Below are 57,671 nucleotides of genomic sequence, written 5' to 3'. Positions count from 1 at the left end.
CCTACCATAGCGAGCGATATGGTTCATATTCTTTCTCTCCGAGAAGATGCTTTTGAATTTTATAAAGTTCGAGACGAATGAGACGGCGGTATGAGACGGATTTACCAAGATGCCGGTGGTTTACTGTTGTTTTCATACGCTTGTCCAATTCCCCGATAAATTTTTTCCGCCCTTCTTCTGATAACAAAATCCCTTCCATATGTTTGTCAAAATCATTTTTCGTAATCATCTTTTTATTTATAAGAGTAAAAATGAGACGATCGACCATAATTGGTTTAAATATTTCCGCAACGTCCAAGTTCAACGAAAAACGCCGAAAATTCGTCGCGTGCAAAAACCCAATGCGCGGGTCTAGATAGGTTTTGTAGATTTCACTTAACACCATCGTATAGCAAATCTGATTCCCAAAACTAATCATCGCATTTAAACGATTGAGCGGTGGCCGCTTCGAACGCTTTTCGAATAAAAAGTCTGGGTTATGGTTTAAAATGTCATCAAACATGCTGTAATATTTCTCACGTACATGTCCTTCTGTTGACATCATTTCCTCGACGCTCGTCCATTGTTCTAGTTTCGCTCGGCTTGATTGAAAATCTCGAATCATTTCCTTAAATTTATCGCTGTTGGCTTGTGTACGGTTTTGATAATATTTCAAAACCTGTATCATTTGTCCGATCGAACCGTCGATGAATTTTCTCGCTAAAGTAAGACGTTTTTCCGGATTTAAATACGCTTCTGCCTGTTTTAAAATGACGTGACCGGCGTTTAAATGCTCGCGCGGATAAAACGTTCCCGTGTAATAGCCGTAATGATTAAAATAGTGGATACAAATATGTTTTTGCGCCATAAGCTCTAAAAACTTCTTTGTGACATTTACTTCGCCGAAAATGTAAATATCATTGACATCTTCAACAGGCAGTACCCGTTTTCGCTCGGCTGTCTCAAAACAAATGCTGTTGTCTTGACGAATCAGCTCACCACTTTGAAAAATATAGAGCGTCTTTTTCATCATTATTCCTCCGCAAAGCAATATTCACGATAGGCGCAGCTTCGGCAAAGCCCAATTTTCTTTGGCTCTGGCGGAACAGGCAAGCGAGCGATGCGGCGGATGTCAGCAATCGCCTCTTCCAATACTCGTTTTCCTTCTTCTGTCCATTCCACTTTCGTTACTTTCCTTTCTTTTGGAAATAAAAGCTCCCCTTTTGCCTCAATGCCCATTTTTCGCAATGTGTCAAGGTAATACAATAATTGATAATAGGCGCTTTTTTCATATGTTGACGATTTCTTCACTTCACCAACAACAAGCGTATCCCCTTCGCGGCGAATTCGGTCCACTTTAATATTGCCGATAAGCAGTTCTTTTTTCTGGCGCTGATAACTCGTTTCGGAAATAAAGCGGCCAATTTCTAGATTATCATCCTCTTGATCAGCGGCGATTTGATGCGTAATCAGCCAAACCTCACGTTTGCAAATAAAGTAATACCAAATATGCGTGCCATTCACATCCATTACATAATCCATGCATCCACCATCTCACTTGTGCGAATAAGTCCATATTCGCTGTTGTAATATTGGTTTAATATATCGTTGGATAAATGAATCATTCTCGTTTTTTCATACAAATCCCTATCCAAATTTTTTACAAGCTTAATTGGAGCGGAAATGACATATTGGCGCATGTCCTTTTTCAAGCGCAAATAGTTTTCGAACCGTACTTCTAAATCTTTCGCCTCAATGACTTTTTCTATATATTGCTGCCAAACGTCCATCGCTTGATCATCTACTTCGACAAATACATCCACCGCTTGGTGCGCGTCTTCAATTAGCCGAAATTCAGATACATATTCCGGCTCGCTTTTACTTCCCTGCTTATCTTTTGCGTCAAATTTTAGCTCTTCGATCGCTTCTATAATTCCATCAGAAGCAGTAAACGCCTTATTACCCCGCACATCAGTAAAATATTGGGCAATGATATCAAAAAATTGATGCTCGGAAACCGCTGTTTTCGGTAGTACTTTTTTTGCAATATTTGTATGAACAGCCCCATATACATATTGTGACTCTAACTTTCCATCTCTCTCAATCGGCGTAATATATACCTTACCAAATTCATGTAATGTTCCGTTGCGATTGCAGCGCCCCGCCGCTTGGACAATGGAATCAATTGGTCCTAAGTCGCGATACACCACGTCAAAATCAACATCGACTCCTGCTTCGACAACTTGCGTAGAAATAACAACGACCTTGTTCTTTTCTCTTAAAAGCTGTTTGATTTGTTCAATGCGTCGTTTCCGCTCACGAGGCACAATATTCGTAGAAAGGTAGATTACGTCATAACCGCGTTCTTTTAACCATTCTTTTATCCCTTCATAAATTTCAATCGATGTTTTAATCGTGTTCAAAATCGTCAAATAGTTTTTTCCATCTTCAAAGCGGCTCTGAAACAGTTCCATCCATTCTGCGGGACTGTATGCGCCTTTATCCCCTCCTAGCCAATGAAGCTCGACCCGTTCCATTTCTTTAAAAAAGTCAATTGGCTTCACCATTTCTGATTCCAAAAGCTCAACCCTTTCATCTTCTGGGAAAATAAGCGGCTGCGTCGCTGTTAACAACAAAATTTTGCAGGAAAACAATTCTGCCATTTTGTACAGCACGGAACGCAACAAAGGCCAATACTCGATCGGCACGTTTTGAATTTCGTCGAGAATGATAATGCTTCCAGCAATTTGATGGAATTTTTTTAACGCGCGATTTTCATAGCCAATCAGTGTATGAAACAATTGCACAAACGTCGTAACAATGAGCTCTGCCTCCCAGCTTTCCGTCAGCAACAATGCTTTTCGCAGAGGCAATTCTTCGTTTTCCGTTTTGTATTGAAAGGTAGATAAGTGATGATGCTTCACTAAATACCGTTGTTCGTTTGCATGAAAATCAGCCAACTGGCTTAACAAATCACGGATTACTTTTTCATTTTGGTCGATGACACTTGTAAACGGCAAAGCGTAAATAATTTTGGGTGAATAACCATCCTGTCTTTCTGTTTGCTCGCGCCATTTTAAAGCAACGGAAAGCGACAATAATGTTTTTCCCGCTCCAGTTGGTGCCGTTAACGTGAACAATCGTTGCTCTGGTTTTGTTTTTGAAATAGAGTCGATTCGTTCCATGACAATATTGTACATCCGGTTACGCCAACCGTTCGTTCCTTCTGTCACTCCCACATCAAAATTCGCTTGACGATACTGGTCGACAAGATGTGCTGGAATGTGAAAGCGCGGCTTCCTCTCAATATTTGCCGCTGATAATTTGTCAGCATCGATAAGCAATGAATACAGTAACAGCGCATAATAATAAAGTTCTTTTGTCTGTTCTTGTTTTCTTCGTTTACTTATCAAGTAATATTGACGGTAAACCTCATCGAATGCTTTTTCATAGTCTTGAAGGAAGTTGTGCAGTTCTTCAGAAAGAGACAACGGAATAGAAAGTTCGCTCCATAAAGAAGATAAATCGTCAATAATGTTAGAAGCGTGTTTTTTAATATCATCAATTTGACGTTTTAGTGTAATGACTCGATAATGAAGCGAATCTTGAACCGTATTTTCAACAATATGGCGCGACTTTGTGACATCTAAAGAAATGTCACGCAAATTTCCATGATGGTGCATAACAACGAAATAGCCTAATAATGGAGCAAACTCAGACCACGAAGCATTTAAGTTCATCGCATGGCGCAAAAGATGGGCAGCAAACACGGCGGAAATAAACGAATGGTGATGCAAATCTCCGCTCACTTCACCTGTTTGCAAATAATCCTGAAAGTGCGGTAAATATTTACCGAAATCATGTGTTACCGCAACAATTTTGCTAATATATTCGAGTACATCCCGATTTTCTTCAGACAATGGTACTTGTTTCAGCATATCTAGCGAATATTTGTATACTTCCTCTAAATGCACAGTCAATTTTTTCTCTGGATTATTATGAGACAAATACATATGCTTCACCCCTTGAAAAACAAAGCAGCGGTGAAACCATCGCTGCCCTGCTTTTACATAAATAAAACGTTTTCTTTTTCTTCTCCATAAGCAACGGTTATGTAAGGAACATCCGGAATAGCAACTAATTTTCGAGATTGTTCAAATAAGTAATAATCGGTTTCGTAAATCATCCGCTCACTCGTAAACTGACGTGTCATGAATTCCTTTAAAAAGCGAGTTTCACTTGAAAATTGAATAGACCGCTCGCGCAAATCAGGAATTCGCACAACAGAATGAATAGGCACCACATCATTGCTTTCCAGTAGCGTTCCTTCTGCTTCAGCAACCCAGTTCAACTGCCCGAGTAGTTCAGAAAGCCCTAAATACGGCGGATAAACGTACCGGCTCGATTGTATTCGCTGTCTCACGCTTTCATAAACAGAGCGGTCGGAGTGGGAAAAATAAATGCGATACCGCAAATTGGCTTCTTCTCCCCCGGGAAGCACAAATTCAAACGGAATTTGCGTATGTCCTCCGCTATTGTTTAAATGGGCTTTTGATTTTACAAACATATAGTTTACCGTTTGCATCACTTTGCGAATCGGCGTGCGCACAGATATCGCAATTTGGCATTGATTCGGTGAAAATACTTCATAATAACTGTCGCGCTCCATTCCTAAAATACCAGCGAGCATTCCAACAATCGTCGTTCTCGGGGGAAAAGCATATGACAAGGAAGAGGAGTTCGTATCGATTTTCCGGAAATGCCCCATCTTCCCGATAAGGTCAAAAATAAGCATCTTCATAAACGTCACCCTTTTTACAATACAGAAACAAGTTTATCCGCCAACTCAGATGGAAGAAGATCTGTCAACAAGCCTTTTTGTCCGTCATAATTCAGCATTAAGTTAGAATCTTGCCAGTAATGAATACGGGCAATTTCACCATTTACTTCCAGAAGTTTATTCACAAGTTCATCAACATGCAATCTTACTTCGGAAATGCTGCGCAGTCCTTCTGTTTCTTCTAAACGCACTAAATCTCGCAAATCGCCGGCAATGAATTCAGGAGAGTGATATTCGACACGCATATACAAACGCGGATATTGCCCGACTTTGCTTCTTGTCGCGCTTAATGGAATCGCTTTAACAACAGCTTGGTCAAATAAACGGACATCCTCTTCCGTCAATCTCGTATGTGCGGCGCGGTGACCGCTTATAATGCCATGAAACGCTAAAAATGAATAATACACGCGATAATCTTTTCCTATGTTACCACCGTCGTTTTTATCATCTGAACCAAAATGTGACGTAATGCTTGCCGACTCAACAAGCGTTACTTTATTTAACGAATATCCCCAGTTAAACTGAATCGGACCGGTAAACGTCATGGAGCTTCCTTTATCCTCCGATTTAATCGGCATCGTCGCACCGAACATACGGACATCAATAAATTGATCAAGCATCCAGTTTTGTTCCTCTTTTGATAGTTTATTAATGTTCACTTTGCCGTCATACTTTTGGTCAAACAATCGTTTAATCCGCTCTGTGGCATTCACCGTTTCTCCATCGACTTTACCGACAAAAATCTCATTACCGATTTGTTCTAAGTAGTCACGAATATATCGCTTTAGACGCACATCGCTTACTAAGTTTAACGAACGTTCGTAATCCATGCGCGGACGATTCTCTTCGTCAATATCACCGTTTGGATTTGTTAACTTCGCATCGTAAAGGAATAAAATATCACTATTGTTCATGGTTATTCCTCCTATCTTTTCATTTTTATTCTTCATTTTCAACTTTCGAATCGTCTTTTTTCACGCTGCCTAAAATCCGCTTTGTACCATATGCGTAGCCAGATAACAAATAAAAAACGCTTTCACGGTCGGATAAATTCCATTTTTCCTGCAATGCTGAATCAAAAAGACGCTTATGTTCCGCATAAACAGCTTCATTTTGTAAGGAAGCAATTTTAAGTTGTCTCAGCTTTTCAAATACTTCACTTGAAAGCATCATCAGTTTTTGCTTGTTCATACCATGATAATTAATCTTTGATAAAATCGGTTTGTTGGCCGTTTTACCACTACGGGCTTGTCCGATTGCTTCTGCTCGTTCATTTGCTTTTCCGACTTGTGCAGAACCAATCCTTGCGATTAAATAGCCAAGCAAAAATAGAGAGCTTTGCGCGACATTATAATTCATGGTTTCCATATACTCTACCATCTCAGTATCAGGCAAATCGTATGTAACCTTTGTCATCTCCCTTTCCTCCTTAATTAAGTTAAGGTTTTGCAACAGTTTCAAGAACAATTGCGCTCGCACCATCGCGTCTACTAAGTTAAAATCATTGTATTCTTTTTTATCGCTATATTGATAAACACTGTAACTCGCGTACATGTGAACCTTCGCAAGCTGCACAAATTGCGCGATCAGCCATTGATAGGAAAGCGGTTTATTTGTTAATAACGACTCGTATACTTGCAAAATTTTGCGTTTTTCAAAATTTTCTCCGCGTTGAATACGCATTGGAATTAAATAATAGATCGGTTCCAAACCAAGATTGAATTTTTCGTTGCCAAAAAAGCGTTGTCCTATTTCCCCTGCTTTTCGCATCTCATAACCTAGTCGGCGCAAATGAGTGAGCGGGACATCTGATAACAGCTTGTTCACTTTTAATGCTGACTGCGCTTTTGTATAAAACAGAAAATGCAACGAAATATGGTTGTCCATTTGATCGCCGAATTCTTTGTAGTCTTCTATGTCTCGATGCAAAGCTTCCGCTGTTTCAACAGTTTTGACAGTTCGAACAAACTGGTTAATACGTTTGCTAATATCTTGAAGCGGAGCATCTTCAAATGGAACATCATATAAAAAGTCTGGGATGATATAACAAGGGAGACCGCTGAAACGAGTATTGAAGTTGCGGAGAATGTACGCTTCCCCCGCCATGATTGCTTGATAGGCGTCTTTGCTGATGGATAAGTTTTTAACGAATGATTTTTTCTCAAGGTTGCTCGCAAAGCTGATTTTATCATTGATATAATAATTGAACTTCAATTTTGTCGTTTCTCCGGTAACAAAGGCTTCTTTGTTCGTAAGGGCGCATACTCCCTTTTTCGCCTCTTCAAATGCACTTAGTTTCTCTGCGATAACAAGCCGTTCATATTCTGGCTGCGAAACTACGAGCTGTCCGTTAATGGCGAGGGAATACAAGAGGACATCTTTGATGCTAACATTGGCTTCTTTTTCAATAAAAGCTTGAAACTGCTTCGCTGCTTCCTTAACCGCTTTTTTCGCCTCTTTTTCCGTCAATTCGCCGCCAACATATGCTGGATTAAAAACATAGCGGTATCGTTCATCTGATTTTTTGGCCGCGCCAAGATCTAGGAAAAAGACATTTTGCGCTTCCTTTAGGAGAGAATAGTAAGAATCTTCTTGATTCCAACGCTCAAGGAGATTGGTAATTGTTTGACTTAGCAAATATTCGACATTGCTCACCGTTCCAAACCATTGTGGGCTCGCTGCTCCATCCGCTGTACCAATCCATAACAATTCTAAATGGGTCGATTCGCTTATTTCTTTTGGCGTTATTTTGACTTTTTTATCTTTAATAGAAAAGTCGACAATGATTACATATTTAGTTGAATCATATGATCTTGCAATGGGCAGCGTTATTGCTTGAATAACAGCTGGTTTTTCTTCGATTAAATACTTATTTCCAAGGGTGTAAATCGTTTTTATCACCGTCTGCACCTCCTTTAAAGAGAAATATAAATTTTTACAATCCATTTAAATTCTACCAATACTATCTTTTATTTCAATATTTTTTGTATAATTTAACATTTTGTTCAAAAATACAAATAATTTCCTAAACTGGCTTAATGTCTTCTAAATATCCAATCATCCTTTTTTATTTCTTCATGTAAGTAAATTTTTTCGATATTTTCCTTACACCATTTCCCTCTTCTATAATTGATATAGTCGACATATTAACAATTGTTCTTTCAAACATTTTTACACCTCCTCATTTTTTATATAATTACATTCTCAATTAAATTTTATTTATTCAGAAAATTAATGTCAAGAATTTTTTGTTATTTATGAAAATAAGATATCTCTGAAACGATTTGGAATCAATAGAGATATGTTTCACCCAAAAAAGACTGAATATTCAGTCTTTTTGTGAGAAGAGAAAATTTCCTTATTCCTTTATGATTAAAATATTCTTCAAACATACATACGTTGAAGGGCCTTCTGTGCTTCGACAAATCCTCTTAACTTTCACCTTACCTATTTCTCAAATCTTGGATGGTCAAATACTACTTGATCGTTCACCCCATGGTATTGGTCGTGTACATCACACTCTGAATACTGCTTATATGAATCATAAATTTGGTCTAGCCAAATGCTTGACACAAAAATTTTTATACATCATCTTTGCTATGAAAATTATATTTAGTCCTAAGTAGGTAAGATAATAATTACATTATCAATGTTTCAATGCTTTAATAAGCTAAGATATGGAAAATGATAACTATAATTTGTATTATATATTAAATGAAATATTTAAACAAGCCAGTTGCAAATTATTAAAAATACAATATGATGCACATAAAAAGTAGGATTGGGATACAAAAAATGGTACCTGTTATTACCGAACATTCATGTATTCTCTAACCTTTTATTTTCTTATTTGAAACAGCCATGTACTAAAAGTAGTTTCTATAAACGCAGATAAGGCACGGCTTTATGAATCTTTCCTCGTTCTATTTCGTTTATTGATCGGTGTTATCAAGTTTTTTATGCTTTCTACCACTTCAACATTTCCTAACACAAAAGAAATAGACATATCTAATTCTTTTTAAATCTTATTTTATTCTTCAAATTGCAGAGAATATCGAATTTATCGTACGAGGCGGGAAATTTACTTACAACAGCAACACTTTAACCTAATAAAGCAACAACTTGATTTAGCTTTTCCAAAGCATGAGGAGGCATTTTCAGTGTCGAAGTTGGGTCTCCTGTTCCTCCGTAAATAAACGGATAACGAAAAAGTTCCTTATCTACTATACAAGGCAAAGAATGTCCTATTAAAGGAACGCTACCAACAGTGTATCCCGTTATCTTCTGGACTTCTTTTGGGGTTGCCATTTTTAATTGATTACATCCCAGAATTTCTGACACTTCTTCTAAATTAACACGCCCACGCCCTCCTGAAACAATTATCGCAAAATATCCTTTTTCTGACTTAAGAACCAATGTAGGTGCCGTCTGACCTATTTCAATTCCAAAATAATCCGCACCTTCCTGCGCTGTACGGATTGGACTTTCGTGATGAATGATTTCAAATTGAACTTCATTTTCTTGCAAAATGCTTTTTAAATTATCCATAAGTGGGTGTCACCCTTTCAGAGTTTCCTCGAAATAAATTTTACCGCAACCGACTGTCCAATATCCTACTTCAATGTACTAATCCAATTCCCCTTTGTAATACAAAAAACAAGTATAATATGCAAGCATATATTGTTTCAATCCTCATAGTTAAGATAAAAACGAAAGCACTTGCCAAATCACCGCGCGACGAACAACCAAATTTCAATTCCTTATAGTTAAGATAAAAACCCCAAAAAATGTTGATAAATCATAGTTTGGAAATAAAGTACACCTACATTATAATCTGTTTTGAAAATTCTATCAATATAGAAGAAAACCTTATTTCTCTAAGTGTTGACCCCGATGAAGAACTGTCGTCGATCCCCCGAGATTTTTGCACGATTGAGGGGCGACGACAAAAACGCGCTCGTACGTATCTTGTTTCAGCCATTGTTTGATCGCGACACAGACTTAAGAACATAAGCAAGCCTATTGCGATTTTATATGTAATCGATAAGAATGAAGGGATATAACGAAACGTTTTCGAAAATATGGATGATCCGTACAGCAACGCTTCGATGTCTTGTGCATAACATTCGCCATTTGACAATATAAGTCTAAATCTTGTTACAGGTCATCTTCCGTATCATTGCGAAACTCCTCATTCTGTTTCAAAAACGCATAATATGAAGAAACAGCATCGTTGCATCCGTATCGTTTTACTTATATCATACAAAAAAGTAATCTAAATATCGATCGTTCACTGACACTCGAGATCGTACGGTTCCTTTCGTCATTTCCCTGTTAGCACCAGCTTATTTATTAAATGAAAAAGACTTTTATAATGCGAATAAAGGGGAGCTTTCATTTCATCCCTTTTCGGCTGAATTGGGAGGATTCTAGAGGATCTGGGAGCATTCATTAATATTTGAAAGGATAATCCAAATGCTCCTGTCAAATCCCCAAATATCTATGAATATCGATTCATACCAAATTTGTAAACTGATTCCATCTAAGGTTATAATGTTTTTGTGACACTTTCAAATTTCCGCAAGTAGCCACATTTCTGCACCAAACTCCTTTTAATAACTGTGCCCGTAAAATTGGATATATCCACCAGCGATAATACCACTCGATAACTTCATTTCTGAAAAACAATGAATGTACTATAAAATTGGTGATCAGAAGCTTCTTATATCCCTAGGTTCCTGCATGGAGTCTTAACTTTGATGATTTAAGGAGGAAAACAATTGAAGAACATTTTTTCATTATTTCTATCAGCTTTTTTACTTTTCTCACTAACAGCCTGTCATTCTGGCGATAAGGTGGAAAAAGGGAAAATTGTCGTTACCGGAAAGAAATTCACCGAACAAGTGATTCTCACACACATTTTAGCAGAATATTTAAAAGCAAATACGGACTTAGACGTAGAAGTAAAGGATAGTTTAGGAGGCGCCTTTATGTTACATGAGGCGATCAAAAAAGGAGATGTTGATTTGTATGCTGAATATACTGGTACAGGGTATTTGAACATACTGAAAAATCAATACGATCCGGATCAGACCCCGGATGAAATCTACGAAGCAACGAAAAACGGATATAAAGAAAAATTTAATATTACATGGCTCAAACCGTTAGGGTTTAATAACACCTATACGCTCGCTTTGCGAAAAGATCTGGCCGATCAACTTGGAGTGAAAACATACTCAGACTTAGCGAAAAAATCGAACCACTTAGTGTTCGGCTCTGACGCTGAGTTCTTCGAACGAAGTGATGGATTCGATGCATTAGTGGATACGTATCATTTCCATTTCAAAAAAACGACGAATATTGATCCTGACCTGCAGTACGAAGCGGCAAAGAACGGCGATATTGACGTCATTACTGCGTATTCGACGGACGCAAGAATTAAACAGTTTGGATTAACGGTATTAAAGGATGACAAAAACTTCTTCCCACCATACTACGCAGCTCCGATTATTCGTCAAGAAGTGTTGGATGCCAATCCTGGATTAGAAGATACGTTAAATAAATTATCAGGCGTTTTATCGGACGAAAAAATGATGGAACTAAATGCACAAGTGAGCATCGAAGGGAAAAATCCAAAACAAGTAGCCATTGATTTCCTTAAATCAGAAGGATTAATCGATTAAGAGAACCGTTTCAGCTGTGTGCTTCTGAATACACAGCTGTTTTTCCAATGACATGAAGAAGAAACGAGGGAATATGAACATGATTCGATTTGAAAATGTGCAAAAACAATACGATGATGGTTTTGTTGCGTTGAAAAATATTAATCTTGAAATCAAAAACGGGGAATTAGTAACGTTAATCGGACCGAGTGGATGCGGGAAAACAACAACAATGCGAATGATTAACCGCCTCACAGAACCAACATCAGGAAAGATTTATATTGATGGGCAAGATATTTCGAGGGTAGACCCTGTCGAACTCCGACGCAACATCGGTTATGTCATTCAACAAATAGGATTGTTCCCACACATGACTATCGAGCAAAATATTGCTCTTGTTCCAAAGTTAAAAAAATGGGAACCAGCTTCCTATTTAAAACGAGTCGATGAGTTGCTGGACCTCGTTGGCTTAGATCCTCCGACATTTAAACACCGCTATCCATCGGAATTGAGCGGAGGACAACAGCAACGAGTCGGCGTCATTCGAGCACTAGCAGCGGAGCCGGACATTATTTTAATGGATGAACCGTTCAGCGCCCTTGACCCAATCAGCCGCGAACAGTTACAAGACGATATTGTGAGACTTCAGGAAGAAATTCAAAAGACAATTGTGTTCGTTACACATGATATGGATGAAGCGATTAAAATCGCCAATCGGATCGCAATTATGAAAGATGGGGAAATAATTCAATTTGATACGCCTGATAAAATTTTACGCCGTCCAGCCAATGACTTTGTACGCGGTTTTATCGGAGAAAACCGACTCAAGCAAGATCACACGCTTGTTCCGACTGCGGAAGATTTAATGTTTTCTTCGGTAGTCACATCGTCTCCGAAACGAGGATTAGCGGAAGCGTTTCGCTTAATGAAAGAAAAGAAAGTAGATAGTTTAATGATTACAAACAAAAACCGAACCTTTCTTGGTGTCGTGACATTAAAAGAATTAGAGAAACACTACAAAAATGAAGAGTTGTTATTGGTCGATATTGTTGATTTCAATGTGACGACACTAACAAAGGACGCTGATGTCACAAGTGTAGCTGAGATTTTTCAAAATAAAGATGTCAGCGCCATCCCAGTACTAGACGATAACAAATTAGTTGGAGTCATTACACGATCTAGTATGATGCGGGGATTGGCAGAATGGAATTTTAACAAACAGTGAAGGAAGGATCAAAAATGGAATTGCTGAACACCTTTATCGAGCGGAAAAATGATATCTGGATTGCTTTTCAAGAACATGTGCTATTGTCGGGGATTGCGATGGCGATTGCCATCATCATTGCTGTTCCATTAGGCATTGCATTAACCAGAAATAAAAAGCTCGCTGAACCGATTATCGGGATTACCGCAATTGTCCAAACGATTCCAAGTCTTGCGTTGTTAGGATTTATGTTGCCGATTTTTGGAATTGGAAAACCTCCTGCTATTATTGCGCTTACCTTATACGCGCTGCTTCCTATTTTGAGAAATACGTACACAGGCATCCTCGGGGTAGACCCTGCCCTTGTGGAAGCGGGAAAAGGAATGGGAATGACTTCTCGGCAAATTTTATGGATGGTGGAGCTCCCTCTTTCTTTACCGATTATTATGGCAGGAGTTCGGACAGCTACGGTATTAACTATCGGTGTTGCCGCGCTGGCTACCTTCATTGGAGCCGGCGGCTTAGGCGACTTGATTGATAGAGGGTTGCGTGTAGCGGATAAAAACTTAATTTTAGCTGGAGCGATCCCAGCTGCGATTTTAGCCATTTTATTCGATCTCGCATTGCGTAAAGTAGAAGAAAAAGTGACACCGAAAGGGTTAAAGCCTTAATGTTGTAATCATAAGGAAGGATGTTGTGTTCCTTCTTTTTTGTTTTTCGAATCTGAAATCAAAATCGATTTTTAAGAAATCCAGAACGATCAATGATATGAATGCGATCATCGTTATGAATCCTCACAGATAGCTTTGTTGCGAAATTCACTTTCACTTCGCTTTATATCTATACTTCTTCATCATTGATAAGAAAAGTACAAGGCAGCCACCTACCGGTAACAAGACTGGAAACTCACACTGCGAGTCTGTCGACACCGTCATGTGGAATCGAAGCGATCTCGAGCCACTGGCACCTGAAGCTAGACAAATTCAAAAGGTTATACTAAAAAACTATGCTGACTGCTTGTAAAGCAGCCAGCATAGTTTTTATCGTTTCTCAATTTCTTCTCTTAATAACTTATTCACAAGCGGCGGGTTCGCTTGTCCTTTTGTTGCCTTCATAATTTGACCGACTAAGAAGCCAATCGCGCGGTCTTTTCCGTTTTTGAAGTCTTCGATGGATTGTGGGTTCGCATCAAGCACCTCAAGAACGATTTTACGCAATGTAGCTTCGTCAGAGATTTGGACAAGACCTTTTTCTTTGACGATTTGTTCTGGGTCTCCGCCTTTTTCGACAAGCTCTTTAAACACTTTCTTCGCAATTTTAGAAGAAATCGTACCGTTTTGAATGAGCTTAATCATTCCCGCTAAACTTTCCGGTGTTAGAGCGATATCATGAAGCTCTTTTTGCTCAGCATTCAAATATCCGGATACTTCGACCATGAGCCAGTTAGACGCCAGTTTCGGATCAGCCCCGTTTGCCACTGTCGCTTCAAAGAAATCAGCCATCTCTTTTGTCAATGTTAAGACTTTAGCGTCATACTCCGGCAAGCCGAGTTCCTCAATGTAACGTTTTTTCCGCTGATCTGGAAGCTCTGGAATTGTCGCACGAACACGTTCTTTCCACTCTTCGTCAATGTAAAGAGCAACAAGGTCTGGTTCAGGGAAGTAGCGATAGTCTTCTGAACCTTCTTTTACGCGCATCAAAATGGTTGTTTTTGTTGCTTCGTCAAAGCGGCGCGTTTCTTGTTGGATGACTCCGCCGGAAAGAAGGACTTTCTCTTGGCGTTTCGCTTCATATTCAAGACCGGCACGGACGAAGTTGAATGAGTTTAAGTTTTTCAATTCTGTTTTTGTCCCGAACTTATCAGAACCGATTGGACGAAGAGAAATGTTCGCATCGCAGCGAAGCGAACCTTCTTCCATTTTACAATCGGATACGCCGGTATATTGAATAATAGATTTTAGTTTTTCCAAATATGCATACGCTTCTTCCGGTGAGCGAATATCCGGTTCAGAAACAATCTCAATGAGTGGCGTACCTTGACGGTTGAAGTCGACTAATGAATAACCGTCGCCTGTATGCGTTAATTTTCCAGCATCTTCTTCAAGATGAATGCGCGTAATGCCGATTTTTTTCTTTTTGCCGTTCACTTCGATTTCAATCCAGCCGTTTTTACCGATTGGCTGGTCATATTGCGAAATTTGATATGCCTTCGGGTTGTCCGGATAAAAATAGTTTTTCCGGTCGAATTTTGTATATGTAGCGATTTCGCAGTTTAATGCCATCGCCGCTTTCATCGCAAATTCCACCGCTTGTTTGTTTAACACAGGGAGAACCCCTGGGTAGCCTAAATCAATGACGTTCGTTTGTGTGTTTGGGGGTGCTCCGAAGTCGGTTGGACTGCTTGAGAAAATTTTTGACTTTGTTTTCAATTCGACGTGGACTTCAAGTCCGATGACCATTTCAAAGTTCATCCTTCTTACCCCCTTACAATGCTGGTTTTTGTTTATGATAGTCGGTTGCTTGCTCAAACGCATGAGCAACGCGATAAATCGTGCTTTCGTCAAAATGTTTTCCAATGATTTGTAATCCTACCGGCAAACCATCAACGAATCCGCATGGAATTGAAATACCTGGAACACCGGCAAGGTTGACCGGAATCGTTAAAATATCATTTGCATACATCGTTAACGGATCGCTTGTTTTTTCACCGATTTTGAATGCCGGGGTTGGCGTCGTTGGTCCGATGATGACATCGTATTTTTCAAACACTTTTTCAAAGTCTTGTTTAATTAATGTCCGCACTTTTTGCGCTTTTTTGTAGTAAGCGTCGTAGTAACCGGAGCTTAACGCGAAAGTTCCAAGCATAATACGGCGTTTTACTTCGTTACCGAAACCTTCGCTGCGCGTTTGTTTGTACATATCAATTAAGTTTTTCGCATTGTCCGTACGATAACCGTAGCGAACACCATCAAAGCGCGCAAGGTTCGCGGATGCTTCCGAAGATGCTAATAAATAGTAAGTGGCAAGGGCATACTTCGAATGTGGGAGCGATACTTCTTCCCATGTTGCGCCAAGCCCTTCTAATACTTTTAATGCATCCAATACAGATTGACGAACTTCTTCAGATACTCCTTCGCCTAAATATTCTTTTGGCACGGCAATTTTTAAGCCTTTAATGTCACCTGTTAACGCGGATACATAATCAGGAACATCGACGTTCGCAGATGTAGAATCCATTGGGTCAAGACCTGCGATTACTTGTAAAAGGTACGCGTTATCTTCAACTGTGCGCGTAATCGGTCCGATTTGGTCGAGTGAAGACGCAAACGCGACAAGCCCAAAACGAGACACGCGTCCGTATGTCGGTTTTAAGCCGACAACACCGCAAAATGCCGCTGGTTGGCGAATAGAGCCACCCGTGTCAGAACCTAAGGCAAACGGAACTTCTCCTGCTGCGACCGCTGCCGCAGAACCACCGCTGGAACCGCCCGGTACGCGTTCAAGATCCCAAGGGTTACGAGTCAATTGAAAACCGGAGTTTTCTGTAGAAGAACCCATCGCAAACTCGTCCATGTTTAGTTTTCCAACGGTAATCGCATCCGCTTCATGCAAACGCTGCATGACCGTTGCGTCGTAAATCGGGTCAAAGTTGTAGAGAATTTTACTTGCACACGTCGTGCGAAGTCCTTTTGTAACAATGTTGTCTTTAATGCCGATCGGCATGCCAAAAAGCAAGCCAAATTCGTTTTCTGTAGCTAGTTTTTCATCTAGTTTTTTCGCTTTAGCCCGCGCATTTTCTTCATCTAATGTTAAAAACGCTTGTACTTTGTCTTCTACTTCCGCAATGCGTTTAAATGATTCATCGACTAAATCAGAAACAGAAATTTCTTTTTTATGTAACATATGATGGAGTTCCGATATTTTATGGTCAAACAATGACATTTGCTTCCCCTCCTTACTCTAAAATCGCCGGTACACGGAACTGCCCGTCTTGATGATCTGGTGCGTTTTTCAATGCTTCCTCACGAGGAATTCCCGGTGTCGGCACATCTTCGCGCATGACGTTTTTCATATCAAGCACGTGTGATGTTGGCGGAACGTTTTCTGTGTCTAATTCGTTTAATTGCTCGGCAAATGTAATAATCGCGTCTAATTGCTTTGTAAACATTTCCGCTTCTTCATCAGTAATCGCTAAACGCGCCAAATGCGCTACATGCTTGACTTGTTCAATCGAAATTCTTGACATCCTTTTCACCTCCGAGAGTTTCGACCTTTCACAATATAATAGATGATACCAAACTTTCGACCATTGAAGCAACATTGACAATGGGATTTGTTGAAAGCCAGCAGGTGTTCAAATTCGTTATGCCAGCCTTTCCAGCGGGAAATCTACAAACACACTCGGATTATGTTAAACTTTTATAACTGCTCTAAAGAACTATTTTTCATTTTTACTTCCGACAAAATAATATGGGAAACGGTCTCGGCATAATTGATTACTTCGTTAATAAATTCTTCTAATTCATGTAACGCTGCCAGACGCAGTTTTACCATATAACAAGCCCTTCCCGCGATGCGATAACAAAAAACGGCGCGCGAATCGCGCTCTATAAACTTTTTAAACCGTTCATACTCTCCGTTTTTAAGGGTGACCTCTACTAAGCATTCAATCCCTAATCCTAATTTTTTATAGTTAATATCCAGCGTATATCCTTCGATAATTCCTTCGCTTTCTAGTTTCCTGACTCGTTCCGCCACAGAGGGGGCTGAGAGATTTACCTTTTTCGCCAATTCTCTCATAGATAATCTTGAATCTTTCAATAACTCTAGTAAAATACGTCGGTCAATCTCATCTATTTTCATTTGAATCCTCCATTCAAAAATTATGTTTCATTTGTAAATGATATTATCATAAATAAATTTCATAAGAAATGGAGTTGAGCGATCTTATTTAATAAAATGAAAATAATCAACTGAAAGGAGGATTGAGCATGCCGCGTATTGTACTTCCAGAACGCGAAGGAACGAACTTTGAAAAAGCATTATCAAAAGCCCCAGCATTAAAATCGCTTTATGACAAGCTTTATCACTTTTTATGGAATGACCGTCTATTGCCCAAAGAGATTAAAGAAAAAATCCGGTTGTATTTAGCCCATATCAACGGTTGTATGACTTGTATGAGCCTTTCATATATTGAAAATGAAGAGTTGAACACACAAATTGCCGAAGCCTTTCGAAACAATGACTTCTCACATTTTTCAGCGCTTGAGCAACAGCTATTTTTGTTCATTGAACGATATCGAGTATCACCACGGTCCATTACCGATCAAGATGTCGAAGAATTACGACATCATTTCACCGATGAACAGCTCATCCACTTATTAGGTCTCATTAATCTATTTGACAGCTTTCATAAAATAATCGTCAGTTTAGATTTGTACGACTTTTGTTCACGAGGCTAATGTTCATTCCAAAGACCCCCTCTCTCCTATGGAAAAGAGGGGTGTTCCATATTTAGTCACATCTGAAGAATGTCGATCGTTAAAATTACTAGCTTTTCAGTCTGTAACAGACGTATGGAAAGTAAAGCAATATTTCACAGGAACTCTAACTTTTGATCGTTATTTTTATTTGATCAATGCCCCTCACTATTCATCTTTTCCCTTGCGTGCAAAAGAACGGGACGAACAACCAAACTCGCACGCAGTCCCATCCATATATGAAGTCTTCGTTGTAGAAACAGCAGACTCGCACTGCGCTTTGCGGATTTTCTGCAAAAGCATCACCAAGTCATTGCTTCTTCGTCGGTTAGCCTACCAAATCCATATATATGACATTTCACCGCGACAATCACAAGTCCCGGAATCGAATAGGCAATATCTTGATGAGCAGGAAAACTCTTTAGATAACCTCACCTTTTTGTTCGATTTTCATAATAAACAATCGCATAACTTAATAGCTAGTCCCCATTTTTCTGCCATCAGCAAGCATAACTTTCCTCATCCGTTTTTCTCCTTTCTCAATATGGTCCCAAAATGATATCATTATATGATTTAAGTCCAAATAAAAAACCAGTCGTTATGACTGGAGACATTATCTCAGTATTGATGCTTTCCAGTTTTTCCGCACAAATATCTTTTCACTTCTTTCAACCGCTTGTGCCTTCATTTCATACGTTTACAAGAAGGAATACGTTTTTATGATTGAGAAGTTGAATGTTTAAAGTAAATTCCACTTTCTATTCCATCCCAAATTTATTCTTTTAGTTCGTCCATCTTGCGATTCATCGCTTTGAACAAAGCTTCCGCCGCCGCCAGATGTTTATATTTGTCGTTGCTGTTGTTCCATCCTTCTTGCAAGATCGGGAGAGCATGTAGCTTGGTCGGATTGTTCATGACTAACGCCCAAGCTGCCCAAAACTGTACCTCCTTATCCTCATTTTTTAGGCACTGTTCAAGTGCTTCCTCCGCAGCTGGACCGATCCTCATCAGGGACAAGGCAGCGGACATGCGTGCCTCCTGATTGCCATCTTTCAAGAATTGAATAAGCTCAGGGACCGCTTGCGACGCAACAGGCCCAAGTTCCCCGAGCACAACAGCAGAAATTGACCGTACATTGTGATCAGGGTCCCTTAACCCTTCGACTAATGCAGGCACTGACGCATCTCCCTGTTTGATGAGCGCTTTAGCGGCCTCCCACATCGACTCCCTTTTTCCCAACGTTTGCACGTAAGAGGTGAGAGCGTTTGTTTCTTTTTTCATCAAATCTTTTGGATCCATATTTTCACATTCCTTTCTTTTTAATCATTTTCATCTAGCTTCTTAGAAGTTCGGTGAAAACTTATAGGAACTAGGAGGGGTTATCCAGGAAGGACCAATTTGCAAGACAAATTCCTCATGAGCATCTAAGATTATATTCGACGGGTCTCCTGTATATTCCTTGCCGTTGACATAGTCTTTCACTTCCGTACCACTTGGTGCCACCCAATCAGCGAAAACCAAAAGAGCAATTTAGAACGGAGTTTATGTCCACGGGTGCAGGAAGCTCCTACCTGCCACAAGGAAAGGGCAAAAAGGACGGGTAAACCGTACAACACCCTGAGAAAATCGAAATTTGAAATGCCCTTCAGTAACAGATTTGCCAAGTTTGCCATCAGAGCTGACAACAGCCAAATACCAAATCGAAGCAATCCTCTCCAGACGGCAACGGCCCCAAAAAGAATTTTATTTTGTGTCTATTCCGATATTGTTTGTAGTTGTTGTTCGGACAATTCTCTGTAGAGCGGATGGGTTTGCAGCAATTCGCTATGTGTTCCGACCCCAGTGATAGTCCCATTCTCTAATACAACGATTTGGTCTGCGTCGATAACAGTTGAGAGCCGATGAGCAATGACAAGTGTTGTTCTTCCTTCCATTAGCCGCTGCAGGGCCTTTTGAACAAGAACTTCCGATGAACTGTCTAGGTTTGAGGTTGCTTCATCAAGGAGAAGAATTTTTGGATTGCGTATAAGTGCGCGGGCAATGGCGATTCTCTGCCGCTGTCCGCCTGATAATTTGATTCCCCGTTCCCCCACTTCCGTCAAATATCCTTTTGGAAGCCGATCGATAAATTCCGCTGCATTTGCCAGTTTGGCTGCTCGTTCTATTTCTTCATCGGACACGTCTCTATTTAGCCCATAACAAATATTGTCGCGTATCGTGCCTGACATCATTGGGCTTTCTTGAGAGACATAACTGATTTGACTGCGCCATGAATGTAAGTGAAAATCTTCAATATTGGTTTCCCCAAGCAATATTTCTCCTTCATCGGGTGTGTAAAATCTCTCTAACAAAGCAAACAATGTCGTTTTTCCGCCGCCGCTCGGACCAACAATAGCCGTTGTTTTTCCCGAAGGAATAGTGAGCGTTACTTGTTTGAGCACAGGCTCTCCTTTTTTATAAGAAAAGGAAACATTTCGAAAATGGATGTCTTGCTCATGGTTTTGCACCGCAGGCAAGCTGTCACTTGGTTCTTTCTCTAAGGATAAAATACTTTGGATTCGTTCTGTTGCGCCCATTGCCTTTTGAAATGAGGTGAAAAATACAGCCATCTGACTAAAAGGAACAACGATTTGAACCATGTAAATAATGATAGCGACAAGAGAGCCGGATGAAAGTGTGCCTGAGGCTACACGAACGCCGCCATAACCGATTAAAATGACTAAAACGAGCATCATCACAAATGTCATAAAAGGGGAAATGACAGCCTGTATTCTCGCTTCTTTTAGACCGAATTGAAATAAATGAAAAATTCCTTGTTCCCCGTTTTTTTGTTCCTCTTTCTCTGCACAATAAGCTTTTACAAGACGAATATCGGATAACACTCTGCCAAGGTTCGCTGAAAAACTGGCCATTTCATCCTGGGTAGCTTTTGAAACTTGGTACATTTTTTGCCCAAGCGGCCAGAGTATGAGGAGCGAAATTGGAACAGCCGTCACCATCATAATAGTCATTTTCCAGTCGATAATAAGGAGAATACTAACAGCCCCTCCAACCGAAATGAATCCAGTCAGAAACGTAACTAAATGTTGGGTGATCAACGTTTTTAACGTGTTTGTGTCTTGAGTAATTCGGCTCATCGTTTCTCCAGATTGGTGCTTATCGAAAAAAGGAACAGGCAATAATAAAACTTGATTCCAAAGCTTTTTACGAATCGCCGCCACCACATATTCTCCAATATAGGTGAGGAAATAGTACGAAAAGCCGGAAGCGATCGTTTGCACAATAAACGAAGCAGCAAGTAAAATAATAATAGATGGTTCTATCGCAGATGCAGCGATCCGGTCAACAAGATCTTTAGTAAACCATGGTACAATGAGTCCAACTCCTGTCTCAATCAAACTAAGAGTAATAGCAGTGACAAAAATCCATTTTGGTGGATTCGTGTTCTTGATTAACTCCCAGAAGGTTTTCCAATTGTCTATCGGTATACTATGATTCTTCTTCACTTAAATCTACTCCTTCTTTCTCTAAAAATATTTCCACCGCTTTTGCCACCCATTCCTCTTCTTCTTTGGAAAAAGGAGATAGGAACAGCATAGGCTCTTCAGCGAATTCATCCTCTTTCAAATGAAATAGTGATAAATATTCACCAAAAACTTCTTTTGCAACGTCTTTGGCAATAGAGAAAAGTTCTTCAATTAACGATTGCACAGCATTATCACTCGGATCTTTTCCATAGTATTCTTTCAGCTTTTCGAAAATTCCAAGCAGCTTCTTCTCATATTCCAACTGTTTTTCTTCGCTAATATCAAATATTTTTTCCACTACTTCATCCGGCATAAATTGTTTCAGCCATTCTTTCTGTTGATTCTCCATTTGGATGGAGTTAATAAGCAAACTAAATATATCCGGATCCATCTTCTCTTGTTCTTCGGCAAGGTGCTGGGCATGCGTCACTGCCTTTATGATGCGGTCAATATGTTCACGCTTTTGCAGCAAAAGCCTCTTTTGAAAAGCAAGTGATTCTTTTAAGTCCCATTTCTCTTCTTGCATAAAACGTTTAATTTCGTCAAGGGAAAAGCCAAGAAACTTCAAGGCCACAATCTTTTGTAATGTAATGATCTCATCTTCACTGTAAAATCGGCGTCCAGAACTCGATACATGCGACGGCTTCAAAATCCCTATTTCGTCATAATAGTGAAGCGTTCGTATTGTTTGGCCCGTTTTTTTCGCAAACTCGCCGATTGGATATACCTTTTTCATCGTTCTCACCCCCTTCTGACACGATCATAAATCTTCACGTAACGTTAGGATCAATAAAAATGTTTCAGTTGTTACCATTTTTTCAAATCTACGTAATTACAACAAGCAACTGAAAAATTCAAGAAAGCTTACCAATACACAAAAAAACTCCCTGTTTATGCATAACAGGTTTACTTGTGAGGTGCAAAATGATAAAAAGCAAAGTGTTTCTTTCTGTAAATCACAAATTAAATAACAAATGAATTCACAGTACCATTCGCACAAAAAGAGCTTGGGGAATTTCCCAAGCTTGTCGTTTTTAATGATACTCTTTTTTAAACTAAAGCATAATAAGTAACTTTAATTAGTTAACCACTTTCCTTCATCCGATAAAGCGTTTAAAATATCCTCTTTAAAACTTTCCTTTAATTCATAAAAATGAACACCAGAGACTTCAAAAACATCATTACTCTCATAAAAAGTAAAATGAGAATTCTACCACGAGCAACGTTGTTTTCATCCCATCGCTCTACCTGTCTAAATATAATGTTATATTCTGCTCCTCTTTCATCAAAAGGTATTTCTGCCAAATATCGTTCACTGTTATAGTCTTCAAGTTTATTGGCATTATCAAATCGTTCTAACAAATTTTTTATCTCTCTCTCATCTGTCACATAATTATAAAAGCTTTGTTTACCACCGTTATCCCATTTAACCACTTGCATTACCATAGGCTTTTTAAAAGTTGCAAAAGAATAATTATCATATTCTGCAATATTACCTTTTGGATATGTTAGCGGATTGTACAAAACCCTTGGTGCTAGTTGAACTCTACTGTTCAACTAGCTCAAGAGCAACAAGCGTGTAAGCCAATAAAATACCGTCTAATGCAGTTTCAAACCCTTGGACGCTGTTAGTACGGATCGAAGTGAGACAAAACACATCCACAAGGACCGAAAAGGTGGTTTCCGCGATTTTTCTTTTTCGACACATCCATTGCTCCCATTCTTTAGAGTAAGAAGCCTGTTGATTCTTGCGGGACGGTGTCCAAAAAGCAATTCCGTATTCATGATGAAGCTTCTTTTGTAATGGTCGACTGACGTATCCTTTATCCCCTAACGTATAAGGATGTGGATGTTGAGTCATGACTTCTTCTGTCACGATTCGCTCATGATACGAAGCAACCGTGACCACATATCCCATAGGAAGCGACTGGTCCGTAATCTGGATGTGTAACTTAAATCCATAAAAGAACATCTTCTTGGAAGCGCAATATCCAATATCCGCCACATCTCGGAATCGTTTGACCCGTGAAACGCGTGCATAGTGACACAACTCAATTGGTAGACTGTCCACGACCGCATACGCGTGATATTGTCCACATTTAGCCAGTCGATGTCGAATCCATTTGATGGCCCAACATAAAGAACGGCATCGACGATTGTATCGAGAAGGTTCAGGGAACGACTTTCCCATTAATAAGTTTCCAACGACAAAGCGATGCCATGCCCGTTCCGATGTAAAGCCGAATAACTTTCCAAGCACATGAATCGCAATGATCACATCACCGGTTTGCTTCAACAAGTGCCGATTGCGTCTCTTCAAATATGGTTCGGTATAAGACAACTGTGTAATACGATCGATAAAATGGCGTTATATTGTTTTTGGATTTTCGCTTTGTTTGTTGTAAAATGAAAATGCTCTTGCATGATGATTCTCCTTTGAAATGTAGGTTGGCACTTTCATTTTAAAGGGATCTTCCATGCAAGGGCTGTTTTTATGTCTCGTGGTCTTTATCTAGCACCACGGGTTTTCTTTATTTAGGTGATTTTTGAAGGTTGTTTTCATTTAAATTATTAAAAGCGCTTAAACATCCCTTGTCCATTTTATAAACCTCATCACAAAGAAGGTTGATGTCTTCTGAGTTATGACTAGATAAGAGAATCGTTACATTTTGCCTTTTTAAATTTTTTATTAAATTTCTTATGTCTGCTACACCGTCCTCATCCAGTCCATTCATTGGCTCATCTAAAATAAGAAGACTTGGTTTTTCCATAATCGCTTGAGCTATACCCAGTCGTTGTTTCATCCCTAAAGAATAATATTTTGTAGGTCTTTTATCTTCAGGATCTAATCCTACGATTTCCAAGGTTTTTTTGATTTCCTCCAGTGAAATAATATTATTAATTGAAGCTAATAGTTTCAAATTTTCAAGACCTGAATAATGAGGTAGTAGGCCATTTTTATCTAATAGCAATCCTATGTTTTTAGGGAATTTACCAGAAGTTATTGGGTTACCAAATATTTCAATAATGCCTGAGGTGGGTCTTATAAGTCCGGCTATAACTTTAAATAGCATGGTTTTTCCTGATCCATTCCTACCCACGATTCCGCAAATTTTCCCCCTGCTAATTTCTAAATGAATATCTTTTAAAATCTTATGACCCTTTATCTCCTTACTAAGATTTACAATTTTTACTGCACTGTCATTATGGCCATTCATAATATCCCACCTTATAGCGTATTATTATGTAATATATTGTCAATACGTTTATAGCATATATAATGAAAGAGCATAATTATCACAAAAATTACAATGAAATAGTAAATCAATGACCACCCAAACGGAGAGATCTCTAAGTTTCTACCTACAAGAACGCCCTGTGAAAATGGCAGCCATTTATTCACATATGGTGAACTTTGTATTAAACCTACTGATATGAAAATAAAAATAATTGAAATACTAAAACCTACTATTGAATTGTTAACAAATATTGAAACCACATTACTAATTAAAACAACAAAAAAAGTCAACAAGATAAGTAAAACAAATTGAAATAACATTAGTTTTAGGGGAGTATAGGTTTTCAAAAAAGGAATATAATCTAAACTAGCACTTATGCTTTTTCCGCCATTTATTAGGTATGATAATAGTATTGAAATGGAATAACCTATCGAATAATAAATAATGATAAATATAAAATTAGCTGAAATCATCCCATTTAACCATAAAGAAAAATTACCTACTCTTGGAAGTATCCAAAGGTTGTTTTCATTAAGTTGTTTGTTTAAAAAATTCCCACATAAAACATATATCGGCGTTTGATGTAGCAACCATCTTAACAAATCGAAATTAAAATAAGAAGGTCCATAGTAAAATGTTATTAAAAGAGAGGCAGGTCCAGCATTTTGCAAATTATAAAAATTGAATGACACAAAATGAAAAACCACAAAAGTTAAAAGGATGATTATCATATTTCTTTTATACAACAAAGTACGAAGAAAATACCTTAAAAGACGTAAATATTTCATGATTGCCTCCAACTAAAGTCCATCTTTTTCACCCGCGATATTCCTATAAAAAATAATAGGGTCAAAACCATTCCCCAATAGATTATGGACTGGACAAAGTGACTATAAAATGAGCTCCCCATTTTTCCTACTAAAACATGATAAGTGAATGTAAACGGATAAAAGAAAGTGATTTTACTTAAATATATAACGATGCTAATAACATTAAAGCCGAGTGTGATGATAAAGCTAATTACATTATTTTGGACGATTAAGTTAGCAACAAAAAAAGTGATTCCCAATGTTAGAAAAAATAAATAAACGAGGAGTAGACTAAATAACACCAACGTCGATGGCTTTATATCGTTATATTTTAATAAGAAATCATATACGGCCGCCCCATATTCACTCCACCTGTTTTCAAATTTCAATGTCAACAATGATTCAAGGATGCAAATGAAAGCCGACGCTAAAACAAATAATAAGGTTGCAATGCCAATACTGATAACAGAAGTGTAAAACCATTTGGCGCGGCTGGCGAATTTAATCATTGCGTACTGATCAAACGAACGAAAAGTGGTGAAAGGAAAGATACTAATTAAATAAATTAATGATAAGAGAAAGAATACATGGAAAAAATCATGAAATGAAAATAATAATAAATCGAAAACATTTTTTTCCTCTTTATACATTAAAAAAGAATGAAAACGAAATAGACTAATTATAATGAGGAACAATAGAATCGTATAAACAAACTTACCACTATAAAGAATATTAAGCAATCTAATGCTCAAATTACTCCGCATGTTTGGCAGCTCCTATAAAAAATAATGCAACTCCTATGATTAGTAATATCAAATCGTAAAGTACGACGTATGAAATCTTTAAATCAGGATAATACTCTAAATCAAATAACATAGCAGAATTCAAGAATTTGTTGATTTGAAATAACAAAGTTCCAGAAATGATATAAAAGGCAAAGGGAAAAACAATGGTTAAATAATGATTATTAATAAATGTAGATATGCCAAGCGCTAAAGTAGAAAAAACTACCCCGCAAACAAAACTATTCAAAATCATGATCAAAACAAATAAAACCGGTGAATACTCGTATACTCCGCGCAAGACAATTATATTTAGAGTATCTACAACCGACACATCAAATTTTTTTATCAGTAAAAAGATGATAAACGATACAAGCAGGCTTGATGCAATCACATAGCCACTTACTAGTCCGTTTACCAGCAGTCGAATCAGCAAATATTTTTTTCTGCTCATTCTATAAGATATATAGTTGATTAAGCCAGTGCGAACATCCGTTACATAAGAAGCAGCAAATGGTAAAGAAACTAACACGGGAAATAATAAACTTAATATTGCTGACGTTCCCTCACTATGTGAGTACATAAATAAATAAATGGCGTTTACACCTGGGTACTGATGAAAAATAAACTCAAAAGAGCCTATAAATATACATGCAAAAATTAATAGTTGACTAATTAAAGTGTTTCTTGAAAAAAACGCCCTTTTTAACTCGATTGCAAAATATCCATTCTTCATAGTGTCTAATCCTTTCCTTTAAAGCAAACATAAGTACCATAAAATAAGGTACTTATGTTTGCTTTGATTCAATTATCTTTCATCTGGGCTCCATGTTCCTTTTGTAGAAACAGAATTCCAAACATTTGTTTGAGTTGAAATATTAAGATGTACGGATTTCCCAACATAGGAACTAGCGGAGCTATAATCTAATAGATATCGAGAAGGTGTACTATAGCTTACTTTAGTAGTAATGTTGCCGCCTGAACTATTTTCAATCCACGACACAAGGCCACCGTCAACTTTTTCAACGTTATTAACAGCAGATGAAGTATTATCTTTTTTTAAGGAACCTGATTCAAAATCTTCAATAACCGGAACATTAGTGTCGTACGAACCTATTTGTCTAGCAGCTTGTACCCCCGTAGCTGCTGCTACAACTAGTCCACAAATAGTAAGTGATGTGAGAAATTTTTTCTTCATTTTAATGCCCCCCTACTTCAAAATAAAATTAAATTTGCGCGCGCAGTTTATATAATTTGACATATTATTAAAAAATTCCTTCTTTTTTTCCAAAAAAAATAAAAAAATACAAAAATAGTCGAAATGTTGTTCAATGGATTAATGAATCACAATTTGTAACTTATTATTTTTTATAAAGTAAAAGAAAGCGCAACATCTATATCAATTCAGTTTGAAATTCTGATCAATGCCTGTTCTTGTCGATGCTGCTTCTAAACAGGTTAAGCAAAGGAGCGGATGAATTAGGATTCCAAATTACGAATGACCACGGTTGGACCATTGAACGTCGCCAAAGACAGGAGTGCAAAAGGAAAAAGGCAAACGGTCGTAACTCGTCTCATGAGACAATGCTACTTAGAAGTCCAAGCCGCTGAACTCTTAAACATCCACCGTGAAATCGTTTCGATTTACGTTCAAAAGTTTAACCAAGCTGGCATGGATGCGCTACTAGAACGCCATTATGCTCCCGGTAGAAAGGCCGTATCTGTCTCCAGACGAAGAATGTGAATTGAGAAAGATGCTGGAAGAAAGTACGCTTGCCGATGAAGGATATGGCATCGAAACATGCTGGAATACACGAATCATTCAACACGTATTAGAAGAGAAATTTTCGGTCACTATGTCCCGTGGCGGTATTTGCGATATGCTCCATCGCTGGGGATTTCGCTATACACGCCCTATGCGAATCCTCAAAAACAAAAAGAGTTTCAACAGGAAATGAAACTGATAAAAAAACTTGTCCGATAACACGGTCATAATCTATGAAGATAAAAGTCATATTCGGGACTACCAAGCTCTTCGTACCACATGGAGTGTCAAAGGGAGTCAAAAACAAATCCCTACATATGGACACCACGCGACAGCGAGCTTATTCGGCGGTCAGCGAATTTCTCTGTATGGAAGCGGATCAATGTCATGCACAGGCTTTTCTGCAATTTCTTCAATATACATTAACTCATTATCCAAATAAACATGTCGTGATGGTCTTAGATAACGCAAAAATTCATCATGCCAAAGTTCTTCAGCCTTTTTTGCATGAGCACGAAGAACAGCTCACTTTGGTATTCTTACCCCCGTATTCGCCGAATTTAAACTTAGTTGAACGAATTTGGGGGTGGCTTAAAGAGAGTGTGATTGCCAATCGGTTTCATCCCACTCGAAAGGAGTTGAGAGAATCGATTGTTTCGTTCTTGGAACACCTCGCTCAATTTCCAGAAAAAGTGCTTCAACGCATCGGACAGGTAGTTATGACAGGTAGTTATGTCGGAAAATTAATCTGAATCTATATAGTAATCTTCCTACAAGTTTTACATTGCCACTTTTGAGAAGATCCTGTACTTTTTCCACGACGATAAAATCCTTTTGGTTGTTCAAACGAGGTTATCTCTTCATTCGTACAACCATCTTTATGAAATTGATACTCAGGCGATATATCTTTTACTCGGTCCATCGTAGCTAACCGTTTAATCTCTTCTGCAACAGACCAGTTTGATACAAGTGTTACTGTACATTTGTGTGATTTGTATTTAGGCGGCTTTTCTGGGGCAGGGTTACAAATCAGAGCATTTCCTCTTGTTTTTCCCTTACTGCTGAGTTTGTATTGACTTGGTTTACCTTTGGCTCGTATTTCTTTTGAGGTTTGCCGAACCAATCACAAAATGGATTGGTACAATGATTGTATTTTCAATAGTTTTCAATTGACCCTCAAAGTCAAACTCAACAGGTCTATATGGAGAGCTGAACTTTCTGGAAAATTGTTGAAGTTTCATTAAAGGATAATGAAGTTGTCTATCTAGTAACTCTTCTTCTGTAACGGGTTCAACAATATTTACAATTCCGTCATTTAAGCGAGCTAGCCTTTTTAATTTAGCCAATACTTGTTTCCCCCGAGTTAAAAATTCGGTTCATAATTCTTTTGTTGTAACGCTTGTTTTTAATCCATTCAAGAAAGTTCTCATCTAACAAGATATTCGTTAGAAATTCGTCAACAACTTCCTCTTCGGTATGCTCAGTATATTCCGCATAATACTTCACAATATAATGAGTTCTTCCATAAAATTTCCAATAAACCCTTAAAGCTTGCTTATTCCTTGGTTTGATAAACTTCATTTTTTTCATAAAATCCCGCCCTTTCTATTTTACATAGCAATTCACAGCCGAAATCGCAACGAATTCACATATACCACAATAATTATTTCCATATTATTAGCGAATTTTTATGCGAATTTCTATGTGAAAATATAATTTATTTATGACAAAAGCTATTATACCAACAAAAAACGCACTGTGAATTCTGATGTGAATTCTCAGTGCGTTTTCGGTTGTTATTTGATTGTTTGCACCTCTGAAGTAAACCCGTTACCTATGCAGAGAGGTCTTATTTATTAAAACATTTCTGAAGTTGTTTTTGCTTGCATGTGAAGGAGTAAGTAGTCAGGGCCGCCTGCTTTCGAGTCGGTACCAGACATGTTGAAGCCGCCGAATGGTTGGTAGCCGACGATTGCGCCTGTGCAGCCGCGGTTAAAGTAAAGGTTGCCGACATGGAATTCTTCACGCGCTTTTTCGATGTTGAAGCGGTTTCTAGAGATGACCGCGCCTGTTAAGCCGTATTCTGTATTATTGGCGATTTCAAGCGCATGATCGAAATCTTTTGCTTTTGTGAAAGCAACAACCGGACCAAAAATTTCTTCTTGCATGATGCGAGCTTGAGGATCGACATCCGCAAATACGGTCGGTTGGATGAAGAAGCCTTTGGAATCATCTCCTTCGCCGCCTGTCATTAACTTGCCTTCTTGTTTACCAATTTCAATGTATTCCATAATTTTGTTGTAAGCAGATTGGTCAATGACCGGTCCCATGAATGTGCTTTGTTCGGCTGGGTTTCCGACTGTTAATTGTTTTGTTAATTCAACAACGCGGTTGAGCACTTGATCATACACTTCTTCAAGCACAACAACGCGTGAGCATGCAGAACATTTTTGACCTGAGAAACCAAATGCAGACGCAACGATTGATTGTGCCGCTAATTCAAGGTCAGCATCCTTGTCCACAACGATTGTATCTTTACCGCCCATTTCCGCGATGACACGTTTTAACCAGATTTGTCCCGGATGTACTTTCGCTGCTCGCTCGTAAATACGGATACCAACATCTCGAGAACCAGTGAAGCTGATGAAACGAGTGCGAGGATGATCGACTAAGTAGTCGCCAACTTCAGCGCCGCTTCCTGGAATGTAGTTTAATACGCCTGCTGGAAGGCCAGCTTCTTCAAGAACTTCTACAAACTTATAAGCAATAACCGGTGTAGCACTAGCTGGTTTTAAAAGAACTGTGTTACCCGTTACAAGCGCAGCAACCGTTGTCCCTGCCATGATCGCGAACGGGAAGTTCCAAGGCGAAATAACAACGCCAACGCCAAGTGGAATGTAGAAGAAACGGTTAAATTCGTTTGGTCGGCTTTCAACTGGAATACCGTCTTTTAATTTCAGCATTTGACGTCCATAATATTCCATAAAGTCGATTGCCTCTGCCGTATCAGCGTCTGCTTCTTTCCATGGTTTTCCTGCTTCTTTGACAAGCAATGCGGAAAACTCGTGCTTACGACGACGAACAATCGCAGCAGCACGGAACAAGATATCAGCGCGCATTTCTGGTTTTGTTTTACTCCACCATTTGAACGCTTCATCAGCGACTTTCATCGCTTTTTCAGCGAGGTCTCTATTCGCTTTTGAAACGCGGCCAATTACTTCATTTTTATTAGCTGGGTTAATGGAAACAATTTTATCCTCTGTGGAAACGCGCTCTCCACCGATGACTAAATCATAGTCTTTCCCAAGCTCTGCTTCGACCTTTCTTAACGCTTCTTCGAATGCCTTTTTATTGGCTTCTACCGTGAAATCAGTAAATGGCTCGTGTTTATAAGGTTGTACCATTGTTTACTCCCCCTTTGTCGAAATTGAGAAAAGCGTTTACAACCCACAATATCATTCTAACGGATCGCAGAGCGTTATTCAATTTTTTCAAAATTTTAGCAAGTATATAGGCTATTGATAAATATGAACAAACGGCTGATCGGATTTTGCCTGACGAACAATGATGCTTTCCGGTCCTCCTACGGATGAAATATAGACGTTTACCGTAATATAGTCTGGGAATTGTTCCATGACAAGTCCTGTTACGTACTGAGTAAATCCGATGACTTCAGCTTTTCCATAAAATTGCATCGAAATATCAATCGTCAGTTGTTGTAACTGATCATCACGATATAGAGCTTTGCCAATGACACCTGTATAATTCGGGAAAAACTCCTCAATATCCGACTTAAAGTTTAAAAACTTCATCACATCTTCGCGATGATTTTTCTGTGCTTCATCGGATGGGAATAAATAATATTCTTCGTTAATCTTTTCCCAGTCATCGATCCTAGAACTTCCTTGATCAACATTTGCCACCGCAAAAAAATGACCCGGAATAATGGACGTTTTCGGAGCTTGTTTAAACAGGGCGATCGTAATTGGCACGTCTTTTAACCCTTTTATATTGCGGACACGTGAAAGCACTTCCGCAGCAATTCGCTTTCCTTCTCGCTCAATGATCTCGTCTTTAATTTCGACCTCGCGCGGGTATCCTTGTTCCGTCTCATAATAATGAACGGAATTCAACGCAAGCCCTAAGACAACGCCGCCTAATTGCACCTTGCCGTTATCCGTTTTAACTAAATAGTCATGTTCCAAAATACTCGCTAAATAAATCGGACTTTTTGTGTTTTTTTCCTCATTCGTTCCTTTATCGCTGATCATTGGGTTAAGCCCAACGTTCTCGGACTCTTTCAATCCTTCTTCTTTTAGCTGCGCTTTTGTCAGCTTTCTTCGCAACCAACTTTCCACCGTTTTTTTGTGTAAATATTGGCCTTCTTGAAATAAGTAATCTTTTGGAGAAAACCGATCTTGAGCTAAGCGCATTAATCCTGTTTCAAATTCATCGACATCTAGACGCGTATTTAAGTTTTCTACCACTTGTCCGCGAGCCCCTGACGGTTTAAATGGCAAAATCATTCGATAATACGAGTCGGAAATGTTGTACTTCGGAATGACAGCTTTTTGCTGTTTGTTATTTTTTTCTTGCACAACTTCTTCCTCTCCCAATTTTGGTGCACACGCGGAGAGAAAAAGAAGGAGCGCAACAAACATCATCGCAAGTTTTTTCATATTCTTCACACCCACTTACTGCTCAATTTCTTGGAGAAAGCGCGCTTCATCCCAAATTTCAATGTCGAGTTGCTGCGCTTTTGTTAATTTTGATCCTGCATCGGTACCAGCAATCACTAAATCCGTATTTTTACTAACACTGCCCGTTACTTTTCCACCAAGCTGCTCAATTTTTTCTTTTGCTTCATTGCGGGATAATGTTTCGAGTTTTCCGGTTAACACTACTGTTTTGCCCGCAAAATAAGAGTCAACGTCTGTCGCTTTTACCGTTTTCGGACCTTTATATGTCATGTTCACTCCATAGGAAAGAAGCTCGTTTAATAGTTGATGGACTTCTGGTTTGCCAAAATAGGCGACTATCGAATCGGCCATTTTTTCACCAATCTCGTGAATGGTCATCAATTCTTCCTTCGTTGCAGTTTGGAGGCGGTCCATTGTTTCAAAATGCTCGGCTAACACTTTTGCCGCTTTCGCTCCTACATGACGAATGCCGAGCCCAAACAACAGACGTTCGAGCGAATTTTGTTTCGATGCCTCAATTGCATTTAATAAATTCGTCGCTGATTTTTCTCCCATTCTCTCTAAGTTCATCAACTGCTCTTTCGTCAACGTGTACAAATCGGCCACATCATGGACAAGCCCCTCACGAAATAGCTGGGCAATGACTTTCTCACCGAGCCCTTCGATGTTCATCGCTTGACGTGACACAAAGTGAATCAATCCTTCGCGAATTTGCGCTGGGCATTTTGGATTGATGCAGCGCAATGCGACCTCACCATCTAAACGAACGAGTTCACTTTCACATTCCGGGCAATGTGTCGGCATCGAAAACGCTACTTCTTCTCCCGTACGGCGCTCCGGTAATACGTTCACCACTTCCGGAATAATATCCCCCGCTTTTTTTACTACCACGTAGTCACCGATCATAATATCTTTCGCGCGAATTAAATCCTCATTATGAAGAGAAGCACGCTGCACTGTTGTTCCTGCGACTCGTACCGGCTCTAAAATGGCGGTTGGAGTCACCACTCCCGTACGCCCTACGCTTAATTCAATACCGATGAGCTTTGTCACTACCTCTTCTGCCGGAAACTTATACGCGATCGCCCAACGCGGGCTTTTCGCCGTTGTACCGAGCTGCTCTTGCTGTTCAAATGAATCGACTTTAATAACAATGCCATCGATTTCGTAAGACAATTGCGGCCGCTTTTCCTGCCACTCATGAATAAATTGAATAACTTCGTCCATATTGGCGCATTTGCGGCGCGCCGGATTCGTTTTAAACCCTAACTGCTGTAAATAATCAAGGGCGGCACTATGAGAATCAATCCCTAATTCCTCGGCATTGGCAAGACCGTATACAAATAAGTCTAAATGACGTGAGGCAGCAATTTTCGGGTCTAGCTGCCGCAATGAACCAGCAGCAGCATTGCGAGGGTTCGCAAATAGTTCCTCGCCCCGCTCACGACGCTGTTCATTCAATCGCTCGAACGATTTTTTTGGCATGTACGCCTCACCGCGCGCTTCCAGCGTGACAGGTTCATGTAAACGAAGCGGCAAAGAGCGAATCGTCTTTAAATTTTCAGTAATATCTTCGCCGATCACGCCATCGCCGCGCGTCGCACCCTGAACAAAGTATCCATCTTCATAGCGGAGAGACACGGCGAGCCCGTCTATTTTCAGCTCGCAAACATACGCCACATTCTCGCCGACTTCTTGACGCACACGGCGGTCAAAATCGCGCAGATCCCCTTCGTTGAACGCATTGGCCAGGCTAAGCATCGGTGTGCGATGCTCTACTTTTTGAAATGCTTCTAGCGCTTGTCCACCTACACGTTGGGACGGCGAATCTTTTGTTTTCAGTTCTGGATATTGTTCTTCGAGCGCGATGAGCTCTTGCATGAGCCGATCATATTCCGCGTCTGGTACAGATGGATTGTCAAGCACATAATATTCATAATTGTACTTGTTTAAAAGCTGTCGAAGTTCTTCGATACGCGCGATCGCAGCCTGTCGATCCATTCTCGGTTCATCCTTTCCTTACGCTTTTGTAATTGGAGCAAATTTGGCAAGCAATCGTTTAATCCCGATTGGACTTGGAAAAGCGATGTCTAGTTCTTTATCGTCTCCTTCTCCTCGTACGCTAACGACCGTACCGATTCCCCATTTTTTATGTTCCGCTTTGTCGCCGACTTTCCAACCGATTGCTTCGCCACCTGTTGTCGTTGCCACCGTTATCGTACGGAACGTTTTTGTTGGCTGGCTCGCTGCCCATGGTGTCGTTTTGTTCGCACGCTCAATTAATTCATCCGGGATTTCATTTACAAAACGCGACACCGGGTTGATATTGGTCCGGCCAAACAATGTACGCATTTGGGCGCTTGTTAAAAACAATTCTTCTTCCGCCCGGGTAATGCCGACATATGCAAGGCGGCGTTCTTCTTCCATTTCCTCTTCGTCGTCAAGTGAACGGCTATGCGGAAAAATCCCTTCCTCCATGCCGATTAAAAAGACAACCGGAAACTCAAGCCCTTTGGCAGAATGAAGCGTCATTAACACGACTGCCTCTTGTTCGTTTCCGTCTGGCTCGTCCAATTGATCAATATCAGCGACTAACGCTAAATCGGTTAAAAAGGCAATCAATGACTTATCTTCGTTCGTATTTTCGAAATGCTTCGTAACTGATAAAAACTCATCAATGTTCTCAAGACGGCTTTGCGCCTCTAACGTTTTTTCTGCACGTAACATATCGCGATAGCCTGATTTATCTAAGACATCTTCAACTAACTCTGTGACCGAAACATATTCTTGCATTTGCCCCCACTGTTCAATCTGTCGGCGAAACTCCGTTAACGAAGCAGCGATGCGTGCACTTAACCCGATTTGTTCAATTTCTCCAAGCGCCTGAAACATCGAGAGCCCGTTCGCTGCGGCATAGCTTGTAATTTTATCAAGGGAAGAGGCACCAACGCCGCGCTTCGGTACGTTGATGATGCGCATTAGACTAATGTCATCGTCCGGATTGGCAATGACGCGCAAATACGCTAAAATGTCTTTAATTTCTTTGCGGTCATAGAACTTAATGCCGCCGACGATTTTATAAGGGATATTGGATTTGACTAATACTTCCTCCATCATCCGCGATTGTGCATTTGTTCGGTACAGAATAGCAAAATCGGAATAACCTCGTTTGCCGCTATCTACATATTCTTTTATTTTCCCGGCGACAAACTGCGCCTCATCCGATTCGCTCATCGCTTCATAATAGACGATTTTCTGTCCTTCTGGATTTTCCGTCCATAATTTTTTCGGTTTGCGGTTATAGTTATGTTCAATGACTTCGTTTGCCGCTTGTAAAATGCGTTTCGTTGAACGATAGTTTTGCTCGAGTAAAATGACTTTCGCGTTCGGATAGTCTTTTTCAAACGATAAAATGTTTTGGATATCTGCTCCGCGCCAACGATAAATTGATTGATCCGAATCGCCGACGACGCACAAATTTTTAAAGCGCGACGCAAGCATTTTAACAAGCATGTATTGCGCCCTGTTCGTGTCTTGGTACTCATCGACATGAATGTATTGAAACTTATATTGATAATACTCAAGCACTTCTGGAACGCGCTCGAACAATTGAATCGTCGTCATAATTAAGTCGTCAAAATCAAGCGAATGGTTTCGAAGCAGGCGTTTTTGGTATTCTTCGTATACGTCGCTGACGATTTTTTCGTAGTAGCTCCCTGCTTTTTGGGCGAATTTCTCCGGGGAAAGCAGATCGTTTTTAGCGCTGCTGATCGTCCCTAAAATCGAACGCGGGTCAAATTTTTTCGGATCGATGTTTTTTTCGTTTAAAATTGTCTTTAACACGGAAAGCTGGTCAGTCGTATCTAAAATCGAAAAGTTGCGGTGAATGCCGATGCGGTCAATATCGCGGCGCAAAATGCGAACACACATCGAGTGGAATGTCGAAATCCAAATGTCCTCCGCTGCTCCGCCAAGAAGAGCTTGCACGCGCTCCTTCATTTCGCGGGCCGCTTTATTCGTAAACGTAATTGCTAAAATATTCCAAGGTGCCACATGTTTTTCCGCCATTAAATAAGCAATGCGGTGCGTCAATACGCGCGTTTTTCCGCTTCCCGCTCCCGCCATGATGAGAAGAGGCCCTTCCGTCGTTTTTACAGCCGCTTGTTGTTCGCGGTTTAAATTGGCTAATAACCTTTCTGATAAAAAATTCACCTTGATCACCACCACAAAACATATGTTCTATTTTATACTATTTTTCTTGCTTGTACAACTTATCCTTTTACCGCTTTTACAGTTTTGAGCGCTTTTTCTAGATCTTTATAAATGGCATTTCCGATAACGATCGTATCGGCGTATTGCGCCATTTCTTTGGCTTGCTCTTCGTTTTCAATTCCTCCTCCATAGAACAATCGGGTATCGCGCAGCACATGTTTGACTTTTTGTACTGTTTGCGGGTTTCCATATGCTCCGCTATATTCTAAATAAAAAACGGGTAGATGGTACATATACTCGGCCATGCGCGCATAGGCAACGATATCTTCTTCTTGAAGCTCCGTATTGGCATCGGTTAACGCAGCCGCTTTGCAATCTTTATTTAAAATGCAGTAGCCCTCCATGAAAATTTCATCCCAATTCATTAACTCACCAAATTCTTTTACTGCTCGGTGATGCAAATCGACAATCCATTTCGTTTGCCGACTGTTCAAGACCATAGGAATCAAATAAAAGTCAAATCCCGGCGTAACGGATTCGATATTGGATATTTCTAACACACACGGAACGCTGAAACGACGGATACGCGCCATTAAATCAAGCACGTTTTCTAATGTCACACCGTCGGTTCCACCAACAATAACAGCGTCCGTTCCTGATTCACATACGAGTTCAAGTTGTTCATCGCTAAGTTGTTTATTCGGGTCTAGTTTAAAGACATGACGCCACTGGCGAAGATCATACATACACGAAAACCTCCATTTGCTTATCCATCTTTCCATTATAACAAATCCTCACTCTTTTCAGCCAAAAAGAAAAGGAGCTCCTTCACGTAAAAGGAATACTCCCTTTTTGATTAAGCATCATGCGTTTCTTTCGGTTCATCCGTGTTTTCTTCTTTAATGCGCTCAAGCGCCATTTCATAAGCATCATTTCCGTAGTTTAAACAACGTTTGACGCGGGAAATCGTCGCGGTGCTTGCTCCTGTTTCCGTTTCAATTTTATGATACGTGTATCCTTCACGAAGCATTCGCGCGACTTCTAAGCGCTGGGCGAGCGATTGGATTTCATTCACCGTGCACAGGTCATCGAAAAAGCGATAACATTCTTCTAAGTCGCGAAGGGAAAGAATCGCCTTAAACAGTTGATCTACTTCTCTGCCTCTCAACTTATCGATTTGCATTGTCATTTCCCCCTCTATATAAACATAATCTAGCGATATTGAACAATGTCAAGTTCTGGAACGATATTAATCCATGTTTTACCCGGCACAAAACCAACGGGCACCCCGTTTTCATACGGCAAAATACGACCATCGATGTTTTTCCATTCCACTTGTCTCACCATTCCGTTTTGAAATAAATACCCTTTGCCGCCGGATGTTAAGTCGATGTCACGACGTCCTGATTTGTCAGCGATCGTATGTTTCGCTGCCACGATAAACACATTGTGCACGATAATGGGGGCTTTTGTGTCATAATCCACCGTCTGTTCCCCTGCGCTATAGCGAAAATATCCTTTTTGATCCGGAATGTATTTGTACTGAACATGGGCATAATCGCGATGCGAATACGCAATCTCAATTTGCTGCGCCGCTTCTTCCTTTTGCTCATCCGTAAAAAACGGCAATGGCTTCACTTTCTCTTGAAGGGAATACCCCTTTTCTCTCGCCCCCTTTTCAATATTCGCAAAGGTAATATACGAATTATGCGGCGCTTTACGAAACGAGGCACGCTTAAACAACGTCCCGTCATAAAACAGGCCATTCAGATAATCTGTCCCTCCAGCTTCCAGCATCGCTTTTGCCTCTGGACTCCATCCGTGACAAATATAGAGTGCATCATAGCCCTTGCTTAATTCAATATAATAGTCGCGGGCACTGCGAACAGGGCCGACTTTTTCTGGGAATTCGCTCTGATATAATGCCAAAAAGCGCGTAATATCCCCTTCAGCAAGTACTTCGTATACGATATCCGCTTTTTGCAACCCCGACTGCGGTCTTGCTTTCGGATGATTGTTCACCATAACCGCAATCACGCGATGGTCAGAAGATTTCGCCGCCGGCAATCCGGTCAACGGGAATACTGTTTGTTCTTGTTTCGATGTGTTATCTTGTTTCGGCGTTTCGATTGGTGCTGTGTTCTGATGTATGCCTTCTTCTTTTTCTTTTGCACAGCCTCCCATAAGAAGACATGCTCCACTCAACGCAATGAACCAACGTTTCAATGATCACACAACCTTTTTTTACTTTTATATTTTAACGCATTATTGATGGAAAGAGTACTATTTTATTCATGACATCATAAATTCCGCGTTGCGTAATGCGAACATATGGCAAATGGGTAGATTGTAAAAACAATAATGAGTAAATCGGATCAACAAATGGATAGCCTCTTTGCTTTAATAACGTTGTTAACTTTTTCTCCTCAGCGATAAGCACTTCCATCTTTTCCTCAGACATCATTCCGTTTAGCGTTAAGGGAAGTTCGTAAACGACTTTCCCATGTTCCACCAAAACAATGCCCCCGCCTATTTCCTTCATACGTTGAAATGCTAAAAACATATCTTTTTTACTTTTCCCAATTAAAATAATATCACCTGTATTCGAATAAGAGCTAACCAATCCTCTGACATGGGTAGCAAACCCTTTTAAAATCGTATTAACCCGCCATTTTCCGTTTCGATCGACCAGCATTAAAAAGCTTTCATCATGGTCAACAGACAGCTCTTCGCGCGATGTATCAATGGAAATGGAGTACGGCTTCATAATGACCGAATTTTCCATGTGCATTCCTAATGGCATTGAAAATTGTAAATCATCAATAAACAGCTGCCAAGATAGCTGAAGTGGCTGAATACCATATTCTCCCCAAAGAATAGACGGATTTAATTCTTCGCAAACGCCATCACGCTTCACCCATTGTCCTTTTGCAAGCACACTGATAGGGGTTGGGTCTTCCTTTTCCCGTAATAGGTTAATGTTGGCCACTCGCCCTGTTGTGATGCTGCCATGAAGGTGTTCCATTTGATAATGACGCGCTACGTTAATCGTTGCCATGTTGTAGGCATCGATAAGAGGAACCTCTTTTTCTAGCGCCATACGAATCAGTTGGTCAATGAATCCTTGTTCGTAAAATGACGGCGGTGAACCGTCAGTTGTGAAAATCAACTTGTCATATTGGTCAATACCAAGTGCTTTCATTTCCTCAAGCAATGTTGGTAAATCCGGACGAATCGAAGAATAACGTAATGAAACAGTATAGCCATGCAATAATCTCCGATATACTTCTTCTCCTGTCATCGCTTCATGATCACAGTCTACTCCTAGCAACACCATTTTTGTAAGCGTTTTCTCTGATGCGCCGGGAAAATGTCCTTCAATCTGCTTTTTCATCCGCTTGGCTTCCTGAATCCAATGAAGCATTAAATCATCCCCAGCAAGCAGCTTCGGCCATCCAGTTAACTCTCCGCCCTGCACGACCGAATCTTGTTCGAGCCATTCTTTCACATTCGCGTGAGAAAAATGCTCCTCTTCCCGCTCAAGCTCTGTTTGGCCGTCAAACCGACACCACCAATACATCGTCACAGGAAGTGCACTCGTTTTTTTCAAAAAAGAAAACGCTTTCTTTTTTGGTAATTGCAAAGCAAGGAATAAGTTATCGTTGATCAATGTCGTTGTGCCATATTTCGATGCATATTGAGCTAGCGAGTGGGGATTATATAACTGAAACGGATGGGTATGCGGTTCGATATACCCAGGTACTAAAAAGTAACCGCTACAATCAATAATTTCGCATCCCTCAAGACGATCAGGGAGACGTTCACCAACATAGACGATACGATCTTCATTAATCCAAATGTTTCCTTTTAACCATTGCCGGAAATAAGAATGTAAGTACGTCGCATTGACTAACAGTTTGGTAGGCGACTTTTTCCCGTCGATGATTGCGACATGCTCGCGCAATTGGTAGCTTTTCCAGCGGTAACGTTGTTCGGTCATATACACCCCATCCCTTTTTTCCTAATTGTTCCATATAAACATTTTACCGCATTAAAGTCATTTTCACAAACAAAATAAGGAGGGAAAATATGGTGAAAATCAATATTGGTATCGTGAACGCTCTCATTCGCATTACCTGCGGATTAATGATACTGGCGTGGGCAACGGCGAAAATGACGAGATGGCCGTGGCGCGATTCTTATCTCTTTATCGCTATGCTCGCCGCCATGAAAGTCGCTGAAGGGATTACGCGCTTTTGTCCGATTACCGCGCTGTTTGAAAAATACCAACAGGAACAAGCAGAACGTGTGAAAGGCGACGAACTAACGATTAATCCTACCTAAAAAAATTGGCTGACTCATTCATTGAGCCAGCCTCCGTTAAAGGAGAGAATAAACGATGTTACTGGAATACTTGACAGACATGTCCTTTGTACTAGCTTTATTAATTGGCGGAATTGTCGCTATTAGTTTTGTCTATGTGAGGAAAAAGCGCGTGCGATAGCTTTATGACCGATATCGCTGCGGTAAAATAATTGATCACATTTGATTTTTGCAATTTCTTTGTATACTGTTTGTTGTGCTTGTTGCAGTGTTTCTCCTTTTGCAGCAACAAGCAGCACACGTCCTCCGTTTGTACGTAATGCTCCGTTTTCGATTTTTGTTCCCGCATGGAACACGAGTATGTTTGGATGAAGCTCCTCTATTCCTTCAATCACTGCTCCGCTTTGATAGGCATATGGATAGCCTTTTGAAGCTAAGACGACTCCTATTATTGCTTCGGTGGACCATGTTACTTCCACTTCTTTTCCTTCCAGCATGTCAATGAGCAATTGAACAAGGTCGTTTTCTAAACGTGGCAGCACGACTTGCGCTTCCGGATCGCCAAAGCGCGCATTAAATTCAATGACTTTTGGACCTCGTGCAGTTGCCATTAGCCCTGCATATAAAATGCCAGTAAACGCTCGATTTTCAGCAACAAGTGCCTTTGCCATTGGATTGATAATTTGTTCAATAGCTTGTTGGATCATATCTTCTGAAATTTGCAGTACAGGGGAATATGCCCCCATTCCCCCTGTGTTCGGACCTTCATCGTGATCATAGGCACGCTTATGATCTTGAGCAATCGCCATCGGATACACATTTTCGCCATGGACAAATGCCATTAGTGAAAACTCTTCCCCTTCTAAATATTCTTCAATGACGACTTGCTGGCTCGCTTCTCCAAATTGCTTTTCCACCATCATCACATGCAGGGCATCAAGCGCTTCTCGAACGTTCATCGCGACAGTAACCCCTTTTCCTGCCGCTAATCCATCCGCTTTAATCACGATCGGCGCTCCCTTTTTCTCTACATATGCTTTCGCTTCTTCATAAGACGTGAATGAAGCGTACTCTGCTGTCGGTACGCCATATTTTTTCATGATGTCTTTGGCGAACGCTTTGCTTCCTTCAATGAGAGCAGCCTCTTTTCTTGGTCCAAAAATGCGAAGCCCCTCTTCTTGGAATCGATTCACGATCCCGTTTAAAAGCGGTGCTTCCGGACCAACAATCGTAAGATCAATGCTTTCTTGTTTAGCGAAATGGACGAGCGCCTCCGTATCGTTCTCATCGATGTGAACAAGCTCCGCCATCTCAGCGATTCCAGGATTCCCCGGCGCCGCATACAGCTTTGTTACAAGCGGACTTTGTGCTGCTTTCCAGACAATCGCATGCTCTCTACCACCACGACCAATGACGAGCACCTTCATCAAATTCACCTCATTTTAATGTTTAAAGTGACGGATGCCGGTAAAGACCATGGCGATTCCGTATTCATCCGCTTTTTTAATCGAGTCTGCATCGCGAATCGAGCCACCCGGTTGAATAATCGCCGTAATGCCTGCTTTCGCTGCCGCTTCTACCGTATCATCCATTGGGAAAAATGCATCGGACGCTAACGCCGCACCTTGAGCTTTCTCTCCTGCCTGTTCAACCGCAATTTTCGCCGCGCCCACACGGTTCATTTGGCCGGCGCCGACACCGATCGTCATCCCGTCTTTCGCCAACACAATTGCGTTCGATTTCACATGCTTAACGACTTTCCAAGCGAGTTTCAAGTCTTCCCATTCTTTTTCGGTTGGTTCACGCTTTGTCACAACTTTTATCTGAGCGTCATCAAGCGTATATCTGTCTTGTTCTTGAACTAACAAACCGCCTTGTACAGAAACAAGGAATCGCTCTTTCTTATTGGCTGCTGCAAAATCAACCGTCAACAAGCGGATATTTTTCTTTTGTGTTAAAATTTCGAGAGCCTCCTTGCTGAATGATGGAGCAATCACAATTTCTAAAAAGATTTCGTGCATTTTTAAGGCTGTGTCTTTGTCTACTTCTCGGTTGAGGGCAATAATGCCGCCAAAAATCGACGTTGGGTCCGCTTCGTACGCTCTTGTAAACGCCTCGTAAATATTCGCACCGACCCCGACACCGCAAGGATTCATATGTTTCACGGCAACAGCGGCTGGCTCTGTAAATTCTTTGACGATTTGTAATGCGGCATTCGCGTCATTAATATTGTTGTATGACAATTCTTTTCCATGTAATTGTTTTGCTGCCGCAATCGAGAAAGAGGAGCCTAACGGCTTCTTATAGAAGGCTGCTTTTTGATGCGGATTTTCACCGTAGCGTAAATCTTGTTTTTTCTCAAATGTAACGGTAAGTGATTCCGGATGCTCTTCACCAACGAGATTTGTTAAATACTCCGCAATCATCGCATCATAAGCGGCAGTATGACGGAACACTTTCGCGGCCAGCTTCAAATTTGTTTCTTGAGAAACCGTCCCATATTCTTTTAACTCTTGTAACACCGTGTCATAATCCGCTGGATCCACAACAACCGTAACATATTGATGGTTTTTCGCCGCGGCACGAAGCATCGTCGGTCCGCCGATATCGATGTTTTCAATCGCCTCCGCAAACGTCACATCACTCTTGGCAATCGTTTGTTGGAACGGGTACAAATTGACAACGACTAAATCAATCGGCTGAATATGATGCTCGTCAAGTTGTTGACGATGGTGTTCATTGTCACGAATCGCAAGCAATCCGCCATGAATCATCGGATGAAGCGTCTTTACGCGTCCATCTAAAATTTCCGGAAATCCTGTTACATCGGAGATACTAATTACCGGAATTCCTGCTTCTTCTAATGCTTTCTTCGTTCCGCCTGTCGAAATGATTTCGACACCAAATTCAGCAAGTTGTTTGGCAAAAGGAACAATTCCTTCTTTGTTTGACACACTGAGTAATGCACGTTTTACTGCCATGTTTCTCGATCCTTTCTATCGATGTTCAAGTAATGTTTTCAGTACGCTCGGATATAGCTGATGCTCTAACTCGTGAATTCTTGTCTCGAGTTGTTCAAGCGATTCACCTTCATGAATCGGAATCGCACGCTGTGCAATAATCGGTCCTGTATCCATACCTTCGTCAACATAATGCACCGTTACTCCCGTTATCTTTACACCGGCCCGGTAAGCCTGCACGATGGCATCTTTTCCCGGAAAAGCAGGCAAAAGGGAAGGATGGATATTGACGATTTTTCCTTCGTAAGCGGCGAGTAATGTTGGACCGATTAACCGCATATAGCCAGCTAGAACAATGAACTCGACTTCTTTTTCTTTTAATTGCGTTAAAATCTCTTGCTCAAAATCGGCTTTCGAAGCATAGTCTTTTGGACGAAACACAAACGAGGGAATATGTTCTTGCTTCGCCCGTTCAATCACTTTTGCGCCGGGGCGATCGCACACTAATAGCGAGACCTTTGCTTGCAAATCTCCTTTTCTCGCAGCGTCCACAATCGCTTGAAAATTTGTTCCGCTCCCTGAGGCAAAAATTGCAATCCTCTTCATTCCATTTTCCCTCCGGCAAGCGACACGCCTTCCCCTTGTTTCACACGGCCAATTAAATACGCTTTTTCACCAAGCTCTTCTAATCGCGCAATGAGCGGATAAATCATCCTGCTATCGACAGCTAACACCATGCCAATCCCCATATTAAAAATATTAAACATTTCTTTACGAGCAAGATCTCCTTTTTCTTGCAACAAGTCAAAAATCGGTGGAATCGGCCATGAGCCGTAATCGATTTCGGCGCTTAATCCTTCCGGTAACATGCGCGGAATATTTTCAATAAATCCGCCTCCGGTAATATGAGCCATTCCTTTGATGTCAAATTGTTTCATAGCCGCTAGTAATGGTTTTACATAAATGCGCGTTGGTTTGAGTAGTTCCTCCCCTAACGGAACAGTTAAACGACCATAAGTTTGGTGAAGATTGAGCTTTGCCTTCTCAAACACAATTTTACGAACAAGGGAATACCCGTTGCTATGAATACCGTTTGACGCAAGGCCAATTAGTGCATCCCCTTCTTGAATCGTTGCACCGGTAATTAATTTCGTCTTTTCTGCAATCCCGACTGCAAATCCAGCAACATCATATTCGTCTTCTTGATACATTCCAGGCATTTCCGCTGTTTCGCCGCCGATGAGCGCGCAACCTGCTTGGACACATCCATCGGCAATCCCTTTGACAATTTGCTCAATTTTTTCCGGAACGGCTTTTCCACAAGCGATATAGTCAAGGAAAAATAGCGGTTCCGCCCCTTGTACAACGATGTCGTTTACGCACATTGCCACACAGTCAATCCCAATCGTATCATGTTTATCCATCATAAACGCAATCATCAGCTTCGTTCCGACCCCGTCCGTCCCTGAAATTAAAACAGGCTCTTGATACCCAAATCGGGATAAATCGAACATGCCGCCAAAACCGCCAAGACCACTAAGTACTTCTGGGCGAGCTGTCTTTTGTACGTGCTTTTTCATAAGCGAAACAGCTTTGTAGCCCGCTTCGATATCAACACCCGCTTGTTTATATGCTTCTGCCACCTTGAGTCCTCCTTTTACTGTTTTATCACGAGCTGCGTTCGCTCTTGGCATGTATTCGTTGGATAGGCGCCTGTAAAACAAGCGAGGCATTGTCCACGCAATGGGGAATTGTCTGGGCGTCCAATCGCTTCTAACAATCCTTCATGGCTTAAAAAGGCAAGCGAGTCCGCTCCAATAATGTTACGAATTTCCTCCACTGTACGGGTCGCAGCAATGAGTTCTTCCTTCGTCGATGTATCAATCCCGTAAAAGCAAGGATGAGTAATTGGCGGTGAACTAATGCGGACGTGCACTTCTGTTGCTCCTGCCTCACGAAGCATCGTGACAATTCGCTTGCTCGTCGTGCCACGAACAATCGAATCATCGACCATCACAACACGTTTCCCCGCTACGACTCCACGTACAGGAGAAAGTTTCATTTTCACCCCTTGCTCGCGAAGCGATTGCGATGGTTGAATAAATGTGCGCCCGACGTAGCGATTTTTAATTAAACCGAGCTCATACGGTATGCCCGTCGCTTCTGCATAGCCGATCGCTACCGAAATGCTCGAATCTGGAACACCGGTAACAATATCGGCTTCCACTGGAGCTTCAAGCGCCAACCGCTTTCCTAGATTTTTGCGAGCCGTATGAATGTTAATTCCGTCAACATTGCTGTCAGGACGAGCAAAGTAAATGTATTCCATGCTGCAAATCGAGCGCGTTTTCTTTGGTGCAAATCGCTCAGAATGAATTCCCTCCGAGTTAATGATAATGAGTTCCCCCGGCTCCACTTCTCGCTCATAGGTCGCGCCGACGACATCAAAAGCGCACGTCTCTGAAGCAACGACATACGCATTGCCGAGCCTCCCAATCGAGAGCGGCCGAAAACCGTATGGGTCAAGAGCAATATACAATTCCGTTTCCGTTAACAAAAGAAACGCAAATGCCCCCTCTAAATACGTGAGCGCTTCTTTTATTTGTTCTTTTAACGTCGGAGCATGGCTGCGACGAATGAGATGGGCCAATACTTCCGTATCGGATGTCGTTTGAAAAATACTTCCTTGCTGCTCAAGCTGAAGCTTCAACTCTGTCGCGTTCACTAAATTACCGTTATGCGCTAGCGCAAGGCTACCATTTTGCGAACGAAACAAAAGAGGCTGCACGTTTTCATAGCCCCCACCCCCAGCCGTCGAGTAACGGACATGGCCAATTGCGGCCATTCCATATAACGATTGAAGTTCACCGTTGCTGAACACTTCCGTCACAAGTCCTAATCCTTTATGTCCTTTTAATGCTCCGTGATGGGCAACAACAATCCCTGCCCCTTCTTGGCCGCGATGTTGGAGGCTATGCAGCCCGTAATACGTTACTTGGGCCGCTTCCTCATGTCCCCAAATGCCAAAAATGCCGCACTCCTCGTTTAAGCCTTTGATTTCAGCAAGCATGGAATAGCTCCTTTCCACACGCCTCTCATTTTTTCCACCGGAAGATGGACGATTGCCTCACCACGCTCATTTTCGATGAGAAGCGTTCCATCGTTTGTCACTTCACCAATGAGCTTCGCTTCGACCAATTGTTCAAATTTCGCTTGTTGTTCTTTTTTCACGGAAACGATAAAGCGAGATTGCGTTTCGCTAAATAATTCTGCCACGATATCCCCACTTACGGCCACTTTTGCACCTAAATCATCAGCGTTCATAAGGCATTCCGCTAAAGCGACAGCCAAGCCGCCTTCCGCGATATCATGGGCGGAAGCAATTACCCCCTCTTGAATAGCTGTCAGTAATTCATTTTGACGTTTCGCTTCTGTATTCAAATCGATAGCGGGAGCTTTGCCAAAAATGCGACCTTCCAGTAATTTTTGTAATTCACTACCGCCAAACTCCTGTCTCGCTTCCCCCATTACATAGATAAGGTCGCCAGCTTGTTTAAACTCTTGTGTTGTAATATGGTGCAAATCTTCCACTAATCCGACCATGCCAACAACCGGGGTTGGATAAACAGCTTCCCCATTTGTTTCGTTATACAGTGAAACGTTCCCACTGATCACTGGCGTATCTAGCATGCGACATGCTTCACTCATCCCGTCAACGGCTTTTTCGAGCTGCCAAAAAATTTCTGGTTTTTCTGGGTTGCCAAAATTCAAGCAATCGGTAATTGCCAATGGTTTCGCACCGGAGCATACAACATTTCGTGCTGCTTCTGCAACCGCGATTTTACCCCCTGTTTCTGGATCTAAATAAATGTAGCGGGAGTTGCAATCAGTTGTTATCGCTAATGCTTTATTCGTACCGCGAATGCGAACAACAGCCGCATCAGAGCCTGGAGCAACCACCGTATTGGTTCGTACCATATAATCATATTGGTCATAGACCCATTCTTTGCTCGCAATAGTTGGTTGTGCCAGTAACGAAAGCAATGTTTCTTCGTAGTTATCTACTTGCGGAAGATAAGAGGCCATCGTTTGAAACTTTCGGTAATAATCAGGCTCTTTTGATGGCTTATGATAGACTGGTGCGTCTTTTGCTAGTGCATCAACCGGAATTTCCGCTGCCACTTCACCGCGGAAATAGAGGCGAAGCATTTTATCACCGGTGACTTTGCCAACGTCTTTTGCTTCAAGCCCGTATTTGGCAAATAAATCATAAATTTCTTGTTCGCGGCCTTTCTTCACAACAAGCAACATACGTTCCTGTGATTCGGACAACATCATTTCATATGGTGTCATTCCTGTTTCGCGCTGCGGGACTAAATCAAGGTTCATCTCAATGCCAACACCGGCTTTGCTCGCCATTTCAGCAGCTGAACTTGTTAACCCTGCGGCCCCCATATCTTGCATACCCACTAACGCATCCGATTTGATGACTTCTAAGCATGCTTCAAGCAATAATTTTTCCATAAACGGGTCGCCCACTTGAACGGCTGGACGTTTTGCTTCGGACTGTTCCGTTAATTCTTCGGAAGCAAATGTCGCTCCGTGAATGCCGTCACGACCTGTTTTTGCTCCGACGTACATGACCGTATTTCCGACGCCGGATGCGATTCCGCGTTGAATGTCTTCATGCCGAATAATACCGACACACATTGCGTTGACAAGCGGGTTTCCTTCATAAGCAGGGTCAAATTGTACCTCGCCGCCGACGGTCGGAATGCCGACACAGTTGCCATATCCGGCAATACCGGCAACAACATGTTCAAATAAATATTTCACGCGCGGAGAGGTCAGTTCACCAAAGCGAAGAGAATTTAACAGCGCAATTGGACGAGCTCCCATGGAGAATACATCGCGAATAATCCCCCCGACACCTGTTGCCGCTCCTTGATACGGTTCAATCGCCGATGGATGGTTATGGCTTTCAATTTTAAATGCAACTGCCAAGCCATCACCAATATCGACAATGCCTGCTCCTTCTCCCGGACCTTGCAGTACATGCTTTCCTTCCGTTGGGAATTTTTTTAGCACAGGCTTTGAATTTTTATAGCTGCAATGCTCAGACCACATGACAGAAAAAATTCCAGTTTCTGTATAGTTAGGTAAGCGACCGAGAATGTTCTCAATCATCGCAAATTCTTCATCCGTTAATCCCATCTCACGATACAACTTTTCTTCTTTAATCATCGTTGGGCTTGGCTCAAGCAGTAACGACATGTGTTTCCCTCCAGTATTTCACGATTGATTGAAACATTTTCAACCCGTCAGCGCTGCCAAGAAGCTGATCGACAGCGCGCTCCGGATGCGGCATCATTCCAAGCACATTCCCTTTTTCATTGATAATTCCTGCAATATTGTCTAAACTTCCATTTGGATTATCCCCATGATAGCGGAACACAATTTGGCGATTTTCGATCAGTTGATGTAATGTTGCTTCATCACAGTAATAATTGCCTTCTCCATGAGCAATTGGAATGGTAATAATTTCACCTTGTTTGTATGCCGATGTAAACATCGTTTCATTGTTTTCGACTCTCAATGAAACAGGGCGACAAATGAATTTTAAGCTGTTATTGCGCCGCATCGCTCCCGGCAATAACCCCGCCTCTAACAAAATTTGAAATCCGTTGCACACGCCTAAAATCGGTTTCCCTTCCTCTGCCGCTTTTTGAATCGCCTTCATCACACTGGAAAAGCGAGCGATAGCTCCGGAACGAAGGTAGTCGCCATACGAAAAACCACCTGGAAGTAAAATGCCATCAAATTCGTCAAGACCATCCGCGTCATGCCAAACGTACTCGACTTCTTCACCTAACTCATCCTTAATCGCATGATACATATCGACATCGCAGTTGGAGCCCGGGAAAACAATAACAGCGAATTTCACTGTGCCACTACCTCCTCAATTTCATAACGGTAGTCTTCAATCACTGTATTCGCCAACAGTTTTTCACACATTTCCCGGACGAGTTCATCTATATCACGTTCACTTTTTTCGATTACAAGCTCCATAAACTTTCCGATCCGTACATCCTTTACTTCGTTGTAAGATAAACTATGAAGCGCTCCCTTTACCGCATTTCCTTGTGGATCCAATACATTTTCCCGCAATGTGACATATACTTTTACTTTGTACATTTCACTGAGCCTCCTAATCTTTGTAAAATCGTCTCGTAAGCATCCGTCAAGCTTCCTAAATCTCGACGAAACACATCTTTGTCAAATTTTTCGTTTGTGTCCATATCCCATAAGCGACAAGTATCAGGAGAAATTTCATCTGCCAATAAAATCGTTCCTTCTGAGTCCATACCAAACTCTAGCTTAAAATCAACTAATCTCACATTACATGATTGAAAATGCTGGGTAAGAATCTCATTGACTTTTAAAGCTGATTCCTTCAAGACAGCGATTTGTTCTGAGGTAGCCAGCTTTAAAATGGCAATGTGGTCTTCCAACAAGAGAGGATCGCCGAGATCATCGTTTTTGTAGTAAAACTCAATAAGCGGCTTTTCTAGGCTTGTTCCTTCGGAGACACCAAGCCGTTTGGAAAGGCTCCCGGCGACATAATTGCGGACAACGACTTCAAGGGGAATAATCGTTACTTTTTTTACGAGTTGCTCGGTTGCGGATAACTTTTGAATAAAGTGATTGTGAACGTCCGCTTGATGAAGTTTAGAAAATAGTAAACTTGTAATTTCATTATTTAAACGTCCTTTGCCAACAATCGTTGCCTTTTTTTCACCATTAAACGCTGTCGCGCTGTCTTTATATTCGATCCAAAGAATATTTTCTTCATCCGTCATGTACACTTTTTTCGCTTTTCCTTCATAAAGTAACCCTAACTTTTTGACCATCATAAAGGCCTCCTAAGACAGAATATTAGGAAATTTTCTGTTGCCACATAGGTAAGGAAAGCCTTACCTATGTGTAATTACAATCCTAAACGTTCAAAAATCGTATCAACATGTTTTAAGTGATAGTGGTAATCAAAACAATCATCGATTTGTTCTTTCGTTAAGCGGCTTGTAATCGTTTCGTCCGCTTCAACTAACGAACGGAACGGCGCTTGTTTTTCCCATGCTTCCATCGCTTTTGGCTGAACTAAGTCGTACGCTTCCTCACGTGTCATACCTGTATCAATCAGCGCTAGCAATACACGTTGTGAGTAGATAAGCCCTAATGTGCGATCCATATTGCGCTTCATATTTTCTGGGAACACCGTTAAATTTTTAACGATGCTCGTAAAGCGATTAAGCATATAGTTCAAGGCAATCGTAGCATCTGGTAAAATAATGCGTTCAGCTGATGAGTGAGAAATATCACGTTCATGCCAAAGCGGAACGTTCTCATAAGCGGTCAACATGTAACCGCGAATCACGCGCGCCATTCCCGTCATATTTTCTGAACCGATTGGGTTGCGCTTATGTGGCATAGCTGAAGAGCCTTTTTGCCCTTTAGCAAAAAATTCCTCCACTTCACGCGTTTCACTTTTTTGCAAACCGCGAATTTCTACAGCGAATTTTTCAATCGATGTTGCGATTAACGCCAATGTTGCCATGTAATGAGCATGACGGTCACGCTGTAATGTTTGCGTTGAAATTGGTGCCGGCTCTAAGCCCAGTTTTTCACACACATATTTTTCAACAAACGGATCAATGTTGGCGTATGTTCCAACTGCCCCAGAAATTTTCCCGACGCGCACCGTTTCTGCCGCCTGTTTAAAGCGCTCTAAATTACGCTGCATTTCCGCATACCAAAGTGCCATTTTCAGGCCGAATGTCGTCGGTTCAGCATGAACGCCGTGCGTACGCCCCATCATGACGGTATATTTATGTTCTTGTGCTTTTTCTTTCAATACTTGAATAAAGTTTTCAAGATCACGCAGCAAAATTTCATTTGCCTGTTTTAACAAATAAGACAGCGCTGTATCTACTACATCTGTCGACGTTAAACCATAATGCACCCATTTCCGCTCCTCACCTAATGTTTCGGAAACAGCGCGTGTAAATGCGACGACATCATGACGAGTTTCTTCTTCGATTTCTTTAATGCGTTGAATGTCAAACGAAGCATTTTTGCGAATGAGTTCGACATCTTTTTTTGGAATCACCCCAAGTTCTGCCCATGCTTCACAAGCTAAAATTTCCACTTCGAGCCATGCTTTAAAGCGATTTTCTTCCGTCCAAATCGCACCCATTTCCGGTCTTGTGTAACGTTCAATCATGTTTGTTGTAGCCTCCGATCATTCCAAATTTGCAATTCATCAATATGTTGTAGCGCTACATCTACATTTTCAGCTAACACAGTCAAGTGACCCATTTTCCGCTTCCATTTCACTTCCTTTTTTCCATAAAGATGAAGATGCGCTTCGCCAAGTTTGGCAATGTTTTCAATCACTGGTTCAACATGTTCTCCTAAAATGTTGACCATCACCGCAGGCTTCAGCAATTCCGTACTTCCTAACGGCCAGTTACAAACAGCACGAATGTGTTGCTGAAATTGAGATGTCGCACAAGCATTAATTGTATAATGACCTGAGTTGTGTGGTCTAGGGGCAAGCTCATTAATATAAATATCCCCTTCTTTTGTTAAAAACATTTCCACGGCCAATGTACCGATAAGACCGAAATAATCAGCAAGAACCCTTGCATATGCAATCGCTTTTTGTGCTACATGCGCTGGAATTCTTGCCGGAACAATCGTTTCGTGCAAAATGTTATCGACATGAATGTTCTCGGCAACTGGAAACACGGCAATTTCCTCTAATCCGTTTCTTGTGACAATGACAGAAATCTCTTTTTCAAAGGAAAGCCAGCTTTCTAGGACACAAGGACCCATTTGCAATAAGGAAAGCGCCTGTTCACTATCTTCCTTGCTGCGAATAACGAATTGTCCTTTGCCATCATAACCACCACGTCGCGTTTTTAACACGCAAGGAATACCGATGGTTTCGATTCCTGCAAACAGCTCTTCTGCTGATTGAACTTCCACATAAGGAGTAACCGGAAGCCCTGCGTCCGTAATTGCCTTTTTTTCTGTCGCACGATCTTGTGTAATGGTTAATAATTCACTACCTTGAGGTACATAGGAATGCTCAACAAGCCAATTCAATGCATCTGCATCAATATTTTCAAATTCGTACGTAATCACATCACTCACGTTCGCTAATCGGCGAATCGCTTCTATATCGTTATATTCGGCCGTAATTTCAATATCGGCTACCTGACCACATGGAGAATTGGGAACAGGGTCAAGCACAGCAACACGAAATCCCATCTCTTTTGCGGAAATTGCCATCATCCGCCCAAGCTGTCCCCCGCCAATAATACCGACGGTTTGCCCCGGAATGATTCGGTGATTATTCAAGACGATCACTACTTTCTAACACTTCTTGACGAATTTGTTCTCTTCTTTTTTTCAAGGCTTCCATGTATTCAGGATCATGAATACCAAGCATGGCCGCTGCTAAAAGCGCTGCATTCGTCGCTCCCGCTTTACCGATGGCCACAGTCGCTACCGGCACTCCCCCCGGCATTTGCACAATGGACAAAAGAGAATCTAACCCATTCAGTGACTTCGACTGCACCGGCACACCAATGACCGGTAACGTCGTCTTCGCCGCAACCATTCCCGGTAAATGTGCTGCTCCTCCGGCGCCGGCAATAATCACCTTGATGCCTCTTTCCTCAGCGGTCTCCGCATATTCAAACATGTAATCAGGCGTCCGGTGAGCCGAAACCACCTTTTTTTCAAACGGAATCTGTAATTCTTCTAATATATCGCAGGCATATTTCATCGTTTCCCAATCGGACTGACTTCCCATAATCACTCCAACAAGCGGTTGCACTCCGTATTCACCTCTTTTATGCCATATAAAAACCCAGAACACGCGTTCCTTTTTTTGAGGGAAAGCACCGTTCTGGGCACAATTCGACCACTATAGACGAAAAAAGCCGCTTCGATCCTTTCCCTCATAGTCCAATAATTTACGGTTATTGGGTAGAAACTTTTGGGCCATATTCCCAAGATTATATGAGGGAACATTATGAAGTTACCATTATCTTATCAATGTTTTCTGAAAGATGTCAACATAAAATCGAACATTTATCTTAAAAAATAAATAAATGTTCGTTTTTTGCTTGTTTACTTCACAAAACAGCCTTGCAAACATATGATGAAATAGTAGTGGAGGAGGGATAAAATGAAACCAAGCCCATTCGGTCCGTTCCCAGACTGGACAAAACAATGGGAACATTTCTTTGATGGAGATTTTTGGGGAAGTTTCCAACCGTTTTTGCCAACCAACACCAATAAAAAATCATCTGGCATTAATATATACAAAAAAGACAACGAACTCCTAATCGTTGCTTGTTTACCTGGTTTAGAAAAAATAGAGGATGTCGAGTTATATACGTATTACAAAACATTAGAAATCAAAGCAATCATTAACTTACAATTTAAGGGGTTTGAACTTATCGAAGAAGGGATTTTTCAAGGGACATGGGAAAAAACGATTCCTCTTCCTTTTGCCGTCAAGGAAGATCGAATTGAAGCAACATATCATCATGGTTTATTGCTCATCCACCTTCATCGAATGATCCCTGATAATCGAAAGAAAAAAATTGAGATCAAAAAAGGGGAATGAAGACAGTGTCATCTATACAGAAAAAGAAGTGGTTAATCTCCACATCATAGAGATTAGCCACTTCTTTTAACTCAGCGCCTCGCTCTCTTAGGCTCTACTGGCCCTGAGAGCTGAACATAACGCTTTTATCTTTTATGGGGGAGAGGATTTTAATGGCGTCATAAAACGCTAATAAACTTGGACAAAAAGTTAGAGAACTAATGAATAGTTCTCTAACAACCAAGTCCGCCTAGCGACGACCTACTCTCGCAGGGGCGCTGGCCCCAACTACCATCGGCGCTGGAGAGCTTAACTTCCGTGTTCGGGATGGGAACGGGTGTGACCTCTCCGCCATTGTCACTAGGCAAGATATCGAATTGGACAAGTATGATTATAACGAACCTATCGGTTCTGTCAAGAACTTTTTTTGTTCTCTCAAAACTAGATAACCGATATCCATGCAAAGAAGCGAACGCTCGGCTTCACCTTTTTCTTGGTTAAGTCCTCGATCGATTAGTATCCGTCAGCTCCACGTGTCGCCACGCTTCCACCTCGGACCTATCTACCTCGTCATCTTCGAGGGATCTTACTCGCTTGACGCGATGGGAAATCTCATCTTGAGGGGGGCTTCACGCTTAGATGCTTTCAGCGCTTATCCCTTCCGCACATAGCTACCCAGCGGTGCCCCTGGCGGGACAACTGGTACACCAGCGGTGCGTCCATCCCGGTCCTCTCGTACTAAGGACAGCTCCTCTCAAATTTCCTGCGCCCGCGACGGATAGGGACCGAACTGTCTCACGACGTTCTGAACCCAGCTCGCGTACCGCTTTAATGGGCGAACAGCCCAACCCTTGGGACCGACTACAGCCCCAGGATGCGATGAGCCGACATCGAGGTGCCAAACCTCCCCGTCGATGTGGACTCTTGGGGGAGATAAGCCTGTTATCCCCGGGGTAGCTTTTATCCGTTGAGCGATGGCCCTTCCATGCGGAACCACCGGATCACTAAGCCCGACTTTCGTCCCTGCTCGACTTGTAGGTCTCGCAGTCAAGCTCCCTTCTGCCTTTGCACTCTACGAATGATTTCCAACCATTCTGAGGGAACCTTTGGGCGCCTCCGTTACTCTTTGGGAGGCGACCGCCCCAGTCAAACTGCCCACCTGACACTGTCTCCCACCCCGATCAGGGGTGCGGGTTAGAATTTCAATACCGCCAGGGTGGTATCCCACCGTCGCCTCCACCGAAGCTGGCGCTCCGGCTTCTCAGGCTCCCACCTATCCTGTACAAGCGATACCAAAATTCAATATCAGGCTGCAGTAAAGCTCCACGGGGTCTTTCCGTCCTGTCGCGGGTAACCTGCATCTTCACAGGTACTATAATTTCACCGGGTCTCTCGTTGAGACAGTGCCCAAGTCGTTACACCTTTCGTGCGGGTCGGAACTTACCCGACAAGGAATTTCGCTACCTTAGGACCGTTATAGTTACGGCCGCCGTTTACTGGGGCTTCGGTTCGCACCTTCGCGTAAGCTAAGCGCTCCCCTTAACCTTCCAGCACCGGGCAGGTGTCAGCCCCTATACTTCGCCTTACGGCTTCGCAGAGACCTGTGTTTTTGTTAAACAGTCGCTTGGGCCTTTTCACTGCGGCTCTCTCGGGCTTGAGACCCAAGAGAGCACCCCTTCTCCCGAAGTTACGGGGTCATTTTGCCGAGTTCCTTAACGAGAGTTCTCCCGCGCACCTTAGGATTCTCTCCTCGCCTACCTGTGTCGGTTTGCGGTACGGGCACCTCTCACCTCGCTAGAGGCTTTTCTTGGCAGTGTGGAATCAGGGACTTCGGTACTTTTATTCCCTCGCCATCACAGCTTCGCCTTACGGCAAGCGGATTTGCCTACTTGCCAGCCTCACTGCTTGGGCGCGCTCAACCAGTCGCGCGCTTCCCCTATCCTCCTGCGTCCCCCCATTGCTCAAACGGTGAGGAGGTGGTACAGGAATCTCTACCTGTTGTCCATCGCCTACGCCTTTCGGCCTCAGCTTAGGTCCCGACTAACCCTGAGCGGACGAGCCTTCCTCAGGAAACCTTAGGCTTTCGGTGCAGAGGATTCTCACCTCTGTTTTCGCTACTCATACCGGCATTCTCACTTCTAAGCGCTCCACTAGTCCTTCCGGTCTAGCTTCGACGCCCTTAGAACGCTCCCCTACCGATGACGTAAGTCATCCCACAGCTTCGGTGGTACGTTTAGCCCCGGTACATTTTCGGCGCAGAGTCACTCGACCAGTGAGCTATTACGCACTCTTTAAATGGTGGCTGCTTCTAAGCCAACATCCTGGTTGTCTGGGCAACTCCACATCCTTTTCCACTTAACGTACACTTGGGGACCTTAGCTGGTGATCTGGGCTGTTTCCCTTTTGACCACGGATCTTATCACTCGTAGTCTGACTCCCAAGGATAAGTCATTGGCATTCGGAGTTTGACTGAGTTCGGTAACCCGATGAGGGCCCCTAGCCCAATCA

General features: G+C 41.5%; 51 protein-coding genes, 2 rRNA genes, 1 pseudogene and 1 riboswitch (1 of these 55 only partly in view). Of the genes and pseudogenes, 10 read left to right on the top strand and 44 right to left on the bottom strand.

The features are described 5' to 3' along the window. Position 1: 1 nt before the first annotated feature. From cas1b to ISX45_RS17555, 7 genes are all read right to left on the bottom strand, one after another. Positions 2-1,009, bottom strand: a complete 1,008-nt coding sequence (gene cas1b / locus ISX45_RS17585; protein ID WP_194520744.1) for a type I-B CRISPR-associated endonuclease Cas1b — start codon at positions 1,007-1,009, stop codon at positions 2-4. 2 nt (positions 1,010-1,011) lie between these two features. Then, complete coding sequence (gene cas4, locus ISX45_RS17580) at positions 1,012-1,521, bottom strand: CRISPR-associated protein Cas4 (protein ID WP_194519522.1); 510 nt, start codon at positions 1,519-1,521, stop codon at positions 1,012-1,014. Then, entirely contained in the window at positions 1,509-3,992 is a 2,484-nt protein-coding gene (gene cas3 / locus ISX45_RS17575; protein WP_194519521.1) for a CRISPR-associated helicase Cas3', read from the bottom strand. The genes cas4 and cas3 overlap by 13 nt, the downstream gene beginning before the upstream one ends. A gap of 53 nt (positions 3,993-4,045) precedes the next feature. Then, the gene (gene cas5b, locus ISX45_RS17570) at positions 4,046-4,780 is read right to left on the bottom strand and encodes a type I-B CRISPR-associated protein Cas5b (protein ID WP_194519520.1); all 735 of its coding nucleotides are present in this window, start codon (positions 4,778-4,780) and stop codon (positions 4,046-4,048) included. A gap of 14 nt (positions 4,781-4,794) precedes the next feature. Continuing rightward, on the bottom strand, positions 4,795-5,733 hold the full coding sequence (gene cas7b / locus ISX45_RS17565; RefSeq protein ID WP_194519519.1) for a type I-B CRISPR-associated protein Cas7/Csh2: 939 nt from the start codon (positions 5,731-5,733) through the stop codon (positions 4,795-4,797). A 25-nt stretch (positions 5,734-5,758) separates the two neighbouring features. After that, a complete protein-coding gene (locus tag ISX45_RS17560) occupies positions 5,759-7,720 on the bottom strand; it encodes a TIGR02556 family CRISPR-associated protein (protein ID WP_194519518.1) in 1,962 nt (653 codons plus the stop codon). Between the two features lie 1,200 nt (positions 7,721-8,920). Further along, on the bottom strand, positions 8,921-9,367 hold the full coding sequence (locus tag ISX45_RS17555; RefSeq protein WP_194519517.1) for an aminoacyl-tRNA deacylase: 447 nt from the start codon (positions 9,365-9,367) through the stop codon (positions 8,921-8,923). Positions 9,368-10,599: 1,232 nt separating this feature from the next. Here ISX45_RS17555 and ISX45_RS17550 point away from each other — a divergent pair. From ISX45_RS17550 to ISX45_RS17540, 3 genes are all read left to right on the top strand, one after another. Continuing rightward, complete coding sequence (locus ISX45_RS17550) at positions 10,600-11,502, top strand: glycine betaine ABC transporter substrate-binding protein (protein WP_194519516.1); 903 nt, start codon at positions 10,600-10,602, stop codon at positions 11,500-11,502. A gap of 79 nt (positions 11,503-11,581) precedes the next feature. After that, a complete protein-coding gene (locus ISX45_RS17545) occupies positions 11,582-12,706 on the top strand; it encodes an ABC transporter ATP-binding protein (protein WP_181557475.1) in 1,125 nt (374 codons plus the stop codon). A gap of 14 nt (positions 12,707-12,720) precedes the next feature. After that, positions 12,721-13,356 (top strand): ABC transporter permease, encoded by a 636-nt coding sequence (locus ISX45_RS17540; protein ID WP_181557474.1) that lies wholly within the window; start codon positions 12,721-12,723, stop codon positions 13,354-13,356. 369 nt (positions 13,357-13,725) lie between these two features. On the opposite strand, the gene gatB is transcribed toward ISX45_RS17540, so the two are convergent. From gatB to ISX45_RS17520, 4 genes are all read right to left on the bottom strand, one after another. Then, positions 13,726-15,156, bottom strand: coding sequence for an Asp-tRNA(Asn)/Glu-tRNA(Gln) amidotransferase subunit GatB (gene gatB, locus ISX45_RS17535; protein ID WP_181557473.1), 1,431 nt, complete (start codon positions 15,154-15,156; stop codon positions 13,726-13,728). A gap of 13 nt (positions 15,157-15,169) precedes the next feature. Continuing rightward, on the bottom strand, positions 15,170-16,627 hold the full coding sequence (gene gatA, locus ISX45_RS17530) for an Asp-tRNA(Asn)/Glu-tRNA(Gln) amidotransferase subunit GatA (RefSeq protein ID WP_181557472.1): 1,458 nt from the start codon (positions 16,625-16,627) through the stop codon (positions 15,170-15,172). A gap of 13 nt (positions 16,628-16,640) precedes the next feature. After that, positions 16,641-16,931 carry an Asp-tRNA(Asn)/Glu-tRNA(Gln) amidotransferase subunit GatC gene (gene gatC, locus ISX45_RS17525; RefSeq protein WP_181557471.1) on the bottom strand — a complete coding sequence of 97 codons (291 nt, stop codon included), beginning with the start codon at positions 16,929-16,931 and terminating at the stop codon, positions 16,641-16,643. Positions 16,932-17,104: 173 nt separating this feature from the next. Beyond that, on the bottom strand, positions 17,105-17,548 hold the full coding sequence (locus tag ISX45_RS17520; RefSeq protein ID WP_181557470.1) for an Lrp/AsnC family transcriptional regulator: 444 nt from the start codon (positions 17,546-17,548) through the stop codon (positions 17,105-17,107). Between the two features lie 128 nt (positions 17,549-17,676). Here ISX45_RS17520 and ISX45_RS17515 point away from each other — a divergent pair, with 128 nt between their 5' ends. Beyond that, complete coding sequence (locus tag ISX45_RS17515) at positions 17,677-18,147, top strand: carboxymuconolactone decarboxylase family protein (protein WP_181557469.1); 471 nt, start codon at positions 17,677-17,679, stop codon at positions 18,145-18,147. 792 nt (positions 18,148-18,939) lie between these two features. On the opposite strand, the gene ISX45_RS17510 is transcribed toward ISX45_RS17515, so the two are convergent. From ISX45_RS17510 to ISX45_RS17470, 9 genes and pseudogenes are all read right to left on the bottom strand, one after another. Then, complete coding sequence (locus tag ISX45_RS17510; RefSeq protein WP_194519515.1) at positions 18,940-19,464, bottom strand: HEAT repeat domain-containing protein; 525 nt, start codon at positions 19,462-19,464, stop codon at positions 18,940-18,942. Between the two features lie 455 nt (positions 19,465-19,919). Continuing rightward, positions 19,920-21,671: an ABC transporter ATP-binding protein gene (locus ISX45_RS17505; RefSeq protein ID WP_194519514.1), complete on the bottom strand. Its 1,752-nt coding sequence runs from the start codon at positions 21,669-21,671 to the stop codon at positions 19,920-19,922. Next, positions 21,655-22,428 (bottom strand): MerR family transcriptional regulator, encoded by a 774-nt coding sequence (locus tag ISX45_RS17500; protein WP_194519513.1) that lies wholly within the window; start codon positions 22,426-22,428, stop codon positions 21,655-21,657. The genes ISX45_RS17505 and ISX45_RS17500 overlap by 17 nt, the downstream gene beginning before the upstream one ends. A gap of 404 nt (positions 22,429-22,832) precedes the next feature. Beyond that, on the bottom strand, positions 22,833-23,216 hold the full coding sequence (locus ISX45_RS17495; RefSeq protein ID WP_194519512.1) for a hypothetical protein: 384 nt from the start codon (positions 23,214-23,216) through the stop codon (positions 22,833-22,835). A gap of 22 nt (positions 23,217-23,238) precedes the next feature. Then, positions 23,239-24,116: pseudogene (locus ISX45_RS17490) on the bottom strand (IS982 family transposase). A 107-nt stretch (positions 24,117-24,223) separates the two neighbouring features. Further along, positions 24,224-24,910: an ABC transporter ATP-binding protein gene (locus ISX45_RS17485; RefSeq protein ID WP_181557464.1), complete on the bottom strand. Its 687-nt coding sequence runs from the start codon at positions 24,908-24,910 to the stop codon at positions 24,224-24,226. 11 nt (positions 24,911-24,921) lie between these two features. Next, positions 24,922-25,719: a hypothetical protein gene (locus tag ISX45_RS17480; RefSeq protein WP_194519511.1), complete on the bottom strand. Its 798-nt coding sequence runs from the start codon at positions 25,717-25,719 to the stop codon at positions 24,922-24,924. Between the two features lie 774 nt (positions 25,720-26,493). Further along, positions 26,494-27,258, bottom strand: a complete 765-nt coding sequence (locus tag ISX45_RS17475; RefSeq protein WP_181557463.1) for a hypothetical protein — start codon at positions 27,256-27,258, stop codon at positions 26,494-26,496. 72 nt (positions 27,259-27,330) lie between these two features. After that, positions 27,331-27,720, bottom strand: a complete 390-nt coding sequence (locus ISX45_RS17470) for a hypothetical protein (RefSeq protein WP_194519510.1) — start codon at positions 27,718-27,720, stop codon at positions 27,331-27,333. 300 nt (positions 27,721-28,020) lie between these two features. On the opposite strand from ISX45_RS17470, the gene ISX45_RS19760 reads away from it, so the two are divergent. The 3 genes from ISX45_RS19760 (at position 28,021) to ISX45_RS17460 (ending at position 29,039) form a co-directional block, all read left to right on the top strand. Beyond that, entirely contained in the window at positions 28,021-28,266 is a 246-nt protein-coding gene (locus tag ISX45_RS19760; protein ID WP_228485578.1) for a hypothetical protein, read from the top strand. Positions 28,267-28,276: 10 nt separating this feature from the next. Beyond that, on the top strand, positions 28,277-28,480 hold the full coding sequence (locus ISX45_RS19755; RefSeq protein ID WP_228485729.1) for a helix-turn-helix domain-containing protein: 204 nt from the start codon (positions 28,277-28,279) through the stop codon (positions 28,478-28,480). Between the two features lie 175 nt (positions 28,481-28,655). After that, positions 28,656-29,039 carry an IS630 family transposase gene (locus ISX45_RS17460; RefSeq protein ID WP_194519509.1) on the top strand — a complete coding sequence of 128 codons (384 nt, stop codon included), beginning with the start codon at positions 28,656-28,658 and terminating at the stop codon, positions 29,037-29,039. A 330-nt stretch (positions 29,040-29,369) separates the two neighbouring features. Here ISX45_RS17460 and ISX45_RS17455 read toward each other — a convergent pair whose 3' ends face one another. From ISX45_RS17455 to ISX45_RS17410, 10 genes are all read right to left on the bottom strand, one after another. Continuing rightward, positions 29,370-29,633: a hypothetical protein gene (locus ISX45_RS17455; protein WP_181557512.1), complete on the bottom strand. Its 264-nt coding sequence runs from the start codon at positions 29,631-29,633 to the stop codon at positions 29,370-29,372. Next, entirely contained in the window at positions 29,626-29,877 is a 252-nt protein-coding gene (locus tag ISX45_RS17450) for a hypothetical protein (RefSeq protein ID WP_228485576.1), read from the bottom strand. The genes ISX45_RS17455 and ISX45_RS17450 overlap by 8 nt, the downstream gene beginning before the upstream one ends. 266 nt (positions 29,878-30,143) lie before the next feature. Next, positions 30,144-31,691, bottom strand: coding sequence for an L-glutamate gamma-semialdehyde dehydrogenase (pruA, locus tag ISX45_RS17445; RefSeq protein WP_194519508.1), 1,548 nt, complete (start codon positions 31,689-31,691; stop codon positions 30,144-30,146). Between the two features lie 111 nt (positions 31,692-31,802). Beyond that, positions 31,803-32,966, bottom strand: a complete 1,164-nt coding sequence (locus ISX45_RS17440) for a CamS family sex pheromone protein (RefSeq protein WP_181557510.1) — start codon at positions 32,964-32,966, stop codon at positions 31,803-31,805. A 15-nt stretch (positions 32,967-32,981) separates the two neighbouring features. Next, on the bottom strand, positions 32,982-34,988 hold the full coding sequence (gene ligA, locus ISX45_RS17435; RefSeq protein WP_194519507.1) for an NAD-dependent DNA ligase LigA: 2,007 nt from the start codon (positions 34,986-34,988) through the stop codon (positions 32,982-32,984). 18 nt (positions 34,989-35,006) lie between these two features. After that, positions 35,007-37,199: a DNA helicase PcrA gene (pcrA, locus tag ISX45_RS17430; RefSeq protein ID WP_194519506.1), complete on the bottom strand. Its 2,193-nt coding sequence runs from the start codon at positions 37,197-37,199 to the stop codon at positions 35,007-35,009. 59 nt (positions 37,200-37,258) lie between these two features. Beyond that, complete coding sequence (pcrB, locus tag ISX45_RS17425) at positions 37,259-37,945, bottom strand: heptaprenylglyceryl phosphate synthase (RefSeq protein ID WP_181557507.1); 687 nt, start codon at positions 37,943-37,945, stop codon at positions 37,259-37,261. Positions 37,946-38,055: 110 nt separating this feature from the next. Then, entirely contained in the window at positions 38,056-38,382 is a 327-nt protein-coding gene (locus ISX45_RS17420; protein ID WP_194519505.1) for a YerC/YecD family TrpR-related protein, read from the bottom strand. Positions 38,383-38,411: 29 nt separating this feature from the next. Then, entirely contained in the window at positions 38,412-39,425 is a 1,014-nt protein-coding gene (locus ISX45_RS17415; RefSeq protein ID WP_228485575.1) for a DUF3048 domain-containing protein, read from the bottom strand. Between the two features lie 31 nt (positions 39,426-39,456). Further along, positions 39,457-41,199 carry an adenine deaminase C-terminal domain-containing protein gene (locus tag ISX45_RS17410; protein WP_194519504.1) on the bottom strand — a complete coding sequence of 581 codons (1,743 nt, stop codon included), beginning with the start codon at positions 41,197-41,199 and terminating at the stop codon, positions 39,457-39,459. Positions 41,200-41,288: 89 nt separating this feature from the next. Between ISX45_RS17410 and ISX45_RS17405 the strand changes: the two genes are divergently transcribed. Together ISX45_RS17405 and ISX45_RS20115 are read left to right on the top strand one after the other, a co-directional pair. Further along, a complete protein-coding gene (locus tag ISX45_RS17405) occupies positions 41,289-41,543 on the top strand; it encodes a YgaP family membrane protein (RefSeq protein WP_181557504.1) in 255 nt (84 codons plus the stop codon). 55 nt (positions 41,544-41,598) lie between these two features. Beyond that, positions 41,599-41,703: an EYxxD motif small membrane protein gene (locus tag ISX45_RS20115; protein WP_323744645.1), complete on the top strand. Its 105-nt coding sequence runs from the start codon at positions 41,599-41,601 to the stop codon at positions 41,701-41,703. Here ISX45_RS20115 and purD read toward each other — a convergent pair. From purD to purE, 12 genes are all read right to left on the bottom strand, one after another. Then, positions 41,666-42,949, bottom strand: a complete 1,284-nt coding sequence (purD, locus tag ISX45_RS17400; RefSeq protein ID WP_194519503.1) for a phosphoribosylamine--glycine ligase — start codon at positions 42,947-42,949, stop codon at positions 41,666-41,668. The genes ISX45_RS20115 and purD overlap by 38 nt on opposite strands. Positions 42,950-42,964: 15 nt before the next feature. After that, complete coding sequence (gene purH / locus ISX45_RS17395; protein ID WP_181557502.1) at positions 42,965-44,503, bottom strand: bifunctional phosphoribosylaminoimidazolecarboxamide formyltransferase/IMP cyclohydrolase; 1,539 nt, start codon at positions 44,501-44,503, stop codon at positions 42,965-42,967. Positions 44,504-44,518: 15 nt separating this feature from the next. Then, positions 44,519-45,088: a phosphoribosylglycinamide formyltransferase gene (purN, locus tag ISX45_RS17390; RefSeq protein ID WP_181557501.1), complete on the bottom strand. Its 570-nt coding sequence runs from the start codon at positions 45,086-45,088 to the stop codon at positions 44,519-44,521. Beyond that, complete coding sequence (gene purM / locus ISX45_RS17385; RefSeq protein WP_181557500.1) at positions 45,085-46,125, bottom strand: phosphoribosylformylglycinamidine cyclo-ligase; 1,041 nt, start codon at positions 46,123-46,125, stop codon at positions 45,085-45,087. The genes purN and purM overlap by 4 nt, the downstream gene beginning before the upstream one ends. 14 nt (positions 46,126-46,139) lie before the next feature. After that, positions 46,140-47,552 (bottom strand): amidophosphoribosyltransferase, encoded by a 1,413-nt coding sequence (gene purF, locus ISX45_RS17380; RefSeq protein ID WP_181557499.1) that lies wholly within the window; start codon positions 47,550-47,552, stop codon positions 46,140-46,142. Beyond that, positions 47,528-49,756: a phosphoribosylformylglycinamidine synthase subunit PurL gene (gene purL, locus ISX45_RS17375; RefSeq protein ID WP_194519502.1), complete on the bottom strand. Its 2,229-nt coding sequence runs from the start codon at positions 49,754-49,756 to the stop codon at positions 47,528-47,530. Before purL ends, purF begins: the two co-directional genes overlap by 25 nt. Further along, a complete protein-coding gene (purQ, locus tag ISX45_RS17370; RefSeq protein ID WP_194519501.1) occupies positions 49,740-50,426 on the bottom strand; it encodes a phosphoribosylformylglycinamidine synthase subunit PurQ in 687 nt (228 codons plus the stop codon). Before purQ ends, purL begins: the two co-directional genes overlap by 17 nt. Beyond that, positions 50,423-50,677 (bottom strand): phosphoribosylformylglycinamidine synthase subunit PurS, encoded by a 255-nt coding sequence (gene purS, locus ISX45_RS17365; RefSeq protein ID WP_181557496.1) that lies wholly within the window; start codon positions 50,675-50,677, stop codon positions 50,423-50,425. The genes purQ and purS overlap by 4 nt, the downstream gene beginning before the upstream one ends. Further along, positions 50,665-51,393, bottom strand: a complete 729-nt coding sequence (gene purC / locus ISX45_RS17360; protein WP_194520742.1) for a phosphoribosylaminoimidazolesuccinocarboxamide synthase — start codon at positions 51,391-51,393, stop codon at positions 50,665-50,667. The genes purS and purC overlap by 13 nt, the downstream gene beginning before the upstream one ends. A 77-nt stretch (positions 51,394-51,470) precedes the next feature. Further along, complete coding sequence (gene purB / locus ISX45_RS17355) at positions 51,471-52,763, bottom strand: adenylosuccinate lyase (protein ID WP_194519500.1); 1,293 nt, start codon at positions 52,761-52,763, stop codon at positions 51,471-51,473. Beyond that, positions 52,760-53,914 (bottom strand): 5-(carboxyamino)imidazole ribonucleotide synthase, encoded by a 1,155-nt coding sequence (gene purK, locus ISX45_RS17350; protein WP_407649668.1) that lies wholly within the window; start codon positions 53,912-53,914, stop codon positions 52,760-52,762. Before purK ends, purB begins: the two co-directional genes overlap by 4 nt. After that, positions 53,898-54,386: a 5-(carboxyamino)imidazole ribonucleotide mutase gene (gene purE, locus ISX45_RS17345; protein WP_194519498.1), complete on the bottom strand. Its 489-nt coding sequence runs from the start codon at positions 54,384-54,386 to the stop codon at positions 53,898-53,900. Before purE ends, purK begins: the two co-directional genes overlap by 17 nt. A 107-nt stretch (positions 54,387-54,493) precedes the next feature. Continuing rightward, positions 54,494-54,595, bottom strand: a riboswitch (purine riboswitch). A gap of 145 nt (positions 54,596-54,740) precedes the next feature. On the opposite strand from purE, the gene ISX45_RS17340 reads away from it, so the two are divergent. Further along, positions 54,741-55,184 carry an Hsp20/alpha crystallin family protein gene (locus ISX45_RS17340; RefSeq protein WP_181557491.1) on the top strand — a complete coding sequence of 148 codons (444 nt, stop codon included), beginning with the start codon at positions 54,741-54,743 and terminating at the stop codon, positions 55,182-55,184. Between the two features lie 227 nt (positions 55,185-55,411). Here the strand turns inward: ISX45_RS17340 and rrf are convergent. Both rrf and ISX45_RS17330 read right to left on the bottom strand, forming a co-directional pair. Next, a 5S ribosomal RNA gene (rrf, locus tag ISX45_RS17335) occupies positions 55,412-55,528 on the bottom strand. Between the two features lie 128 nt (positions 55,529-55,656). Beyond that, positions 55,657-57,671 (bottom strand): 23S ribosomal RNA (locus ISX45_RS17330) (it continues 912 nt past the right edge of the window).

The sequence above is a fragment of the Thermaerobacillus caldiproteolyticus genome, from assembly GCF_015326725.1.
Classification (GTDB): domain Bacteria; phylum Bacillota; class Bacilli; order Bacillales; family Anoxybacillaceae; genus Thermaerobacillus; species Thermaerobacillus caldiproteolyticus.
Note: the sequence above shows the minus strand (reverse complement) of the source record. Positions and strands in the feature narration are given on the sequence as shown.

Excerpts from the sequence above, each read along its gene's own strand:
- cas1b (WP_194520744.1), bottom strand. The coding sequence starts at position 1,009 with ATGAAAAAGACGCTCTATATTTTTCAAAGTGGTGAGCTGATTCGTCAA.
- cas4 (WP_194519522.1), bottom strand. The coding sequence starts at position 1,521 with ATGGATTATGTAATGGATGTGAATGGCACGCATATTTGGTATTACTTT.
- cas3 (WP_194519521.1), bottom strand. The coding sequence starts at position 3,992 with ATGTATTTGTCTCATAATAATCCAGAGAAAAAATTGACTGTGCATTTA.
- cas5b (WP_194519520.1), bottom strand. The coding sequence starts at position 4,780 with ATGAAGATGCTTATTTTTGACCTTATCGGGAAGATGGGGCATTTCCGG.
- cas7b (WP_194519519.1), bottom strand. The coding sequence starts at position 5,733 with ATGAACAATAGTGATATTTTATTCCTTTACGATGCGAAGTTAACAAAT.
- ISX45_RS17555 (WP_194519517.1), bottom strand. The coding sequence starts at position 9,367 with ATGGATAATTTAAAAAGCATTTTGCAAGAAAATGAAGTTCAATTTGAA.
- ISX45_RS17545 (WP_181557475.1), top strand. The coding sequence starts at position 11,582 with ATGATTCGATTTGAAAATGTGCAAAAACAATACGATGATGGTTTTGTT.
- ISX45_RS17540 (WP_181557474.1), top strand. The coding sequence starts at position 12,721 with ATGGAATTGCTGAACACCTTTATCGAGCGGAAAAATGATATCTGGATT.
- gatB (WP_181557473.1), bottom strand. The coding sequence starts at position 15,156 with ATGAACTTTGAAATGGTCATCGGACTTGAAGTCCACGTCGAATTGAAA.
- gatA (WP_181557472.1), bottom strand. The coding sequence starts at position 16,627 with ATGTCATTGTTTGACCATAAAATATCGGAACTCCATCATATGTTACAT.
- gatC (WP_181557471.1), bottom strand. The coding sequence starts at position 16,931 with ATGTCAAGAATTTCGATTGAACAAGTCAAGCATGTAGCGCATTTGGCG.
- ISX45_RS17520 (WP_181557470.1), bottom strand. The coding sequence starts at position 17,548 with ATGAAAATAGATGAGATTGACCGACGTATTTTACTAGAGTTATTGAAA.
- ISX45_RS17515 (WP_181557469.1), top strand. The coding sequence starts at position 17,677 with ATGCCGCGTATTGTACTTCCAGAACGCGAAGGAACGAACTTTGAAAAA.
- ISX45_RS17510 (WP_194519515.1), bottom strand. The coding sequence starts at position 19,464 with ATGGATCCAAAAGATTTGATGAAAAAAGAAACAAACGCTCTCACCTCT.
- ISX45_RS17500 (WP_194519513.1), bottom strand. The coding sequence starts at position 22,428 with ATGAAAAAGGTATATCCAATCGGCGAGTTTGCGAAAAAAACGGGCCAA.
- ISX45_RS17485 (WP_181557464.1), bottom strand. The coding sequence starts at position 24,910 with ATGAATGGCCATAATGACAGTGCAGTAAAAATTGTAAATCTTAGTAAG.
- ISX45_RS17480 (WP_194519511.1), bottom strand. The coding sequence starts at position 25,719 with ATGAAATATTTACGTCTTTTAAGGTATTTTCTTCGTACTTTGTTGTAT.
- ISX45_RS17475 (WP_181557463.1), bottom strand. The coding sequence starts at position 27,258 with ATGAAGAATGGATATTTTGCAATCGAGTTAAAAAGGGCGTTTTTTTCA.
- ISX45_RS17470 (WP_194519510.1), bottom strand. The coding sequence starts at position 27,720 with ATGAAGAAAAAATTTCTCACATCACTTACTATTTGTGGACTAGTTGTA.
- ISX45_RS19760 (WP_228485578.1), top strand. The coding sequence starts at position 28,021 with ATGACCACGGTTGGACCATTGAACGTCGCCAAAGACAGGAGTGCAAAA.
- ISX45_RS19755 (WP_228485729.1), top strand. The coding sequence starts at position 28,277 with ATGCTGGAAGAAAGTACGCTTGCCGATGAAGGATATGGCATCGAAACA.
- ISX45_RS17460 (WP_194519509.1), top strand. The coding sequence starts at position 28,656 with ATGGAAGCGGATCAATGTCATGCACAGGCTTTTCTGCAATTTCTTCAA.
- ISX45_RS17450 (WP_228485576.1), bottom strand. The coding sequence starts at position 29,877 with ATGAAAAAAATGAAGTTTATCAAACCAAGGAATAAGCAAGCTTTAAGG.
- pruA (WP_194519508.1), bottom strand. The coding sequence starts at position 31,691 with ATGGTACAACCTTATAAACACGAGCCATTTACTGATTTCACGGTAGAA.
- ISX45_RS17440 (WP_181557510.1), bottom strand. The coding sequence starts at position 32,966 with ATGAAAAAACTTGCGATGATGTTTGTTGCGCTCCTTCTTTTTCTCTCC.
- ligA (WP_194519507.1), bottom strand. The coding sequence starts at position 34,988 with ATGGATCGACAGGCTGCGATCGCGCGTATCGAAGAACTTCGACAGCTT.
- pcrB (WP_181557507.1), bottom strand. The coding sequence starts at position 37,945 with ATGTATGATCTTCGCCAGTGGCGTCATGTCTTTAAACTAGACCCGAAT.
- ISX45_RS17420 (WP_194519505.1), bottom strand. The coding sequence starts at position 38,382 with ATGCAAATCGATAAGTTGAGAGGCAGAGAAGTAGATCAACTGTTTAAG.
- ISX45_RS17410 (WP_194519504.1), bottom strand. The coding sequence starts at position 41,199 with ATGACCGAACAACGTTACCGCTGGAAAAGCTACCAATTGCGCGAGCAT.
- ISX45_RS17405 (WP_181557504.1), top strand. The coding sequence starts at position 41,289 with ATGGTGAAAATCAATATTGGTATCGTGAACGCTCTCATTCGCATTACC.
- ISX45_RS20115 (WP_323744645.1), top strand. The coding sequence starts at position 41,599 with ATGTTACTGGAATACTTGACAGACATGTCCTTTGTACTAGCTTTATTA.
- purD (WP_194519503.1), bottom strand. The coding sequence starts at position 42,949 with ATGAAGGTGCTCGTCATTGGTCGTGGTGGTAGAGAGCATGCGATTGTC.
- purH (WP_181557502.1), bottom strand. The coding sequence starts at position 44,503 with ATGGCAGTAAAACGTGCATTACTCAGTGTGTCAAACAAAGAAGGAATT.
- purN (WP_181557501.1), bottom strand. The coding sequence starts at position 45,088 with ATGAAGAGGATTGCAATTTTTGCCTCAGGGAGCGGAACAAATTTTCAA.
- purF (WP_181557499.1), bottom strand. The coding sequence starts at position 47,552 with ATGCTTGCTGAAATCAAAGGCTTAAACGAGGAGTGCGGCATTTTTGGC.
- purL (WP_194519502.1), bottom strand. The coding sequence starts at position 49,756 with ATGTCGTTACTGCTTGAGCCAAGCCCAACGATGATTAAAGAAGAAAAG.
- purS (WP_181557496.1), bottom strand. The coding sequence starts at position 50,677 with ATGTACAAAGTAAAAGTATATGTCACATTGCGGGAAAATGTATTGGAT.
- purC (WP_194520742.1), bottom strand. The coding sequence starts at position 51,393 with ATGGTCAAAAAGTTAGGGTTACTTTATGAAGGAAAAGCGAAAAAAGTG.
- purB (WP_194519500.1), bottom strand. The coding sequence starts at position 52,763 with ATGATTGAACGTTACACAAGACCGGAAATGGGTGCGATTTGGACGGAA.
- ISX45_RS17340 (WP_181557491.1), top strand. The coding sequence starts at position 54,741 with ATGAAACCAAGCCCATTCGGTCCGTTCCCAGACTGGACAAAACAATGG.